40 protein-coding genes (2 of these 40 cut by a window edge) are annotated in these 57,671 nt (G+C 38.4%); 21 read left to right on the top strand and 19 right to left on the bottom strand.

The window, feature by feature from the left end:
* From QM524_RS18480 to QM524_RS18455, 6 genes are all read right to left on the bottom strand, one after another.
* A protein-coding gene (locus tag QM524_RS18480) for a TonB-dependent receptor (protein ID WP_283345702.1) crosses the window boundary here: on the bottom strand, positions 1–2,501 show its 5' portion. 265 nt of this gene lie to the left of the window's left edge; the window shows 2,501 of its 2,766 coding nt (coding positions 1–2,501); it begins with the start codon at positions 2,499–2,501; the stop codon falls past the left edge of the window.
* Between the two features lie 12 nt (positions 2,502–2,513).
* Positions 2,514–3,080 carry a carboxymuconolactone decarboxylase family protein gene (locus tag QM524_RS18475; RefSeq protein ID WP_283345701.1) on the bottom strand — a complete coding sequence of 189 codons (567 nt, stop codon included), beginning with the start codon at positions 3,078–3,080 and terminating at the stop codon, positions 2,514–2,516.
* Positions 3,081–3,177: 97 nt separating this feature from the next.
* Positions 3,178–3,720, bottom strand: coding sequence for a carboxymuconolactone decarboxylase family protein (locus tag QM524_RS18470; RefSeq protein WP_283345700.1), 543 nt, complete (start codon positions 3,718–3,720; stop codon positions 3,178–3,180).
* Between the two features lie 223 nt (positions 3,721–3,943).
* Complete coding sequence (locus QM524_RS18465) at positions 3,944–4,495, bottom strand: hypothetical protein (RefSeq protein ID WP_283345699.1); 552 nt, start codon at positions 4,493–4,495, stop codon at positions 3,944–3,946.
* A gap of 307 nt (positions 4,496–4,802) precedes the next feature.
* Positions 4,803–6,944, bottom strand: coding sequence for an FG-GAP-like repeat-containing protein (locus QM524_RS18460; RefSeq protein WP_283345698.1), 2,142 nt, complete (start codon positions 6,942–6,944; stop codon positions 4,803–4,805).
* A 381-nt stretch (positions 6,945–7,325) separates the two neighbouring features.
* On the bottom strand, positions 7,326–7,877 hold the full coding sequence (locus tag QM524_RS18455) for a hypothetical protein (RefSeq protein ID WP_283345697.1): 552 nt from the start codon (positions 7,875–7,877) through the stop codon (positions 7,326–7,328).
* Positions 7,878–8,201: 324 nt separating this feature from the next.
* Here QM524_RS18455 and QM524_RS18450 point away from each other — a divergent pair, with 324 nt between their 5' ends.
* From QM524_RS18450 to QM524_RS18435, 4 genes are read left to right on the top strand one after another with little or no spacing between them, the layout of a single operon-like run.
* Positions 8,202–9,461, top strand: a complete 1,260-nt coding sequence (locus QM524_RS18450) for a YdcF family protein (protein WP_283345696.1) — start codon at positions 8,202–8,204, stop codon at positions 9,459–9,461.
* A gap of 31 nt (positions 9,462–9,492) precedes the next feature.
* Complete coding sequence (locus tag QM524_RS18445) at positions 9,493–10,386, top strand: hypothetical protein (protein ID WP_283345695.1); 894 nt, start codon at positions 9,493–9,495, stop codon at positions 10,384–10,386.
* A 31-nt stretch (positions 10,387–10,417) separates the two neighbouring features.
* Positions 10,418–13,738 carry a SusC/RagA family TonB-linked outer membrane protein gene (locus QM524_RS18440; protein WP_283345694.1) on the top strand — a complete coding sequence of 1,107 codons (3,321 nt, stop codon included), beginning with the start codon at positions 10,418–10,420 and terminating at the stop codon, positions 13,736–13,738.
* Positions 13,739–13,771: 33 nt separating this feature from the next.
* Positions 13,772–15,298 carry a RagB/SusD family nutrient uptake outer membrane protein gene (locus QM524_RS18435; RefSeq protein ID WP_283345693.1) on the top strand — a complete coding sequence of 509 codons (1,527 nt, stop codon included), beginning with the start codon at positions 13,772–13,774 and terminating at the stop codon, positions 15,296–15,298.
* Positions 15,299–15,550: 252 nt separating this feature from the next.
* Here QM524_RS18435 and QM524_RS18430 read toward each other — a convergent pair whose 3' ends face one another.
* Positions 15,551–15,898, bottom strand: a complete 348-nt coding sequence (locus tag QM524_RS18430; protein ID WP_283345692.1) for a winged helix-turn-helix transcriptional regulator — start codon at positions 15,896–15,898, stop codon at positions 15,551–15,553.
* A 92-nt stretch (positions 15,899–15,990) separates the two neighbouring features.
* On the opposite strand from QM524_RS18430, the gene QM524_RS18425 reads away from it, so the two are divergent.
* Positions 15,991–16,362, top strand: coding sequence for a DoxX family protein (locus QM524_RS18425; RefSeq protein WP_283345691.1), 372 nt, complete (start codon positions 15,991–15,993; stop codon positions 16,360–16,362).
* Positions 16,363–16,407: 45 nt separating this feature from the next.
* On the opposite strand, the gene QM524_RS18420 is transcribed toward QM524_RS18425, so the two are convergent.
* The 10 genes from QM524_RS18420 to QM524_RS18375 form a co-directional block, all read right to left on the bottom strand.
* Positions 16,408–17,133 (bottom strand): NRDE family protein, encoded by a 726-nt coding sequence (locus QM524_RS18420; protein WP_283345690.1) that lies wholly within the window; start codon positions 17,131–17,133, stop codon positions 16,408–16,410.
* A gap of 171 nt (positions 17,134–17,304) precedes the next feature.
* Complete coding sequence (locus tag QM524_RS18415; RefSeq protein ID WP_283345689.1) at positions 17,305–17,811, bottom strand: DinB family protein; 507 nt, start codon at positions 17,809–17,811, stop codon at positions 17,305–17,307.
* Complete coding sequence (locus QM524_RS18410; RefSeq protein WP_283345688.1) at positions 17,808–18,422, bottom strand: YceI family protein; 615 nt, start codon at positions 18,420–18,422, stop codon at positions 17,808–17,810. The genes QM524_RS18415 and QM524_RS18410 overlap by 4 nt, the downstream gene beginning before the upstream one ends.
* Positions 18,352–19,068, bottom strand: a complete 717-nt coding sequence (locus QM524_RS18405) for a hypothetical protein (protein WP_283345687.1) — start codon at positions 19,066–19,068, stop codon at positions 18,352–18,354. Before QM524_RS18405 ends, QM524_RS18410 begins: the two co-directional genes overlap by 71 nt.
* 8 nt (positions 19,069–19,076) lie before the next feature.
* Positions 19,077–19,532: a DM13 domain-containing protein gene (locus tag QM524_RS18400; protein WP_283345686.1), complete on the bottom strand. Its 456-nt coding sequence runs from the start codon at positions 19,530–19,532 to the stop codon at positions 19,077–19,079.
* A gap of 180 nt (positions 19,533–19,712) precedes the next feature.
* On the bottom strand, positions 19,713–20,411 hold the full coding sequence (locus QM524_RS18395) for a Crp/Fnr family transcriptional regulator (protein WP_283345685.1): 699 nt from the start codon (positions 20,409–20,411) through the stop codon (positions 19,713–19,715).
* Positions 20,412–20,461: 50 nt separating this feature from the next.
* Positions 20,462–20,845 (bottom strand): DoxX family membrane protein, encoded by a 384-nt coding sequence (locus QM524_RS18390; protein WP_283345684.1) that lies wholly within the window; start codon positions 20,843–20,845, stop codon positions 20,462–20,464.
* 5 nt (positions 20,846–20,850) lie between these two features.
* Positions 20,851–21,300 carry a YHS domain-containing (seleno)protein gene (locus tag QM524_RS18385; protein ID WP_283345683.1) on the bottom strand — a complete coding sequence of 150 codons (450 nt, stop codon included), beginning with the start codon at positions 21,298–21,300 and terminating at the stop codon, positions 20,851–20,853.
* Between the two features lie 155 nt (positions 21,301–21,455).
* Positions 21,456–23,927: a glycosyl hydrolase family 95 catalytic domain-containing protein gene (locus QM524_RS18380; protein WP_283345682.1), complete on the bottom strand. Its 2,472-nt coding sequence runs from the start codon at positions 23,925–23,927 to the stop codon at positions 21,456–21,458.
* Positions 23,928–24,184: 257 nt separating this feature from the next.
* Entirely contained in the window at positions 24,185–24,580 is a 396-nt protein-coding gene (locus QM524_RS18375; RefSeq protein ID WP_283345681.1) for a RagB/SusD family nutrient uptake outer membrane protein, read from the bottom strand.
* 449 nt (positions 24,581–25,029) lie between these two features.
* Between QM524_RS18375 and QM524_RS18370 the strand changes: the two genes are divergently transcribed.
* The 5 genes from QM524_RS18370 (at position 25,030) to QM524_RS18350 (ending at position 30,687) form a co-directional block, all read left to right on the top strand.
* Positions 25,030–26,031 carry a pectinesterase family protein gene (locus QM524_RS18370; protein ID WP_283345680.1) on the top strand — a complete coding sequence of 334 codons (1,002 nt, stop codon included), beginning with the start codon at positions 25,030–25,032 and terminating at the stop codon, positions 26,029–26,031.
* Positions 26,032–26,159: 128 nt separating this feature from the next.
* The gene (locus QM524_RS18365) at positions 26,160–27,797 is read left to right on the top strand and encodes a glycoside hydrolase family 43 protein (protein ID WP_283345679.1); all 1,638 of its coding nucleotides are present in this window, start codon (positions 26,160–26,162) and stop codon (positions 27,795–27,797) included.
* Positions 27,798–27,982: 185 nt separating this feature from the next.
* Positions 27,983–28,567 (top strand): Crp/Fnr family transcriptional regulator, encoded by a 585-nt coding sequence (locus QM524_RS18360; RefSeq protein WP_283345678.1) that lies wholly within the window; start codon positions 27,983–27,985, stop codon positions 28,565–28,567.
* Between the two features lie 471 nt (positions 28,568–29,038).
* The gene (locus QM524_RS18355; RefSeq protein ID WP_283345677.1) at positions 29,039–29,974 is read left to right on the top strand and encodes a ring-cleaving dioxygenase; all 936 of its coding nucleotides are present in this window, start codon (positions 29,039–29,041) and stop codon (positions 29,972–29,974) included.
* A gap of 80 nt (positions 29,975–30,054) precedes the next feature.
* On the top strand, positions 30,055–30,687 hold the full coding sequence (locus tag QM524_RS18350) for an alpha/beta hydrolase (RefSeq protein ID WP_283345676.1): 633 nt from the start codon (positions 30,055–30,057) through the stop codon (positions 30,685–30,687).
* Positions 30,688–30,769: 82 nt separating this feature from the next.
* On the opposite strand, the gene QM524_RS18345 is transcribed toward QM524_RS18350, so the two are convergent.
* The gene (locus QM524_RS18345; protein ID WP_283345675.1) at positions 30,770–34,147 is read right to left on the bottom strand and encodes a glycosyl hydrolase; all 3,378 of its coding nucleotides are present in this window, start codon (positions 34,145–34,147) and stop codon (positions 30,770–30,772) included.
* 81 nt (positions 34,148–34,228) lie between these two features.
* A complete protein-coding gene (gene galB, locus QM524_RS18340) occupies positions 34,229–36,640 on the bottom strand; it encodes a beta-galactosidase GalB (RefSeq protein ID WP_283345674.1) in 2,412 nt (803 codons plus the stop codon).
* 684 nt (positions 36,641–37,324) lie between these two features.
* Here galB and QM524_RS18335 point away from each other — a divergent pair.
* The 11 genes from QM524_RS18335 to QM524_RS18285 all read left to right on the top strand — a co-directional run.
* Complete coding sequence (locus QM524_RS18335; protein WP_283345673.1) at positions 37,325–38,962, top strand: polysaccharide lyase domain-containing protein; 1,638 nt, start codon at positions 37,325–37,327, stop codon at positions 38,960–38,962.
* A gap of 307 nt (positions 38,963–39,269) precedes the next feature.
* A complete protein-coding gene (locus tag QM524_RS18330; protein WP_283345672.1) occupies positions 39,270–42,401 on the top strand; it encodes a DUF6298 domain-containing protein in 3,132 nt (1,043 codons plus the stop codon).
* A 63-nt stretch (positions 42,402–42,464) separates the two neighbouring features.
* A complete protein-coding gene (locus QM524_RS18325) occupies positions 42,465–43,850 on the top strand; it encodes a glycoside hydrolase family 140 protein (protein ID WP_283345671.1) in 1,386 nt (461 codons plus the stop codon).
* Between the two features lie 2 nt (positions 43,851–43,852).
* Positions 43,853–45,184, top strand: a complete 1,332-nt coding sequence (locus tag QM524_RS18320; RefSeq protein WP_283345670.1) for a four-carbon acid sugar kinase family protein — start codon at positions 43,853–43,855, stop codon at positions 45,182–45,184.
* A gap of 16 nt (positions 45,185–45,200) precedes the next feature.
* Positions 45,201–46,625 carry a sialate O-acetylesterase gene (locus QM524_RS18315; protein ID WP_283345669.1) on the top strand — a complete coding sequence of 475 codons (1,425 nt, stop codon included), beginning with the start codon at positions 45,201–45,203 and terminating at the stop codon, positions 46,623–46,625.
* Between the two features lie 91 nt (positions 46,626–46,716).
* The gene (locus QM524_RS18310; protein WP_283345668.1) at positions 46,717–49,491 is read left to right on the top strand and encodes a glycoside hydrolase family 2 TIM barrel-domain containing protein; all 2,775 of its coding nucleotides are present in this window, start codon (positions 46,717–46,719) and stop codon (positions 49,489–49,491) included.
* A gap of 81 nt (positions 49,492–49,572) precedes the next feature.
* Positions 49,573–50,952 (top strand): alpha/beta hydrolase family protein, encoded by a 1,380-nt coding sequence (locus QM524_RS18305; protein WP_283345667.1) that lies wholly within the window; start codon positions 49,573–49,575, stop codon positions 50,950–50,952.
* A 127-nt stretch (positions 50,953–51,079) separates the two neighbouring features.
* Positions 51,080–51,925: a sugar phosphate isomerase/epimerase family protein gene (locus QM524_RS18300; protein ID WP_283345666.1), complete on the top strand. Its 846-nt coding sequence runs from the start codon at positions 51,080–51,082 to the stop codon at positions 51,923–51,925.
* 395 nt (positions 51,926–52,320) lie between these two features.
* Positions 52,321–55,056: an alpha-d-galacturonidase gene (locus tag QM524_RS18295; protein ID WP_283345665.1), complete on the top strand. Its 2,736-nt coding sequence runs from the start codon at positions 52,321–52,323 to the stop codon at positions 55,054–55,056.
* A gap of 84 nt (positions 55,057–55,140) precedes the next feature.
* Positions 55,141–56,691, top strand: a complete 1,551-nt coding sequence (locus tag QM524_RS18290) for an MGH1-like glycoside hydrolase domain-containing protein (protein WP_283345664.1) — start codon at positions 55,141–55,143, stop codon at positions 56,689–56,691.
* Positions 56,692–57,178: 487 nt separating this feature from the next.
* On the top strand, positions 57,179–57,671 hold the start of the coding sequence (locus QM524_RS18285) for a sodium:solute symporter family transporter (RefSeq protein ID WP_283345663.1). 1,088 nt of this gene lie beyond the right edge of the window; only the first 493 of its 1,581 coding nucleotides appear in the window; its start codon is at positions 57,179–57,181; the stop codon falls past the right edge of the window.

Genomic DNA, 57,671 nt, shown 5'->3' with positions numbered 1-57,671 from the left:
AGTTTTGGATTAGAAAAAGTCACATTACTTTTCCAAGTTGGAGTATTGAAAGCAGGAATATTGTTTGGATTAGCATCCATTATATTAAAATCTATCCAAGTGGCATTGCCATGTAATTGGTAGTTTTTGGGTAAAGCCCAAGTCAAGCCAGCAGTAACTCCTTGAATCGATACTTTGTCGGCAGCATTGGTGTACAATTGAAACGCTTTGATATTTCCATTCAAAATGTCTGCTGCAGCTGCTGGGTTTACGCTTCCGTCTGCCAATGTTACGGGGCTATTGGGTCTAATAACTACCGAGTTGATGATAAAATCGGTGTATTGACTATAATAATAATTAATGTCAAAAAGCAATTTTGAAGTCAATAATCCTTTATAGCCTACTTCAATACTTTGAACACGTTCTGGTTTGATATATGGCACATTTGATTTTACCAGTTTGTCCTTATTGTTGGCTAAAGCAGTGGGGAAAGGAACACCTTTTTGCATATCAGCACCAAATCCACTACCGAAGGCGCCCACTGATGCGGCGGTGTAAGAGTTTTCATACACATTCATTCCTTGTGAATTGATTGGAGCTCCGCCTAGAATTAAGATTGGACCTACGTCAAGCTTAATATATTGATCACTAATAGTTGGGTTTCTGAAACCAGTTTGATACGAAGCTCTAAAATTATGTCTTTCTGTTGGGGAAAATACTGCAGATGCTCTTGGTGTAAATTGACCATCAAAGTTTTGGTTTTTGTCATATCTTCCTGATAAAGTTACTTTTAACTTATCTTGAAAAAGACTTTTTGAGGCTTGTGTAAACAAACCAAACTCATCATTGGTGAGATTTTTTCCTTTGTCGTCAAATAGAGTACCCTCCGTATCGAGATAGTATTTTCTGTAGTTTCCTCCAACTTGCAAATTGAAGACTTTTACCACTGAACTAAAATCATAAAGTCCTTCAATGTGTTTTAAGCTACAATTACTCTTTATCCCCGCACCTGAAAGTCCTGTGGTTTGAATCAAACGGCTTCGTGCTTCGTCAAAAGCTGCTGTGCCTGGGAGTAGTCTACCTTGGTCGGCAAAGGCTCTTGCCTGTGTGGCATTTTGCGCTGTCACGCCGTTAATAGTACCATTAAACGCTGCCGCATAACGCTGAAACCAAGTAGCATCTGCTTTGTCTGGTGTTACGATGTTTCCACTCAAGTCACGCACCCAAGTACGGTTGATTTGCTGTCCCAGCGAACGGGTATTGTAAGAATTGTTAGAAATTTCTTGATTAGAATAAGCTCTGATATAAAACTGACTTCCTTTGAGTTCTAAACGATGCTGGATAAATTGAAAATCATTGATAACGAATCTGTTACTTCCTGTGTACTGAGCTGTTCCTTGATTAAAATTCATTTGGTAAATGGCCTCAAGGTTATCATTAATGCGATAATGCAAAGCACCATTTAGTTTAAGACTATACACACCATAAGTCGCCAAATCTTTTTCTTCATAACCTGTTCTTGAAACTCTACCAATATTAGGTAAGGTTTGAGCCACTTCATCACCATAAATATTCAAGGCATTACGACCTGGGTTGTTTGCTCCACGACTCGCTGCTGGTGTATTTGGGTCGATATCTGTATAGTCATTGGCATACCAATCGGTACCTCTGAGGTAGGAAGCATTGATTTTGAAGGCAAATTTATTATTAAAAACTTTGGCATAACGTAAAGCCAAATCGCTCATGGGTTTTGCACCTAATCCTGTTCCATCATTCACGTGATTGAGACCAAATTTCGTTTGAATGCTGAGTCCTTGGAAATCAAAGGGGTTTTTTGTACGAGTATTAAGAAGACCATTAAAAGCAATTGGACCATATAAAGCTGAGGCAGCTCCTGCAATCAATTCAGCACTTTCTACGTCCAAATCATGTGGACCAAATAGGTTTCCCATCGCAAAACCTAAGCCTGCGGGTTGGTTATCGATACCGTCGACTAACTGCAAAAATCTTCCGTTTCCTGTACTATTAAATCCTCTGGTATTGATTTGTTTGTAGGTAAGACTACTCGTAACCATATCCAAGGATTTGATATTTTGCAAACCATCGTAGTAGTTTGCCGAGGGTGTTTGTTGTACCTGACGAATATCCATTTTTTCGATACTAACAGGCGAACGTAAAATTCGTTCTTCAACACGTGAAGCTGTTACTACAACAGGGTCCAACTCTGAATTTGCTGGAGAAAGTGCAATATTAATAGATTGATTATTAGCAATATCAACAGTTTTAGCTTCATAACCAATTATAGAAATAGTAACAGAGGCAGGTATTTTTAGTGCTATACTAAAGCTCCCATTTGCATTGGATTGCGTACCTGAAAGTTTTCCTTTCACTCTGATTGAAACTCCTTGGATGGGCTTTTGCGTTTGAGCATCTGTAATTTTACCTGTTACTGTTGCAACTTGCGCTATGGTTTGAGTGAGGATACTGATAAAAATGAATATAGTTAATATATGTTTTTTCATGTCTAGAGAAATTTAGGATTTTTTCAAATGGTCATAACCTTGTGGTAGGCGCTGATATCCGTGATTAACGATACGCTCGCCAAGTTGCTGATAAAAACCACTTTGTGGGTCGGGAGTAAAAGTTGCCATACCGTCTACATATCGGTTGTAAAGGCAGAATAAAGCGGCAATCAACACGGTATCGTGAATTTCGGCATCCGTTGCGCCGAAAGACTTGGCTAATTCAACAGCCGCTGGGGTAACGGCTTTTCCGCTGATTTGAACAAGGGATGCAATTTTTAATAAAGCCTTCATTTTATCACTCACAGGCATTTGGTCAATATCCTGTTTCATGATTTCACAAGTTTCTGTTTCTCCAAGTAGCAAATCTGTGGCAGCGGTATGGGCATTAGTACAAAATACACAACCATTTCGGTGTGAAACGATGGTGGCAATAAGCTCTCTTTCGCCTTGTGATAGGGTATTGTCGCCTCGAAGTAAGAGCTGGGTTAAATCTCGAATCGGTTTAGCCGTTTCTTGGCTATATTCCAATAAGCCAGTAATGCCTGGCAAATGTTCGGGTAAAGATATATGGGGCATAATGGTAATTTCGGTTGGGGATAGACAAAAGAATATCTAGTTGATTAAATGAAAATTTAACCAACCGATTGAAGAAATGACGACAGAGTTCGAAGATTTATCTTGCTCTGTTATAGCCTAAAAAAGCCATTTTCTGACCCATTTCCAGATAGTCCTCATTGGCTTGTGGCGCCCAAGTGGCTAATCCATCCACATAGCGATTGAACATACAAAACGCCGCTGCAATTAGCACGGTATCATGCAGTTCACGATTGCTTGCACCTGCTTCACGGGCTATGGCAATATCTTCTGGTAAAACGTGTTTACCTCCTTTTTGTACTTTTCCTGCAATGTCCAATAATGCCCTTAGTTTTGGAGAAATGGGCGTTTCAACAAAGTTTTTCTTGATGTCGTCCATGACACTAATATCACAATTCAAATGTGCAACTGCCGCTGCTGCATGTGAAGTATGACAAAAGTGACAGTTGTTGAGATAAGATACATGAGCAGCAATAAGCTCTCTTTCGCCACTCGAAAGAGTCGATTCGCCTCTCAATAATACCTCGGCAAGATTGAGTAAAGGTTGTGCAGTGGTTTTATTATAGTCCAAAAGCCCTGAAATGCCTGGCAAGGATGGATTTGGTAAAGCGATATATGACATGGTTTTACTTCAGTTAAAAATGATTGGGCAATACAATTGCAGCCTAACGTAAATGACAATACGTAAGGAAGGTAATTAGTGGGCAAAATAAAATATAGGATTATGCTTTGGGCTTTCAGATGACGGCTTTTGGCGATGGGTTTTAAAAAATTTTTAACACTCTTTGCCTGTTACCTAGTGCCTAAACACAGAACTTAAATCTAATTTTGCACGAGTACTTACATTAAACTGAAGCTATTTTGGGAGGCATAAAAACACCTGAGGTATATAGATGAGCATATAGATAAGAGTAGTAGAACAAACTTTGTTTTTTGCTTTCGATGAAATGATGATATTTGTTTTCAGGACCTACTTGCTGAGGTAAGTAGTTAGATGATAAGTGCTTGCATAAATCTAAAGCCTTTTTTAAGGGCGAATTTTTTTCTGAATGATTGTCAGAAAATTGTTGACTAAGTTCTTCTGAAATAGATTGATATTTTTGTTTAGCCTTATGATTGGTCTTGATTTTGGTATAAAGCGTATCGTTTGAATAGTGCTGTTCGATAATATTGTAAAACTCACCTTGATATTCAATTAAACCTTCATGAGAGGTAATATTGGTAAAATCACTACTGTAGGGTAGTGCAATAGGCATTTTGATTTCTAACCATTCGTCATTTTGAGTAATTGGAGTAGCTTTTTGAATCGACTTGTCAAAGCATAGCAAAACAATGCCAGTGCTAAACATATTGTATAGCAACAGACAGAGAAATGAAATGCTGACAATTTTTTTCAAAGGATGATAGTTGAGGTTTTTTCTTCTTAAAACAAAAATAAATATTTATTTCATACAATATACTAATAAACGAGCGAAACTTTCACGATTTTCCATCAGCAAACCAATTAATTCGTCTACTGATGGAAAAGCGCTAGAAAAAGAAGCTGTTTTGACCAGATATTATACACTATCTATTAAGATAGATTTCAAAAATCAACTATTGCAGATGGCGGATATGGGATTGCGGAAATCTAGGATATTTTATTGAAAATGAATGTATTTTTCAAAATATCCAAAATCAGCAATCCAATATCCGAAATATTTCCTAAAGACTCATTTTGGTATTACAAACAGGAATCTCTGTAGACTGACTTGGAAAAGGAGTCGTTTTGAGAGGTACTTTGGTAATAGTATTATTTCCTTCTTTGATTTTGATAAACTGATTAGGCTTTAGGTTTTTGAAAACTTGCGTTTTACCTGTTTGAGCCCAAGTAATTTCAAGCTCATCAATTAAATCACTTTGTCCAATACCTATTTCTCTTCTCAAAGCAGATGCTCCAAAACTTCCTCCAGAGTTTACATCACGATAGACAACCCTTTTGATTCCTTTTTCTCGGAAGGTAACTTTCACGTGTGAACCAATCGCCGAACGATTGGTTGTAGTACCTTCCAACTGAATATTAATCCAGCGGTTATTATTTTGCCCAGGGTTCAAATACAATGAATTGTTGTAAGAATCGCCAATATAGGCGCCACCCACTTCAATGAAAATATCGCTATCTCCATCATTGTCAAGATCATTGATAGCTACACCATGCCCTTTTTGCAAATTTCCAACCCTTCCTGAAACGGTGACATCGGCAAACTTTCCATTTCCCATATTTCTAAAAAGTCGGTTGGGAACTAAGGATTTATAATCAGGGTTGCCTGTACCTAAGTACATATCCAAATAACCATCATTGTCAATATCTCCAAAGTTAGAACCCATTGCAAAAACGGATTTATTGAGACCAGCATCTTTGGTAACATTTGTGAAAGTCCCATCATGATTATTGTGATACAAATTCATGGTACTGGCTTGGTTAGGAATTCCCAAGGCTTCAGTGGCCACAGTGTATGGGATAGATGTGTCGAACTGGTAACCACACACAAAAATATCTTGCCAGCCATCGTTGTCATAATCCCAGAACCAAATCGGAAAGGTATTAATCTGAATATCATTCAATCCCGACTTTTCAGTGACATCCTCAAATTGAGGAATGTTGTTTTTTGAGCCTGTATTTTTTAGTAAAGTTCTGTGTCCGCCAATGCCCGAAATGACCAAATCTTGAAGTCCATCATGGTCATAATCAGCTGCACTAACCCCTTTCACAAAGTCGATAATTTGACATTTGGCCATAGCAGCAACTTCGGTAAAAGTACCGTTTTTATTACTGATAAATAGCTCACAAGGGTTATACTCATTCATTCCCCCTGTTTCGTTACCTATAAACAAATCTAACCAACCGTCATTATTAAAATCTCGCCATACGCCCGCCTGAGTGGGATGTTCTGAGAAAAGTCCACTTTCTACGGTTACATCTGTAAAGGTATTGTCGCCGTTATTTCTGAGTAAAGAATTGGCTTGTCTACCATAATTCCCCATCCATGCGCCTCTGAGCACGAAAATGTCCAAAAAGCCATCGTTGTTATAATCAGCCTGAATCATGTTTAGACCACCTTTGAAACGTCCTAAATCAGAGATGACGGAGCAATCCATAAAACCGCCTTTGGTATCGTTGCGGAAATAGTGCATAGCACCCTTTAATCCCCAATCAGAAGTAACGATATCCAGATAACCATCATTATTAAAATCGTCAATAATGGTTCCACCAGCCATATTTCGTTTATTAAGTCCCAAATTTGGGGCAATATCTTGGAAAGGTTTTACCTCATATCCTGAATTGTCTTTATCCAAATTAGGAATTAACCATTGCTTGGGTACTTTGTAGGGATAATCTCCCAAGGTCATGTAGGCAATGTTCAACAGCCACATAGATTCGTAATCCTTGGGATTTTGCTCAAGTAGTTTCGCATAAATTTCGACTGCCTTTTGTGAGCCCGTTTTGTTTTGATGAACACCAGCGTTTTTAATAGGTAAAATACATGATTCTACCGAATGATTACTGATACAATTTTGGCGCTCGCCCATTCGTAAGTATGCTACCGCATAGCTTTTGAGTATCTCAGAATAATGTCGATGATCCTCGGATACAGCATATAAGATTTTCTCAAAAGCATTTACTGCTTCTTTTTCCTGTCCCATTTTCAGAAAACCATTGGCTTTAAAGAAGCTAGCTTGTAACCTCATAGCAGGATCGGGGTGCTTGGTCGAAAGCGAATCAAAGAAGACAAACTCAGCCTCTGGACAAAAAGAATTTTCTTTAACAAAATTTCTATCATAGGCAGCCGATAAATACTCTACCATTTGGTCATTTGAGCTTGAGGCTAGATAGCATGATTCACTTGAGAACAAGGTGAAACATAGATATAGGTAATATTTGAATTTCATGTTGATAGGGAGTTGAAAGGAAGCTTTCAATCCACTTGTAGGAGGGAAATCGTGATTGTGTTTCACAAAAGGCAATACTTTTTCCATCGACTGTCGCGTAAGGACACTCGATGTGGGTATTTATTTTTTATGAATAGACAACGACTATTTTTTATTCAACAGCTACAAATTTTGAGATTGAAAGTTTGATTAGATAAAATAAAATTCTCCATAATCATTGTACACAATACTTTCCGAAAAGTAAAGGCACAGCAATTCCAGTCTAATGCAAAATCATACATCAGAAGAATAATTATTTTAAACAGAAGCCATTTCGGGGGGATTGAAAATACTTGAAGTAAAGTTGTTTTTATAAATGTAGCAACTGTAAAATTGATGTTTGATTTTCAGGTGTAGACCATCAGAGATGGTTGTAAATATAGGTGTAATATTTTGTAAATAACTTGAAGATAAAGACTTGCATAATTCTAGCGCCTTTTTGAGGGGCGTACTTTTACCAGAATGGTTATCCGAAAACTGCAAGCTGAAATCATCGGCAAGGGACTGATACCTTTGTTTGGCCGTGCTATTGGTTTTGATTTTGGTATAAAGTGTGTCGTTTGAGTAGTGTTGTTCGATGATATTATAAAACTCGCCTTGGTACTCGATTAAGCCTTCATGTTTTGTCAAATTGGCGAAGTCACCACTGTACGGAAGCGCAAGATGCACCTTAATTTCTATCCAACCATCATTTTTGTTGATAGGAGTTGCCTCTTGAATAGTTTTTTTGAAACAAAGCAACACCAGTCCTGTGCTAAACATATTGTATAGCAACAAACACAAGAATGTTATGCTGATGGTTTTTTTCAATGGACAAGTATTAGAGGATTTCTTTCTATAACAAAAGTAAATATTTATTTATTACAATTTTTGAGATTGCTAAAATTAAATTAAGCCCTTAAGTGAAGATTTTCCGCTTTCAAAAGTCAGTTTGGCTCAAAATTGAATTTATTTTATAATTTCTCCAGATAATAATATTCATAATTTCTTAATCTAAACTTGTTTTTCACTTGACAGACTTGGGCTAATGCTGCTATTACTTTTGCCCTCGAATTACACTTGATGCCTTTGAGCAAAGAGGTTATCCGTTTTCTATAAATGCTACCGACAATTTGAGGTGTTCGGTTAAAAATCATGAAAAAAACTATTTTTACAATCCTTTGTTTGTGTGGATTGCTTTCAACGGCTTTTGCACAACAAACGATAAATCCAGTAAGTAGTCAAACGAAAGAGACCAATTGGGTTCAGCGCAAAAACTACTTATTTCTGACTTTGTTGGAGGAATCCAAATCGCTACGTTTACAGTTGGAAGAAGATGAAATCTTACAAAAACTGGCTGCTCAAAAAAACTTACAACTTTCAGAAGCACTCAAAAATTGCGCTTCAAAGCCCGCTTGCTTAATCGAATCACTTCGATTTTCAGAAGAAGAAATTAAAACTGTATCGCTTCGTTTATCGCAATTATGCACTAAAGGTAGTTTGTTAGAAAATCTGGTAAAACAGTCTTTAGCACCATCATTGGCTTATGGGAAATTTGAGAATCATGAGATTAATGCTGTGTTGCAAAAAGCTTGGATGCAAGATGCTCGTGGTGTAAACTGGACAATTGGGGTATATCTGGGTGGTCAAAAACCGAATTATCCGTTGATAGATTCTATTGCTTTTGATATTACTAAAAAAGGTTATTATCAATTGCTGGGCGACCTGACTCGTGCGGTTCAGGCAAAAGTGAATGGCTCAAAACTGTTCTTTTTACCAACACTTACTTCGGCATTATTCGCTTTAGAAATCAACGAAAGAGAGCAAATCGCAGACTATGAACCTATGGCGAGTGGTGTCAACAAACCTGTGGTTGACCGACTCAAAACGATTGCTTGGAACAAATATCCGTACTCACTGATTCTTATTCCGGGTGCTGGCCCTGACGTAAAGGATATGCCCATGAGTGCCGAAGGAATGATGCGTTGTCGTGTGGCAGCAGTTAGATATTTCGAAGGAAAAGCTCCTCTAATTGTTGTTTCTGGAGGAAAAGTTCATCCTTACAAAACGCCTTATAATGAGGCTATTGAGATGAAAAAATATATGGTCGAAAAGCTTCATGTACCTGCCAATGCCATTTTGGTAGAACCACATGCTCGCCATACTACGACCAATATGCGTAATACCGCTCGTTTGATTTTCCAGTACGGAATACCAGCAGATAAACCATGTATTACTTCAACGTCGGTTTCTCAAAGTCAATATATCCATGAGTTGAATTTGGATAAACGGTGTGAAAAAGAACTTGGATATGTGCCTTATCGTAAAGGAAAACGTATTTCTGAAACCGAAGCGGAATTTTATCCATTAATTGAATCCATGATGCTTAACTCATTGGAACCATTAGATCCGTAATCGGTTGTAACACTTCATCATTTCCTATTTTATGCAAGTTTCTTCATTAATCAAATACCCATTGATGATGGGATTGTTGGCTACGTCTTTTTTGTGGGGAGCAAGCCAATTACCTGAGATTTCTATTCAGGCAGAAAAAACCTTTAACCTCGATTCATTGGGTGCTGGACAAGGAATCAGTCGTATTGGAAATCAGTACTTTGCGTATGGTGATCGTGAAATTGGGGTGATTCGTGAGTATAAACGTGTTGGAGATTCTTTGGTATATCAAGATAAAGAAATAGCCTTAAGTATTGATGGAAAAGATGTAATTGGGCATCCGACAGGAATAGCTTATCATAAAGGATTACCTACTTTTATTGGCAATAGCGTGCGCCTAAATCCTGAAGGAACACAATGGAAGGCTGTTATTTACCAAGTTGATTGGAAAGGTTTACAAAATACCAGAAAGCTTGATAACAACCTTATCTCGACAATCGATGATGATGCTTGTATCCAAGGCACTCGCCCCGAATATGTACAATACAAAAAACAGTGGTATGTCGCTACAGCTGATTATGGTAATCGCAAAAACGAAGTACGTTTATACAATCCGTTAGAGCTGGCAAAAGCGCAAAAGACCTCCGAAAAAGGAGTTTTATACAAAAAGTTTTCGTGTGGAGCTTTTGTACAAAATCTTTTATGGATACCCGAAAAGAAAATACTGGTTTTGATTCAAAATCAAATTGAAGGACGACGCTGGCGCTTTAGTTTTTTGGATTTTGAAAAATCTATTGAAACAGGAGAACAGGTGGTTTTAAAAACAATTGATATTGACAAAGCCGATGAATTAGAAGGGTTTACCCTTTCAGATAACTCTCTTGAAGGCTTTGCAGTGACCTCTTCACGCCGTATGAATACTACATTTATCCGCTTACAATGGTAATGTATCACAACAAAATTTAATCTTATTTTTTATGCAAAACATTTTACAAAAACAGCTTGTCCTGAAGGCGCTTTTATGCTTGTGCCTATCGGGTACGGTAGCTGTTATGCCAACCCAAACCGTGATGTCGGCAAACTTGGGCAAAATGGCAAATCCTGTAACAGGAACCGTAACTACGTCCAAAGGTGAGCCATTGGCTGGCGTAAACGTGTACGACAAAACCTCAAAAAAAGGAACTGTCACCGATGCCAAAGGTAAATTTACTATTCAAGCTACAGAAGGCTCAGTATTAGTTTTTTCTTTTGTAGGGTTTGATAGCCAGTTAGTTACTGTCGGAAAAGCATCTAACTTGACGATTCAGTTAGTAGAAAACTCACAAGAGTTACAAGAGGTAGTTGCGATTGGCTACTCTACCGTGCGCAAGAGTGATGTAACGGGTGCTATTTCGAGTGTAAAAGCCAAAGAATTGAATCTTACTACGCCTACTGTTGGTCAGGCTTTAGTAGGTAAAGTAGCAGGGGTACAAATTTCACAAGTGAGTGGTGCGCCTTACGTAAGTACAAAAATTCGTGTGCGTGGTGTAGGTTCTATCAATGCCAGTTCTGATCCATTGTACGTGGTGGACGGTTATCCTGTAGGAAATGACCTTTTTATCAACCCAAATGATATTGAAAGTATTGATATATTGAAGGATGCTGCTTCGGCTGCTATCTATGGTTCAAGAGCTGCTGGAGGGGTAGTATTGATTACGACAAAACGCGGTAAAGAGGGTAAAGGTCAATTTCAATATGATGTGCAATATGGGATTAATCAATTAAGCAATAAAGTAAAATTGCTAAATGCCGAGCAGTTTACTCAATTATTGATTGATGGGCACAATAATACGTACAAAGATTTAATCTTAAATTCTGGAAAAACATGGTCTGATGCCATGTATTCTGACGACAACGCAACTCGTGTCGCAAAAGTTGGAAATGCATCTTCTGTGAGTTTACCACCAGATTTGTATGATTTTGCTAATCAAAAAATGATTACACCAAAATACAACACCGATTGGCAAGATGAGCTCTACCAAACTTCTATGGTACAGCGTCATAACTTATCTTTTACGGGTGGTAATGGTTCTACTCGTTATGCGATTAGCGGTGGATATTTGAGTCAGCCCGGTATTATCAAAAGTACCAAACAAGACCGTATCAACTTCCGTGCGAACGTAGACGGACAGGTTAGCTCTAAGTTACGTGTAGCTGCCAACTTGGCAATTACAACCAACGAAAACCGTGAGGTTCAAGAAGGTCGTTTCAACCAAGGCCCAATTATGGGAGCGCTTATTTATATGCCAATTTTCCGTGCGTATAACGATGATGGTTCATTAAGGAAAAATGAAGCTGCGGGTCTTTCGGCCAATTATGCCTACCAATCAGTTGAAAACCCAGTAGCTCTAGCAACTGAAACTAAGATTTCAAGAAAAGGTGTAAGAGGTACTTTTAGTAGTAATGCTTCGTACCAGATTTTACCGAATTTGTTGGCTAAAATTAACCTTGGTTTGCAGACCTACAATGAGAAATATGAGTTTTACCAACCCACAACTTTGAGTAATGGTGCCAACCCTCCAGGCTCTGCACAAGCAATTGCAGCAGCCAATGCGGTAGCCCAAACACGCTCCGAAATGGATAAGTTGGTAGAATATACCTTGAATTTCAATAAGCAATTCGATGGGCATTCTATTGGTGCATTGGCGGGGTATTCAGCACAGCAGTTAGATATTGATGTGATTAGTGTAACAGCAAAAGGTTTCCAAGATGACCGTATTCCAGAAATTACTGGTAAAGGTGCTGATGCAACCAATTTTACCTTGAATGGTGCAACTGGTAAGTCAACTACTACTTTACTTTCTTACTTGGCTCGTTTGTCGTATAACTACAAAGAAAAATATTTCTTAACAGCTTCTTATCGTCGTGATGCTTCGTCTCGTTTTGGTCCATTAAACCGTTGGGGTAATTTCCCTTCTGTGTCGGCAAGCTGGGCGCTTTCAAGCGAGCCATTTTTTACAGAAAAATTTGGTCCTGAGACAAGTCTAAAGCTTCGTGCTAGCTGGGGATTAAGTGGAAACAACAATATTGGTAACTACGGTTTTGCTCAGACGATGTCAAGTCCAACAGGTGTTGTTTTTGGTAATGGAACTGTAGCTTCGGCGGTATATCCTAATGCTTTACGTGACCAAAGTTTGGGTTGGGAGTCTACTTCTCAATACAATATCGGGGCAGACTTGGGTTTACTCAACAACCGTATTTTCTTGATGGCTAACTATTATTTGAGTCAGTCAACAGATTTATTGTTTAACCAACCAGTGTCAGCCGTATCAGGAACATCAACGATTTTAACAAACTTACGTAATTCTAAAGTTCAAAACCAAGGCATTGATTTACAGTTAGATGCAAGAGTTGTTCAAACTTCAGATTTCCGTTTAAACCTTTCTGGAAACTTTTCGCTTAACCGTAATAAAGTATTAGACCTAGGCGGTGCTAATACCATATTGACTAACGGAGCAGAACGTTCATACTTGACACATATTACGCAGGAAGGTCAACCAATCGGGATGTTCTACGGATTCAAAGTGAAAGGTATGGTTCGCGAGTCTGATATGGCTAATATCGCAGAAGATAACGCTAACTATAATGCTGCAACTCAGACTTATACTGCTGGGTATAAAATCAAAGGACCAGCTCGTTCAACAGCTTCGAGTAACTCTTTAAAACCAGGAGATTTGTACTTTGAGGATACTAATGGCGACGGTGTTGTGAATGATTTGGATAAAACGGTTATTGGTTCACCTTATGCGAAGTTTACTTACGGTTTTGCGATTACAGCTTCTTATAAAAACTTCGACTTTACTTCATCTTTCAACGGAGTTTACGGAAATCAAGTGCTTGACGGTCAGTACTATTATACTTTCAATATGGAAGGTTCGGGTAACCAATATGCTGATGCCGTAAATCGCTACCGCTCAGAAGCTGAACCTGGCAATGGTATGATTTATCGTGCTTCTCGTGGTGGTACACAAAGTAATAGTACTCGTTTGTCGACCTTCTATTTACAGGATGGTTCATTTATGAGATGTACCAACATGACCTTAGGATTTACGATTCCTGACAATTGGTTGAAAGGACAAAAAGGCTTGAGTGGCGCACGTATTTATCTAGCAGTAGACAACGCCTTCACATTGACCAATTACAGAGGCTATAATCCAGAGGTAGACTACAACAACGGCGCAAACCTTACGCCAGGGGTTGATTACGGAAAGTATCCGCTTGTAAGAGCTTATACTTTAGGAGCTAAGTTGACTTTCTAGTCTTTTGTAGAAAACTATTTTAAAAAGAGAAAAATGATTAAGAAAATATCACTTTTGGCACTTGTAGCGCTCAGCTTAAGTGCTTGTTCGGACGATTTTGTAACACAAAACGACCCGAATGCCGTAAATGCTACAGACTTTTTTAAAACCGAAAACGACGTTTTACAAGCGGTCAATGGCGTATACCAGTCTTTGAGAAGTTCAAATAACATTGGTGAAAACAGTGGATTATATACCGACGAACGCTCAGACGATGCTGGTCGTAACGACAACCAATCAAATGCGGGAGAGCCATTTCAGTTTAATGATTTCTCTATTTTACCAAGTAATACTTATTTGAAAAGTCACTGGCTAGCACTTTATCAGACTGTTGCTAGAGCCAATCAAGTTATTTCTAATATTGATAAAGTAACATACACCACAGCAGCCAATAGAGATATTTATAATGCTGAGGCGAAGTTTCTTCGTGCTTTGATCTATTTTCATTTGGTTCGTAAATGGGGTGATGTGCCTTTGGTTACTCATCAATTAAATACGACAACCGATGTAAAAAACAGCACTTTCCGTGAAAAGAAAGAAAAAGTATATGATCAAATCGTAGCTGATTTGAAAGAAGCTGTAAATTCTAACTTGCCTAACCACCAGCCTGCATCTGACAAAGGTCGTGTGTCAAAAGCTGCTGCTAATGCCTTGCTTGGTCAGGTGTATTTGACTATGGCAACGACCTTAGATCAGGCGAATCGTGGAACAAACTTAGGAAATGCTAAAACCTATCTGTTGGCAGCCTACAACATGAAGGCATTTACTTCATTGAAGGATATTCCTTATGCAGATGTGTTTGATGTGGCTAAAAAGACGACAAACCCAGAAATCATTTTCCAGATTGTGAGCAAACAAGGCGATCCAACGTATTCGTCTTCCATCGCAGCCAATAATCAAGCAAAAGGCGAAACACTAATTTCTCTTAAGCCAAGTAGTGGTGTAGGAGGTAACGTAAAAGCAGATTTGGTAAAAGAATACGAATCGACTGATTTGCGCAAAGATTTCTCTATCAAATATGCCAATGACGCAACGGTAAAAGATTGGTATATCACCAAATTTAGAGATGTAAGTTCAGCCGCAGGGGCTAATGGCTATGGTGGTAACGACTGGCCTTTGATTCGTTATGCTGATGTAATTTTGATGTTGTCGGAAGTAAGTTTGTATTTAGGTGAAGAAGCTAATGCGATTATGTATCTCAACCAAGTGCGAGAGCGTGCGAAGTTGCCAACGTATGAGGTTTCGAAATTAGACCCAACGTACAGTCAGAAATTCCCAACTTTGAAATTGGCTATCTTGCACGAGCGTCGCGTGGAGTTGGCATTCGAACACCACCGTTGGTTTGATTTATTGAGATTCTTTACGGCTGATGAGTTAGTTAACTACATGAAAGCCAAAGCTCAATCAGATTATGGAACAGCTAAAGTTTCTAACTTTGGTACAAAGGATTACTATTTCCCTATTCCATTTGATGAATATAAACTCGATCCAGTAAAAATGTACCAAAACAAAGGATACTAAGTGATAATGTAGAATTGTGAGTGGTGAATAATCTTTCATCCTCGCCTAAATATCTAGTCCGAGACTTAGTCTCGGACTAGATGTTTTTAGTTTTTAGCCTTTGTTGGAGTTTTCTCCAGCGATTCTAGCGTAAGCAATGAGTTTTAGGTATTGAGTTGGATTGTTGCTGACGCGTGTTTGTTGGAGATCTCCAACAAAGGCTAGAAAAATAATCACTCATGCGCTCAATCACTCAATCACTAAATTTAGGATTTACGCCAACTCCATTACACGTTGGCGGTGCTTAACGCCCCATTGATGCATTGACATTACGACTTCTGAAAGCGTTTCGCTATATTCTGTCAAAGCATATTCTACCGTAACAGGTTTGGTATTACACACCGTTCTGGATACCAATCCATGACTTTCTAGTTCCTGTAATTCTTTCGATAAAATTCTAGGACTAATTCCTATCTCTCTCGAAAGCTCATTAAATTTTTTGGGACCATTGCGTAATATTGTAATGAGGACTAATTTCCATTTTCCTCCTACTACATCTAACGTATCTTGAATTGCCAATCGAGCCTGCTTGCACGCCTTTTCTGTATGAATTTGTTCCATCTAATATCGTTTTTGATACTACTATCCTTTAAGTAACTAATAACAAAAGTATAGTATCTATTTTTAATTTTGCATAAAAAATAAACAAAATTATGAACTCGACGATGAATATAATTATTACTTGGACACTGACTATTTTGGTGGCTTTTGTTTTTACAGGAAGTGGATTATTCAAATTATTGGGTGGTGAAGGGACTGCCGAAATGGCTAAAACTTTGGGGGGACAAGCCCACTTAACCTTTCTCGGAATTTTAGAGTTAGCCATTGTTGTTCTTTGGTTTATTCCAAGAACAGGTGTGGTGGGAGCTTTGTTAGGAATGACTTATATCGGTGGCGCTATTGCTGTACATTTTGTTAATAATCAGCCTGTTGCTATTCCTGTAGGTATTGAAATTCTGATTTGGATTGCCACGGCAGTAAGATTTCCTGAAGTGAAAAATCGCCTTTTCGCCACAGTAGCGTAAATATATTTCCTTAGGGTACAAATTAATTTGCGCCCTAAGGAAATATCATTCAACTTCATGTTCCATAAAAACCCGATAGTCATACGTTTTTTCTTGAATCAAATCTTCGTAATGAATAGTAAATTCATTTCTTGTAATGGTATATTGCGTTATGGAAACGGTTTTTAATTGGTTTTCAAAATTGACTTTAAGATTACTTTTTGCATGACCTTTTCCTCCAAAATGATGAAAGTCTAATAACGATTCTTTATTAGGTATTTCTTGTAAAAAATCCTTGAACCAATCTTCTCTTTGCTGAATTATTGCTGGTGAATAAAGGGTAACAGATGACCATATATGTGCTACGTCTGATTCTCTTTCGCAATACAATATCTCTTCGCCTGTCCATTTGATTTCATGCAAAATTCGTTCTTTTTGATTTTCGATAATCACTAAAGTAAAAGGTTCTATTCCATTGAAGCGGTAGGATTGGAGGAAAAATTGTACTGAATAATATTCAAAAAAATCAAGGATGACTTTGCCACGACTTTGTCGATAAGGAGGTTTAGGGGTATGTTTTTCAACGCCCCCATTCAGCAAACAAAGTGTAAAATTCCCGCAACTCCCTATCCAAGTTCCGTCTCCTTGGGGATCTTTTGGAAAAAATACATATTGCCCCCCAAGCTGATACTTTTTGGGTGGAACCGCCAATATTCTTGAGACAGCTTCGTCTCTATTTGATGTCAATATAAATCCTTGATTTTCAGTGGGAATATAAGTCAGTACGCACATATGTGTTCATGCAGAATGTGAATGTAAAAAAATGTTTTAGCCCTCGTTGGAGTTATCTCCAACGAGCCTAGCGAAAGCAACAAGTTAAGTCGATATCATGATTTAGTTGGTTTTGCTAACGCGAGTTTGTTGGAGATGACTCTAACAAAGGCTGGACTTACTATATGCTATCTATGCTGAAATGCTTTCACGGTATTTAATTGTTGAATATGCCACTCCAAAATCCGATGCAAGAGATATTTCTGGAAAATTTTCTTGAATTCCTATACGTAACAATGCAAAATGATGAATCGCATGTTCAATCAAATAAACTAACTCTCGTTGTACATTTGATATAACCATTTCTGGAATAATGCTATCGTAATAGGTGGCCATCAATAATGGCTTTTGACCGTCAGAAATACTTGAAATTTTATGAACAATGGTGTCTAAACAGTCAAGTGTATACGTCAAGCTATTTTCGATTAGGAAATCTCTTTTTCTTGCGTCATAATCAACTATACCATCTTCGAGTCCTAGTATGAAACATTGGAAAAACTCAACAGTGTGACGAACATGTTGTCCTACAGAACTCCCGCTAAATACTGTCAATGGTTGCGTGTATTGTGCTGTATCCATCGTGGATAACAAGTCTTTTAACTGAGCGATTATTTCTAAAGAAATGCCTTTGCTTCTCATATTGAGGTGGTGTTTAGGGTAACAAAAATCGTAACAATATCACCAAGTAATGCACTGGATTCTCCAATGCCAAAGTCTAAACGATTGATTTGAAAACTAGCTTTAAAGAGTCCTGTGTTGCCTGTTTGTATGAAGGTAAAAGGAATTTTAAGGCTTTTGGTTTTATTCCTCATCGTCACTTCAAAGGTTCCGATGTATTCATTGGCCTTAGCACCCCGCTCTGCCTGAGTACAGGTCATTTCAATTTTCGGGTATTTTTCCACATCAAAATACTTGGCTCCTCTCAATGTTTTGTCACGTAAGCCCAAACCTGTGTCTATTGTTCGGGCTTCGAGACTAGCATTCATACTGGTTTTTAGTAATTGATTGGTGTCAAAAAATATCGAACTTGTCAAGCCTTTAAAGCTACCCTCAGCAGTTGAGCCGAAAGCATGCTTGATTTTAAAGGTTATGCTGCTTGAAACCACTTTCCAATTTTGAGAAAAGCCGTAATGACTAAAAATCAGCAACACTCCCGAAAAAATATATTTAGAATATAATTTACTTTTTATGACCAATTTGGTAAGATATTGCCAAAAATGGTTGCAAGATTTTGTGTCTAAAGCGATCATTTTCAAAGGTTAATAAACGGTCTGTTTTATATTCTAAAAACTGGAAACTCAATCCTGCTCTCAAACTCCATTTTGAATCCAAATGATACGAAGCATATAGCTCAGAGTTCAAACTTCCTAAGTCGCTGTCGCTAATCAAAAGCAAATTGAATACACTCGGACTTGCTGATTGTACGCTATTGTTCAAGGATGACGACGCTGACGAAAGGAATTTACCCGTTTGTTTTCCGCCAAAACTTACACCAATGGCATCGATATTGAATCCCACATCTAACTTTTTAAAGCTATATTGTAAGGCGATTTTGACATTCAACGAACCTAATTCTGATTTTGATAATTGTAGTGTATCTATATTACTAACGATATCGTCGGAGAACAAGGCAAAAATGCTATATTGTCCTGAGGTTAATCTTGCAGGTGCGGTTCGATAGGTTTTTTCTCCACCAAAAAGCCCATTGGCTCGTAAGCCCCAACCCATTTTAAATCGCTTATTCTTTCCCAATCCATAGAGTTTTTGATAGGAAAGAGAAGGTGCAAATGATTGTCCAAAGGCAATTGACAAATCGACATCCTCTTGAATTTTGGCATATTGCCCAAAGGTTGTTATTGAGCATAGCATCAACAACAGCAAAATTATTTTTTTCATAAGTTATCTTATTTGAGTTCTGCAACCCCGAATAATACAGAAAAGCTTTTGCACCAGATTAAAACATGGTTTCTTTTCTTAAAATCTATATCACCAGAAATGTCATAGATGATATTTCCGTTTTGAACTTTATCGGAGATTTGAATAAAGTTAGTCACCGCTCGATCTTCTGCTAAATAAACTCTTAAATCTGGACCAGCGTCAGTTTTAAAATTTTCGAGTACTAATGTGTAACTCTTCTGCGCTGAATCAGCATAAATTTTAGCAATTCCAGAGGTTTGATGAACGGCGTTCATGAAGTTGCCTGTCAAAACCAGTTTTTTGTTGTTCGTAAAGTTTTTGGTACTAGCACTATCGAGTTTTTGTGGTGTCGATGAGGTTTCTTGTTGTACTGGAGCTACCTCTTGTGTACACGCTACAAGCCAGCCTCCGACACATAGCCAGAGGAGTACGTATTTAGTCATATGTTAAATGGAGAAGTTTAAATGAATGAACTTAGTGCGTAAAATAAAACTTAAGATTATGCTTTGGGCTTTCAGGTAACAGCTTTCGGTGGTTATTAAAAATCATTTTAACACTCTCTGCCTTGTGCCTGTTACCTAGTTCCTTCAATACAAAATGGAAATCTATTTTTACTGACTTACTTAGCTTTTTACACCCATGTAATTAGCGGTTATTTTCGCTTTTTTGAGAATGATTTCGGTGCGAGAATAGTCCAAAATTCCTTTTTCTTTAAATTCATTAAATAGCTGAGTAACCGTTTGTCGAGTGCTACAAATCAAACTAGCTATATCCTGATGAGTGAGATAATTATGGAGTACCACATCTTCATCTTGTTGAGTACCTTCTTTCGACGCCCATTCGTTCATGAAGCTCATAAATCGAGTACGCACATCCTTAAACATCAAGTTCGCATATCTGTTTTGCAATCTTTTGAATCTAAAACCTATCCACTTTGTATAAGAAAGTCCTAACTGTGGGTTTTGTTCAAGAAGTTTTTCAAAATCCTCCATTTTAAAGCTACAACAGATTACGTTGTCAGATACCGCTACTGCGTATTCGTCCGAATCAGATTCTGTAAGGGTAAATTCTCCAAAAATATCCCCTTTTTGAATGATATCTTTAACAATTTCGTTGCCTTTATCATCTACTTCCACAATTTTCAGGGTACCTTTTTTCAAAAAATACACCCTAACAGACTCATCATGAGAAAATAAAATAATTTCACCCTTCTTCGCTGTTTTGAAGTTGGATATCATACAAATTGATTTTAACTCAGAAGAAGAAAGCACGCTAAAAAGTCTGTGGTCTCTTAAATACCAATATTTTGTGTCTAAATTCATAGGTATTTTGGGGATTGATGATTCCCAAATATACAAAAATGCTTAACCTTTTAGATAATTGAGTACAGAATGACGCTAAACTCGGCTCTTCGTTGATAGAGAATCCATGCACAGCAAATCAATGTAGCAAGTGCCATAAAGAATAATTGTCCGCCATCGCCCATGACTTCTACACCAATCATAAAAAGATGAGTAACAACAGCGCCAAACATTAATCCTACTCCTAAAAAAGCGCCCCAGATAGCCCTACGGTCAATAAATAAGAGGATAGAGGCTATTAATTCTAAAACACCAGTACCAATTCTCCCCCAAGGTTCAAGACCTATACTATTAAAAATATACACACTTTCTGCTGCTCCTGAGAACTTAAAAAATAAAGTCTGAAGCATAATAATTGCTGGAATTAATCTTACCAGTAGGTTGAAAGTTTTCATAGGATTTATTTAAAAGTTTTGGTCCAATTGCTATCAGCTTGCTTTTTTAGTTTTACTTCTTCCTTTTTCCAGTCGTCTAAAGTATTGGAGAAAAAGTTTTTATAAAACAGATATAATTTTCCTTCATAAATTCGGTAGTTTTCGGGGTCTACTTCTACTTTTTCACCTTTGGCGCCCATGGCATAAGCACACCAGCCTCCGTAAGCAGGCTCATATTTTTCTGGTGTTTTTTTAAAGGTTTCTAAATTATTCGGATTTGCAAAACGGTAGTTGATACCTTCGTAATTGTAGGTCAAATTTGCTTTACCTTTTAAAGGTTTATTGGAAAAGTAGCTAACAGGATCATAGCCACTGATCGCCGTATTTTTTTCCAATAAAAAATGTTTTTGTCTGATATTCTGCGCATTAACTACCATTGAAAATAGTAGTAAGGTAATGCATATGATATTTTTCATTTCTTTTCTCTGTTTGTTTACGATACAAAGTTGAAGAAAAGCCCAGAAGTCATTTGTCGGCTGGGTGACAATGGAAGAAGGAATTTGAAAATAATTGAAATAAAAAAGGAGATGATTCCAAAATCATCTCCTTCCATACATTATAATTTTATCTCCTAAAAACTCAACACATAAGTTTTACCTGCCTGCGTACTGAAATCCCATAATTGTGTATCCTTTAACACAGGTGGATTTACCTTAGCATTAGGGTTTACTAATGGCGTTGCCACTTTTTCTACTTGATAAAATGTATTTTGATTTTCACCTTGTGCTTGTTTAAGAGCGGTATTGTTTGGTTTTGTTTCTGAGTCTAGTCTCAAACGGCAATTTCCACCCAATTGAGAATGAATAACTAATTTTGTTACTTTTTGGTTTTTCCAAGTAATATCAACTGTAAATCCACCTCTTGCTTTCAGGCCTTTGATACTACCTTCTTTCCAATCACTTGGTAGCGCGGGTAACAACTCGATGCTTCCATCGTGACTTTGTAAAAGCATTTCGGCTACGCCAGCAGTACAACCAAAATTTCCATCAATTTGGAAGGGAGGATGGGCGTCAAATAAATTTGGATAAGTTCCACCACCTTGACCACTTTGTACTTTTGGAGAAACAAGTGTTAACTGATTCTTAATCAAAGTATAGGCATGATTTCCATCTTTCATTCTTGCCCAAAAATTCACTTTCCAACCCATACTCCAACCTGTAGAAATATCACCACGGGAAAGAAGTGTCTGATTAGCTGCCGAAAATAACTCTGGATTACGATAGGGAGAAATTTGATTGGCTGGATACAAACCATACAAATGTGAGATATGACGATGTTTATCGTCTGGTTTATCCCAGTCTTTAATCCATTCTTGTAGTTGCCCATACTGACCTATTTGCATAGGTGGAATTAGCTTACGTATATTTTGGAGAGTATCTGCAAACACTTTATCTTGCCCCAATACTTTAGAAGCTTGTATGGTATGTGTCAATAGTTCAAAAACAATCTGATTGTCCATGGTTGTGCCATAGCTCAGGCCTGCACTTCCTCCGATAGGATCTTTGTACGTGTTTTCGGGACTCATGGAAGGACTCACAACCATCCAACCATGCTCAGGTTCTTTTTGCATCGCATCCACATAAAAGGTTGATGCACCTTTAAGGATAGGGTAGATTTCTTGTAAAAACTTTTTATCTCCTGTGTATAAATAATGTTCCCACAAATGACGACTTAGCCAAGCGCCACCCATCGGCCACATACCATAAAAGCCTCCATCGACTGGGCCAGTAATACGCCAAATATCAGTATTGTGATGCGCCATCCAACCACGAGCGTGGTAGATTTTTTGAGCACTTTCTTGACCTGTCACAGCCAATTCTTTCAACATCTTGAACAGTGGCTCGCCCAATTCGGATAAATTGGTTGGTTCGCTAGGCCAATAGTTCATTTCGGTATTGATATTAATGGTGTATTTGCTGTCCCAAGCGGGTTTGACACGATCATTCCATTTACCTTGCAGGGTAGTGGGCTGACCATTGGGTTGTGAACCTGCAATCGTTAAATATCGTCCAAATTGAAAATAGAGCGCAATAAATTCAGGATCAAATTGTGTATTAAATTGTTGCAAGCGCTCATTGGTTGGCAAATGATCGAGATTACTTTTGCCTAAATCGAGACTTACTCGGTTGAAATACTTTTGATAATTTTTGACATGTTCCTGTAATAGTAGGCTAAATTTTTTCTTTAAACCTCTATTCAACGATGCTATAGCTACGTCGTGAGGGTTGGCTGAAAGGTCTTTGTAATTCTTGAAATTTGTTCCAATGGCAATATAAATAGTTGCTTCTGAGGCTGATTTTACATCAATTGTAGAGTCGGAAAAGGCAATGTTTCCATCTTTAGTGACGACTTTCACATCTACTTCATAATTAACTTTTGAAGCTAATTTTTCTTGCTCTGCTGGTGTACCTGTTAAAACCAATAGACCGTTTTTGACAAGAACCTGTTTGATTTGATGGGCAGAATTGAGAGATACCGAAAAATTTAAAGACTTCGCCTTGCTTGCTTCACAGTGTACTGCAATTACATTTTCACTGAGAGAGGCAATGGCTGTTCTTTTATAGCGAACGCCCTCTATCTCATAATTCACCGTTGAAGTTGCCTTGCTAATATTGAGATCACGAGAGTAATTTTGTGGATTATCATGCCCTTTGAAACGAAGATATACATCACCAGAAGGCTGATAACTCATACCATTTTGAGGTGCAACCATTTTCTGTTTGGATAGCTCCTGTGCCTCAGCGTACCTTTTTTCAAAAAGTAGTTTTCGTAATGTAGGAATTGTTTCTCCATGACTTTCTACAACATTGTTGTGAGGCTGTCCAGACCAAACGGTTTCCTCGTTGAGTTGAAGGTGCTCTGTGGCTGGATTGCCAAAAACCATCGCAGCGAGTTTACCATTACCAATTGGCAGTGCCTCATTCCATGAAGTGGCGGGTTGTTTGTACCAAAGCCTATAATCTTTTTGAGGATTTTGTGAAAATACTAAAGTGCTAAATGTACTTAAAAAAAGAGCTTTTACAGCAAATGTTTTTAAATTCATAATGGGATTGTTTAGAAGTATTAATAGCGCCAGGCTATGATTTTGGAAGTGATTAAAGGAAACACAATGAAATATATTTCCTGTTAGTGCTATAAGTAATATTTTACCTAATTGTACTCATGAAAAAGGGAGAGAATAGAAGGCATAACTTCTATTCTCTCCCTTTAATCTTCATCAGGATAAATGTACTATACAAGTTCCTGATTTTTTAGAGTACCAAATGTTTACCTTCGTAACTCACAATTCCACCTTATGCCTTAATTATACCCTGGGTTTTGCAAAAACTCACTTTTGTTTTGCAATACATCTATTTCTACACGAGGTATAGGACGTAAACCATGATACGCCTTAATGTTTGGTGAAGCAAAAGGATTATATTTGGTCGCACGTTCGATGAGTTTTCCTGTACGTTTTAAGTCAAACCAACGAAGCTGTTCTCCAACAAATTCTCTGGCTCTTTCGTCAAGAATAAAATCTAAAGTCATATCACTTGCTTTGACTTGCATAGCGGATGTTTGTCCAGGAAGTGCCGCTCTTGAGCGAACAACATTGACATAACTGGCAGCCTTTGCCAAGTGCATCAAATAGCCTTTCAAAGGCTTTTCTATCTCCTTTGATGATCTTTTGCCAAAGCTGCAAGTATGTGGATTCATCGAGCATGAATATAAAATTAGAATTAGAAAGGTACAATATTAACTTAGATTTATCTTAAAAGTAAGGCAATTTAAAAATATACTTAGAGAAAAACATACATTTTTGATAAAAATTAAACCGATTGCATTTAAAATGCAATCGTCTGATCTTTTGGCAACGTTGCCGGTAACGATTGCGTAAAAAAATCAAAAACAATATTTGTGTGCACCAAACTTATGTCTGAATTTCGAGCTGTAAACCTATTTATAATTACAAAAAAACTTGTAATTCTTCCATAGCATTTTCTATTTCTCCGAAAAAAATAGAGGTACAAATTAGGTTAATCTGTATTCCTCAAAATTCTACTTAATCAGATGATTATGTGTGGGTTACGTATAGCCGGTTCAAAGAATAAAATATCATTTCTAGCTAGTTGAGATGGAATTATGTATTTAATATTTTCCTAAAAATGAAAAAAAGTCTCATTTCAATGTTTCTGTTTTTTTTGAGTGTATCGGTGGTGATAGCTCAAAAAACTACAACTTATCCGACCAAATTTACGGTTGCTTTAGATGGTTCGGGCGACTTTAAAAGTATCCAAGAGGCAATTATGGCTTTTCGGGACCATTCCCAGCAAAGGGTAATACTATTTATCAAAAATGGTACTTACCACGAAAAAATAACTATCCCAGCAAATAAGCCCAATTTGCATCTTATAGGCGAAAGTCGTGAGGGCGTAGTGATTACAAATGGAGATTATTCGGGCAAAACCTATCTGAACGGGCAGAAGGATGCCGTGGGCAAAACGCAGTATAGCACCTATAATTCGTACACGCTTTTGGTGGATGCGCCAGACATTGTACTTGAAGATCTGACCATTGTCAATAGTGCAGGTCGTGTGGGACAAGCGGTGGCGTTGCATGTGGAAGGGGATAGATTTGTTTGTAAAAATTGTACTCTTCTGGGAAATCAGGATACGCTTTATGCTGCCAGAGAAGGTACTCGTCAATTTTATGTCAATTGTCAAATTGAAGGGACTACGGATTTTCTGTTTGGTAAAGCGATTGTTGTTTTTAAATCATGTACGCTAAAAAGTCTTTCCGATTCTTATATCACCGCGGCAGCAACGCCTGATTATCAACCTTTTGGTTTTGTCTTTTTTGATTGTAAACTCACGGCTGACTCTACCGCGAAAAAAGTTTTTCTAGGTCGTCCGTGGCGTCCAGCTTGTAAAACAGTTTTCATTCGCACTGAAATGGGTGGTCATATTTTGCCAGTTGGTTGGAATAATTGGGGTAATCCAGCAAATGAAAAAACAGTACTTTATGCCGAATATCAATCTACAGGTGAGGGCGCAAATCCTACCAAAAGAGCTACCTGGAGTCGTCAGTTAGGTAAGAAAGAACTACGAAATTATACCTTAGAAAATATTTTTGGTACAAAAGAACAAATCAAAAATTGGTGGAACTGAGAGTAGTGATGAGTTTTGAGTGGTGAATGCGGAGTGTTTAATAGAATCAAAATCATACTCTGTTAAATGAATGTAATCACTTATTCATGACACTTAAGACTTTACATTTTTCTCATAATTAGACATTTATGAAATCATTTGGTAAATTTTTAGCCCTTTCTTTAATAGGGTTTTCATTAAGTTCACAGGCTCAAGAGAGTCAAACAATTTCTAAAGTTTGGGTGTCTGATTTAGGAAATGGACAATACAAAAATCCTGTGATTGATGCCGATTATTCTGATCCAGATGCTTGTCGTGTGGGTAATGATTTTTATATGATAGCATCCAGTTTTGATGCGGTACCGGGCTTGCCTATTTTGCATTCAAAGGACTTAGTCAACTGGTCTATCATTGGTCATGCGCTGAAGCGTCAGCCTCCCTTCGAACATTTTTCAAAAACTCAACATGGCAATGGCGTTTGGGCACCTGCGATTCGCTATCATGCTGGTGAGTTTTGGATTTACTATCCTGATCCTGATTTTGGCATTTATTTGACCAAAGCTAAAACCCCTACTGGTCCTTGGTCAGACCCTATTTTGGTAGAAGAAGGCAAAGGTCTCATAGACCCTTGTCCTCTTTGGGATACAGACGGACAAGTTTATTTGGTTCATGGTTGGGCCGGTAGTCGTTCAGGAATTAAAAGTGTTTTGACCATTAAGAAGATGAACGCCGAGGGTACTAAAGTTATCGATGAGGGCAAAATAGTATTTGACGGTCATGAAACCGACCCGACAGTGGAAGGCCCTAAGTTTTATAAACGAAATGGCTACTACTATATTTTTGCTCCTGCTGGTGGCGTTTCTACGGGTTGGCAATTGGTGCTTCGTTCCAAAAATGTATATGGATCATACGAAAGAAAAGTGGTAATGAATCAAGGAAATAGCCCTGTAAATGGACCACATCAAGGAGCTTGGGTAGACACACCAACTGGAGAAGATTGGTTTTTACATTTTCAAGACAAGGACGTATATGGTCGTGTGGTACACCTTCAGCCTATGAAATGGGTAAAAGACTGGCCAGTAATAGGCAATGATCCCGATGGTGATGGTATCGGCGAGCCTGTTATGACATATCGTAAACCTAATGTTGGAAAAATTTATCCAATCGTCACCCCAGCCGAATCGGATGAATTTGAGGGTAATATACTTGGTTTGCAATGGCAATGGCAGGCAAATCCTAAAGGCATTTGGCATAGTTTGACTAACAAAGGAAGCCTACGATTGTACTCGCAGAAAGTCCCTGATAATGCTAAGAATAACTGGGAAGTACCTAATATTTTATTACAGAAATTTCCAACTGAGAAATTTACGGCTACAACGAAGTTAACCTTTACGCCTAATCAAAAGCTTGAAAATGAGAAGGTAGGATTAATTATTTTAGGGAAAAGCTACGCACATATTGGTCTCAAAAGCAAAGGCAAAGAGGGAATCTTTTTAATTTATGGAGAATCTCAAAAAGCCTCTGAAGGTAAGCCCGAAGTTGAAACTATAACAGAGACTCCTATCCCTGCCAATACACCAGTGTATTTGAGAGTTAAGGTTTTGGAAAAAGCTCGTTGTCAATTTAGCTACAGTCTTGACGGACAAACTTTCAAAAATGTAGGAGAGCCTTTCCAAGCGGTCGTAGGACACTGGATTGGTGCCAAAATCGGCTTGTTCTGTACCAGAACCACACAAATCAACGACTCAGGTTATGCTGATGTAGATTGGTTTAGAATAGAGAAATAGGCACTAGTAGTCAGGCACTAGGCATTAGTAAAACACTGATGCCTAGTACCTCCTTGCCTCATTCCTATATTTCCCTATATAACGAAGAACAATTTATCCGCCTTTTTTTATGGCAAAACCATTTAGGATGTATTTTTGTGCAGTATTTGACTTATCTCTTCAAGCCATATTGATCCAAAACTTTCATGAAAGATATTTTTAAAGAATATTTACAAAAGTATATTCCCATTACTGATGAACAATTTGAGCAACTTTCTTCAGAGTTGACTATTAAGCATATCAAGAAAAATACCGTTCTTATCGAACAAGACACTATTGATGACTCTACGTTTTTTGTTTGTCATGGTTTGATACGTGCTTATACGATCGACCATCAAGGAAAGGAACACGCGATATTTTTTGCTCCAGAACATTGGTGGGTTAACGATAAGAATAGTTTTTACTTTTGTGAACCTTCTCTATTCTATGTGGAAACTTTAGAGGATACAGATTTGGTACAGATTTCTCGTAAATTCTATGATAAAGCTGCCCTTTTGATTCCTGAATTTGCTCCTTGGCAAACTAAAATTTTGCATAATTCCATCAGATTTATGCAAAAACGCATCAATTTGCTATTAGCAGCTCAAGCCGAAACGCGCTATCTGGATTTTATCAAAATGTACCCTAACCTCGTCCATCGTATTCCACAAACAATGATTGCGTCTTATTTAGGCATTACCCCTGAATCTCTAAGTCGAGTTAGAAAAGTATTGGCAACGAAGGGGATTTGAAAATTGGGTGATTTGAAAATTTGAAAATGAGCTTTTTACTAGTTCAAGATTTAATCTTGGACTTATTTTTTTACACAGTTTATAAACTGAAAAAAAACTATTCCGAGACAAATTCTCGAACTGGTAATCTTGGGCTTTTTTATAAAAATAAAATTGGTGTAGGGGCAACCCTTGCGGTTGCCATATTGAGTGGGACAACCGCAAGGGTTGCCCCTACCTAATAGATAAAACTGTTACTAGTTTAAGACAAAGTCTCGAACCAGTAATGTATTTACATTGCCTCTATAACTCAAACATTGAGGGCAACCTATTTTAGGCAAGGACAAAGGATAACTCCAAACTCATCACTCCAAACTCAAAACTCATAAGATTCTCCTCTTCACTCATTACTTATCATACATCAATGCACAGCCCTGAATAAGGTAGTAATTTTGAATCATCAAACAACAATTACTAAACGACTTATTCATTATGGAATCATACATCAAAGGCATGCACCATGTAACAGCTATCGCAGGTGATGCAAAACGCAATCTTCATTTTTATACAGAAGTATTAGGATTACGTCTTATCAAAAAGACTGTCAACTTTGATGACCCTCATACTTACCATTTTTACTTTGCCAATGCCAATGCAGATTTAGGCTCAGTATTAACATTTTTCCCTTGGGGTGATCGAGTAAAAAGAGGTCTTAAAGGAGCAGGTATGGCAACAGAAGTAAGTTATTCTGTACCAAAAGGCAGTTTAGATTTTTGGGTAAAAAGATTGGACGACAACAATGTATTTTACAGTAAACCTTCTGTAAAATTTGGCGAAAGATATATTGCCTTTCTCGATCCAGATGGTTTAAAAGTTGAATTGATTGAGACTGATATTCCTCAAGATACTTTGCCAGAAGTGTATGGTGTAAAACCTGAATATGCGCTCAATAGCATTTATGCAGTGACGCTTACACTCAACAATATAGCGCCAACGGCATCTATTTTGACAGATGTTTTTGGATATGAATTGGAGAAAAAAGAGGGTAACCGTACTCGCTACACCATTACAAAAGATGGCTTGACGTCTAAAGTTGATTTGGTTGAATTACCAAACGAATCGAGAGGTATTGTGGCGGGAGGTATTATCCATCACGTTGCTTTCAGAGTAAGTAACGATGGTGATTTAATGAAAATGCGTGAGAAAATCGTAGCCTTGGGCTTGAATATCACTGAGCAAATCGACCGTCAATACTTTCATTCTTTGTATTTCAGAGAACCAGGAGGTGTTTTATTCGAAATTGCAACTGATAACCCAGGTTTTGACATCGATGAAGATGAATCTGAATTAGGACAACATTTGATGTTGCCTACAAGATACGAAGGACAACGTGAGCGTATCGAAAAAGCTTTGCCAGTATTAGCGTAAGGATTTGGACTATGGGCTTTTGAGTAAAGGGTTTTGCAGAAAAGCCCATAGTTTATTCTAACATTTAAACACGATTTATCATGGACTTTCAACCATTAAAATATATACTTGAGTTGTCAAAAAATCCTAATGCTCCTGTGCTTGTCCTCTTGCACGGAACAGGCGGCGACGAACAAGATTTGATACCTTTGGCAAAAGATATAACCAAAGATTTTCATTTATTAAGTTTAAGAGGAAATGTAAATGAAGGCGGTATGCCACGTTTTTTCAGAAGAATCAGAATGGGAGTTTTTGATGAAAAAGATTTGGCTTTTCGTACCGATGAAATGAAGGCTTTTATTGAAAAAGTTTTGCAGGAAAACCATTTAGAAAATGACAAACTTGTGGCTTTAGGCTATTCAAACGGGGCCAATATTGCTGGAGCAACGCTTTTAAAATATCCAGATTTTTTTGATGGAGCGATATTGTTTAGACCTATGTTGCCCTTTCAAGAACCAGTATTAACCGAAAAAGCACAGCAAGTTCCAGTGTTCTTTTCGAATGGCAAAAATGACCCAACCGTTCCGCCAAAAGATACTTCAACGTATTTGGAAATCTTAAAAGAACAAGGATTTGAGGTAGAACATCATGCTTTGCCAACCAGTCATAATTTGACTTATAGCGATATTGAGTTGGCTAAGGTATGGTTAGAAAAATATTTTCCTATCAGCTAAGAACCAAAATTTTAGGCGTTGCAATGCAACGCCTAAATCTAACTATCCCCAAATTAATTAATTTTTGTCTGTTCCAATTTTTTTATTTTTCTGATAAAATCTCAACAGGTCCCAAAAGTCCCGCTTTTTCTAACGGACGTCCATCTAATCGAAACGGCGCTGTGGTAAAAGTTACACGCTGATTTTGTGGTAAACGATTATCACCAATCAAACGGTTATGCCACGAATTACTTACCTCAATTTCGACTGTATTTTTCCCCTTCACCAACGCTTTCGATATATCAACTCTAAATGGTGCTGTCCATGCGACTCCACAATTTTTCCCGTTGAGTCTTACCGACGCAATGTTGGCTACCTCACCTAAATCTAACCAAATCGCTGAAGAATTGTTTCCATCCCAGTCAAAGCTTTTGGTATAAGTGGCTGTTCCTGAGTAGTATTTAATCAAAGTATCTGTATTTGCACTCCAATCCGTTAAAGAATTAAATAACTGTGCGGAACTTGGTCCTCCTTTTTCTTTTTCAAAATTCACCTGCCACGAACCCTCAAAACTTTGTATTTTTTGTAAATCCCCAACAGATTTATTACTTGTCAATGCTTTTTTGCTACCGATAATAAAAATTGAACCATTGGGAGGTAGACTAATGCTTACGGAACTTATTCCATTTTGCTTTTTCGCTTCTAAAGTATTCCAAGTATCTGTCACAGGATTATAGCTTTGAACAAATGGCATTTCCATGCGCAAGTGATAGGTCAATGTTCGATCTGTATTCTGCTGATTGGCAAGGAAATAGATTTCTTTCTGAGCCTCTTTACGGTGCGTCCATGCAATATCTTTCGCATATTTTCCTGAAGATTCCACTACGTCTACATCTCGTTTGATACCCAAGCCTTGCAAATCTTCTGGAATTATAGGTGACAGAATAACTTTCCCTTTTCCCAAATTTTTTACTTGAAAACCATGAGTTTCTTGAAATTTACCACCCCAAATCTGTTCGATTAAAGCAGATAAATTTCTAGTATCACTTTTACTCAAACTCACTGCTGGTCTTTCGCTGATTACTACATTTGCGCCTGCTTGAATCAATTGTAGCAATTTTTGTAAAGTAGCCTCTGAAGTAGCATTTGTGTTCGGACTCAATTTTAAAGCTCTTGGCAAAACCAATAAAGCATAACTATTCCCATCAGCAAAACTCACTTTTCCATTGATTACTTTGGCACTTTTTAAAGCATCTGGACTAAACGAATCGTAGGCATAACCTCGAAGCGGATTGACCCATTGGTCGGCATCTGCCATGTTGGCTGAGTTACCAACTCCCGCTGGTATCTGACGCATAGGTTGACCTTCGTTTGCCAAACGTTTTTGTTCCAGAGCTACTTTTTCATCACCAAATAATCCAGTCAACGTACCAACCAATCTATCAGGCAATACCGAGCGTCTTGGTAAGTCATCACCCGTAAATACGGCTATATCTGCCACAGGTTTACCCTGTTGTAATAATTCCTGACAACGAGTGGCATAATCTACCCAAGCTTTTGCAGGTTTCCACCATGTTTGATTTCGTTGAAAATACAATCCCACACCGTCTAAAGTCATCCCCGGTTGTTTGTTAATCCAAGGATTATGAGTAAAAACATGATAGACTAACTTGTTGATTCCGAGCGCATAATTTCTATCTTGAAGTGTTTTTAACATGGCAGGGTGTTCATTCCAAGCCATGCGGACTGTCGTAAAACCTTCTGCTTGAATGATATTTTTTCCGTAAATATGAGCTGCCGAAATAGCGTCTAACATATCGTTGGGCTTGTCGTGGGTGGGGCTATTCAACCAAAATTCGCCCATCGGAATATCTACCAACTTGTAGTGAGCCAGACCGTCGCTCATCATGGTCGGTGCAATACTTTCAGCCGTGAAAATCAAGCCTTTTTCGGTAGTGATTTTGCGTAAGGTTCCATAAAATTTCTCCAAAACTAAATCTACAATGGTCTGTCGAATATCAAATAATACTTGCTCAGATACACGACGACTTTGCACGGGCACTCCTGTATAAACCAATAAATAAGGCATTAAAGAATAGCCACGACGTTTTGAAAATTCTTGTGCAAAATTCTTTGACCAATTTTGACTGCCACATTCCCAACTATCTACGTGAAAATAACGTAATACTTCCTTGCTCAATGCTGAGCCAATTTGTTTTTGGGCTTCTCCAAACCAGTTATCAAACTGAATTTTTACAGCTTCTTCACTAAACTTATCGCATTCCAATCCCTTACCACCACCAGCAGTAGCATTTGTATGTCCTGTTGAAGTATGTCCAATTCTTACAATCGTCCAAAGTCCTTTTGGAGCGTTCCAATGGATAGCGCCATTTTTATCGACAAACTTGGTAATATCTACAATTTTGTTACTCGGAACACACAGGTTATCAGGTAATTGCTCAGGAGAACTTTGTTTGCTCATTCTCCAAATTTCACCTGTTTTACTTTCGTATTGATGAATCTTTGGAGCAGCAAAAAGTTGGAGTTCCAACAGCTTTAATGATGGCTTCCACTTGGCGGCATCCAAATCTTCTGCGCCAGGTTCTGAGCCATTTTTATCATAAACAAAACGAAAATATTTCGCAGTAGTGGTCGGAATAGCATGCGTTACATCCGAGTCCGTATCTTGCCAGCCATGACGAGGTGGTTCGAGTTGAGTAGCTTTTCTAAAATTGATACCATCATTACTCACCTCAACAACCAAACGATGCGCCTGATACGTATTGCCTCCTGTTCGAATATAGATTGAACGACATGTAAAAGGCTTGTCAAACGCATATTGAAACCATGCTTTTGTATCGGTTTTAAAACTCTCTTTATTGCCAACCTTGATTAATTGCTGTCCAGAATTACTAGGTAAACTACTTGTAATTGAAGGTTTTATAGACAAAGTAGAAAGCGTATCTTCCGCCAAACGTGGATACGCTAATACGGCAATTTCTTCATAATAGTTTTCTTTGATAGGAGGTAATGGCAATTGTTGTTGAATCATTTTTCCCCCAGATACATGCACAGAAGCAGATACCACTTTTTGCATAGACTGCTCAGGACGAATCCACGGACCGCCAGCCAAAGCGAATCCATCGCTCACGTGCATACCCATTTGCAAACCTAATCTTTTAGCTTCGGACATCGAAAAACGAACCATTTCCCACCATTCAGGCGTGAGCTGTTGTATCGCAGGTGTATATACAGGTGGGGTCGCAGGACCTTTGATGGGCATGAGATAGGCTCCGCCAATACCAACTTCCTTCATCGCTTCGAGGTCGGCGGTTATACCAGCTTTCGAAACGCCACCTTGCATCCAATACCAAAATACCCATGGTTTGGCATTTTGTGAAGGAATGACTTGATAAGAGCTTTGTGCCGTAGCTTTGAAAGAAACAAAACCTAATACTATTAGAAAAAGCCTTTTGAACATATATTTTTTGATGATAATCTAAAAGTTAGTGGGCAAAATTGAATTCGTTTTACCCGCTTTAAGCCTAACGCCTAAAGCATATTATTTGGTAATAATTTCAATTTCAGAAGATTCCAAACCTTCTGCACTTGCCTTAAGAGAAATTTTTCCAGCTTGCTTTTTGGATTGAATAATAGCTAAACATTTGCCATGATACGCACTACGATAAGGAGCTTTAAATGACTCAAGACTTGCTTGGTAGCCATTGTCAACACCCACCAAATTTCCTTTTCCTTCTACCGAAAATTGTACTAAATGATTGGCATCTAGTACGATATTTCCTTTTTCATCAGTGATTTCTACGGTTACAAAAGACAAATCTAGTCCATCTGCTGCAATAGCTTTTCGATCAGCTATTAAGCGAATTTTTTGTGCTTTTCCAGCGGTGAAAACTTCTTTTGACAAAACCTCTTTTCCAGCTTTTCTAGAAATAACTTTCAACGAACCTTCCTCGAATGGCACTTTCCAAGATACATGAAGTTCATCTTTACCTTTTTTGCGGATTCCTTGGGATTTATTATTTACAAACAACTCAACCTCATCGGCTTGGTTGTAATACGCCCATACTTCTACAGTTTGTCCAGCCTTCCAATTCCAATGAGGCAAAAGATGAAGCACAGGCTTTTGCGTCCACTCGCTTTGATACATATAATATACATCCTTCGGAAATCCCGCCAAATCGATAATACCGAAGTATGAACTACGAGCTGGATAGCTGTAAGGATGTGGTTCGCCAAGATAATCAAAGCCTGTCCACACATATAGCCCAGCCACATGAGGCGCATTTTTGACAGCCTTCCAAGATTCTTCGTGTGTGGTGCCCCAATAGGCTGCCACGTTATCGTAGGCAGGCGCTGTCCAGTCAGTATTACCTTCCACTAACGGGCTTTTACTATCTTTTGGCCAAAGTTGAATACCTGCTTTGGGCATATCGTATTGCCCTCTAGTTTCTAATGCCGATGCCGTTTCGGTAGCGATGATGCTGTGGTTCGGAAAGCGTTTCGGAAATTCCGAATAGGCTTCATGTTTATAATTAAAACCAAGAACATCCAAAGCTCCTGATTGGAAAATATGGTTCTTATCTGGTTCATTTTCGGTAAGCGCTGAGGTAATGGGTCTGGTCGTATCAAATTTTTTAACAATTCCTGCTAATTCCTTTGCGTAAGTTCTGCCAGTGCTATCAAACTGTTCTCTAATTTCGTTGCCAATACTCCATACAAAAATCGAAGGGTGATTGCGGTCGCGTTTAACCATGGCTTCCAAATCACGAGCGTGCCATTCTTCAAAATATTGTCCGTAATCTTTTTTAGATTTCTTCTTTTTCCACATGTCAAAAGCCTCATCCATAACAATAAAGCCCATTTTGTCACATAAATCTAATAGTTCAGGAGCAGGAGGATTATGAGACATACGGATACCATTACAGCCCATAGCTTTTAGGATTTCAAGTTGTCGCTCCATAGCACGCACATTGACCGCCGCACCCAAAGCACCTGAATCATGATGCTGACAAACGCCTAATATTTTGGTAGGAACTCCATTTAAGTAAAATCCTGTAGCTGGATCAAACTTAAATGTTCGTATTCCTAAAGGACTGAATTGCGTATCTATAATTTGATTTTTTTGAAGAATCTCTGTTTTAACTTGGTATAAATAAGGCTTATCCAGCGTCCAAAGTTGTGGTTGTTGTAAGGTAAGATTTTGGGTAAAATTTTGTAAGGAATCCTTTGACAGAGAAACTCTTTCTTGTTTAGAAAGCAGTATTTTACCCTTATGATCAATGATACTCTGACGAATCTCCAATGTTGATTGTTGATTTGTCGTATTACGAAGCGTAGTTTGTACTTTTATGTCTGCCACATTTTCCCTCACATTTGGCGTACTCACAAAAATGCCCTGATAATCAATCGCTATTGGCGAGGTAATAACCAATCTTACATTTCGATAAATACCTGATCCTGAATACCAACGCGTATTAGGCTGTTCGCTATTATCAACCTTTACGGCTATGATATTATTTTTAGTCAGTAAAAAAGGAGTTAGTTCATAACGAAAAGAATTATAACCAAAGGGTCTTTTTCCTAGAAAATGCCCATTAATCCACACTTGGCTATTTCTGTAAATGCCATCAAATTCTATATAAACTTTTCGGTCTTTGGCAGTTTGTGAAAGATTAAAAGTTTTGCGATACCAACCAATACCCGTCGGTAATGCTCCCCCTTGGTTGGTAGTCAGATGATTAGCTCCAAAAGGACCTTCGATACTCCAATCATGTGGGAGTGACAGCACTCGCCATGCTTGGTCATTGAAACTAGGATTTTTTGCTTCTTTTATATCGGCATGAACAAATTTCCAATTATCATTAAAGTTAGAGATGGTTCGACCTGTATTTTGGGAAAAACACTGAGCATAGAGGCTAAATACGCAAATGCAAATGGATACTATTTTATACATGTCAGTCAATTTGCTGAATTAAAATGGGGATTCCTTATAGGATATTACTATCCAATACAAAGGTATTGGCATATATCGCCATTTTTATGTACCATTTTTCCAAACTTTTGTACCATTTTATCTGGGTATATATCTACAAATACCAAGGTTTCGTTTGCTATTTTTAAGATAGGAGCAATTGCATATTTTTATAGGTTTTTATCTTAGGATATATATTTCACTCTTTACTATAAGTTCCTTATTGCATAGGTCTAACACGAAGAAATCGAACTAAAAGCGTATTACATTGCCGATTTATTCACAGATTTTTCTTAAAATTCATAGAAATATGTTTTTAATAGAAATCCTTCAAATGAATCTGTAAGGGTCTGTAGGGTAGTAGTCACTGTCAAAATGATACAATAGAAAATTAACTATAGCGTAGGAAGGGTCTAAAATATTGTGTAAACATAGGTTTAAATCAACATAAATATTCTCAAAATAGTACAAAGACAAAATCCTATAATTTATTGAGAAAATTGTATATCATGACCCAAGGGAATCCTTGTAATTTTGACTCATCAAGTAGTGTTTTATTTAGTTGGAGAAGGACTAAAGAAAGACTAGAGGTTTTGAAACGTAATTATTTGTATAGATATAACTGACAAAACCTTTCAACTATAAGCAATAATTAAAAACTGATACATGAAAAAACTGCTGTTAAACGCACTAATTGCGCTAGGTCTTGTGGTATTACAACAAGAAGTATCGATGGCTCAATACCCATCGATTCCTGACGATATCAAGAAAGAAAGTGATGAGTTGATGAAAGAGACAACACGTTTGTCTGATATTGCTTGGCAAAAAGCATTGCCTATTATTCAGAAAGAAGCTAAAGCAGGAAAACCTTATATTCCTTGGGCAGCTCGTCCCATTGATTTGCCACAAGCTGATATTCCTGCTTTTCCAGGCGCTGAGGGTGGTGGTGCATATTCATTTGGTGGTCGTGGTGGTAAAGTATACGTGGTAACAAGTCTTGAAGATGACGGAGTTGGTTCATTGCGTTGGGCTTGCGAGCAAGGTGGTGCCAGAATGGTTGTTTTCAACGTGTCAGGTATCATTCGTTTGAAAAGACCTTTGATTATTCGTGCGCCATATATCACGATTGCGGGTCAGACAGCGCCTGGTGATGGGGTTTGTGTAGCAGGCGAGTCGGTTTGGATTAATACCCACGACGTGGTGATTCGTTATATGCGTTTCCGTCGTGGCGAAACCAACGTAGGTCGTCGTGATGACTCTATCGGAGGTAACCCGATTGGTAATATCATGATCGACCACGTATCAGCAAGTTGGGGATTAGACGAAAATATGTCGATGTACCGTCACATGTACAATGATAGCACTGGTAAAATAGAAGATAAATTGCCTACAGTAAATATCACTATCCAAAACTCTATTTTCTCGGAAGCTTTAGATACTTGGAACCATGCTTTTGGTAGTACGCTTGGTGGCGAAAACTGTACTTTCATGCGCAACCTTTGGGCAGATAATGCAGGACGTAACCCTTCAATTGGTTGGTTTGGTATTTTCAATTTTGTTAACAACGTAGTATTCAACTGGGTACACCGCTCAATTGATGGGGGTGATTATCGTGCTATGTACAATATTATCAACAACTACTTTAAGCCAGGCCCTGAAACTCCTAAAAATACCTCTATCGGGCATCGTATCTTAAAACCAGAGTCGGGTAGAAGTAAATTAAAATATCTTACGTTTGGTCGTGCTTACGTAGATGGAAACATCATGGAAGGCAATGAGCGAGTAACCAAAAATAACTGGGATGGTGGGGTACAGGTTGAAGATTTGCCAAATGCTGGTAAATACACCGATTCTATTCGTTGGAATAAGCCTTTGCCAATGCCAAAATTGACAATTTTGCCAACCAAAACGGCTCATGATTATGTTTTGGCCAATGCAGGTGCAACGCTTCCAAAACGTGATGCGGTAGATGCACGTGTAATCGAACAAGTAAGAACAGGTAAAATCAATGCTTTAGCGAATGTAAAATTGCCAGAAACGCAATTTAAACACCGTCGTTTGCCAATTGATTCTTACAAAAATGGTATCATCACCGATATTAGTCAAGTTGGTGGTTATCCAGAATACAAGGGTACTCCTTACAAAGATTCAGACAATGATGGTATGCCAGACGCTTGGGAAATCAAAAATGGTTTGAATCCAAAAGATGCCGACGACGCCAGCAAAGACCGCAATAAAGACGGTTACACCAATATCGAAGAGTATTTGAACAGTGTTGTGAGCGTGAAAAATGTGAAACCGTAGTTTTTTTAATGGTGAGTTGTGAATGATGAATTGTGAATTATTGCAATTCATCATTCATCGGAAATACTTAAATCCTCATTTCACTTTGCAGAAACCACCAAATCACAATGAGTGCTGAACGAAGGATTCCAAACTATTTCAGATTTGGGATTGCGGATTTCGGAAATAAGGTTAGACACCTTTATTTTTTCAGAAATGTAAAAGATTACACTTCCGCAATCCAACATCCGATATCCGAAATAAACAGTTTTAGAATCCTTCGTACAACCCTAATTCACAATTCAAAATTCTTCATTCACAATTAAATATGATGTCTCGTTTCTCCATAATCCTATCTCTTACCTTCGGTTTGAGTGTTTTTTCAGTATTTGGACAAAAGCCCAAAGTTGTCCCGCCCAAACCTCCTGTGTATCTGGATGATGCAGGAAAATTGGCGTATACCCCTGAAAGCAAAGGAGATAGAATTCCTGATTTTTCTTTTTGTGGCTACAAAGCAAGCGAAGAAAGCATTCCATTTATAGCAGGAAAAGTAAAAGTAGAAGCAGCAAATGGCGACGCAACAACTCGTATTCAAGCTGCCATCGACTATGTGGCGGGTTTACCAGTTGATACTAGAGGCTTTAGAGGTGCAGTAGTATTAGGAAAAGGAGTTTTCGAAATAAAAGGAAATCTGCTTATCAAAGCTTCAGGCATTGTGATTCGTGGTGCTGGTCGTGGACAAACCATTCTAAAAGGGGTTGGCATTTCGAGAGAAACCTTGATTAGTATTAAAGGAAAAGATGATAAGAAAATTGAGAGTCCCGAGAAAGTATTGGACGCTTATATCCCTGTTGGACAAGCTTGTTTAAATGTAAATACTCCTGAAAAATATAAAGTTGGTGAGCGAATTTTGATTCAACGTCCTTCGACTAAAGAATGGATTCAAACTTTGAAAACTGGCCATTTTGGTGGGGGAGTTACCGCTCTTGGCTGGAAACCCAATCAAAGAGATATTACTTGGGAAAGAACAATTACCCAAATTACAGCAAAAGGAATTTGCTTAGATATTCCATTGACTACAGCGCTTGATTCTACTTACGGAGCGGGAACAGTGGCTAAATTTCAATGGAATGGACGTATCAGTCAAATAGGTGTCGAAAATCTTTCCTTAGAATCGAGTTATGATAACAAAAATCCTAAAGACGAAAACCATCGTTGGATGGCAATTGGATTAGAAAATGTAAGTGATGCATGGGTTCGTCAAGTTGATTTCAAACATTTTGCAGGTTCTGCCGTATATGTACAAGCTTCCGCTCGCTGTGTGACCGTCGAAGATTGTATTTCTACCCAGCCTATTTCTGAAATCGGCGGACAACGACGCTATACGTTTTTTACCAATGGTCAACAAACCCTTTTTCAAAGAATTTATGCCGAAGAGGGATATCATGATTTTGCTGTAGGCTATTGCGCTGCCGGACCAAACGCTTTTGTTCAATGTGAATCCAAACTTCCGTATAGTTTTAGCGGTACTGTTGATTCATGGGCTTCAGGAGTTTTGTTTGATATTGTGAATGTAGATGGCAATGCACTACGCTTTTCAAATTTGGGTCAAGATGGACAAGGTGCTGGCTGGTCGGCTGCCAATAGTGTTTTTTGGCAATGTGCTGCCTCTCGTGTCGAATGTCAAAAGCCACCAACTGCACAAAACTGGGCGTTTGGAACTTGGGCACAATTCGATGGCGATGGCTATTGGGATATGTCTAACGAGCATATCAAACCAAGAAGTTTGTTTTATGCACAACTTCAAAATCGCTTAGGAGCAGAGGTGCAAGCAAGAACTTTTTTGATGCCAACCGAAACAGAGGCATCAAGCAGTCCAAAAGTAGAGGTAGCTATGGCATTGACCAAAGCATCCGTTGAACCTGCCCGAACACTAGAGGAGTTTATTGAAAAGGCTTCCCAGAGATTATCTCTAAACGTAGCAGAAAAACTTCAAAGTATAGAGCAAATCGGCATTCCTAAAATTATTACCCCAAATAAAGCGCCTGATTTGCAAGTGCAAAATGGCTGGTTAGTTCGTGGAAAATCCTTACAAATAGGTAAACGACAAGAAGTTCCGTGGTGGTCTGGCGTATCTCGTCCGCACGGCTTAGCAGCGAGCAAGCCACATATCACCCGATTTGTTCCTGGACAAACGGGTAAAGGGCTAACAGATGATTTAGTTGAATTAAGCGATTGGATGCAGGAAAGTCATGTAAAAGTGATGGATCATAATTATGGACTTTGGTACGAGCGTCGTCGTGACGACCATGAGCGTATTCGTCGCATGGATGGCGAAGTTTGGCCTCCTTTTTACGAATTACCATTTGCCAGAAGTGGAAAAGAAACAGCTTGGGATGGTTTGAGCAAATATGATTTAACACAATATAATCAATGGTATTGGAGTCGCTTGAAACAATTTGCAGATTTGGCTGACCAGAAATCTCTGGTACTTTTTCATCAAAATTATTTTCAACACAATATCATTGAAGCAGGAGCTCACTATGCCGATTTTCCGTGGCGACCAGCTAATAACATCAACCAAACAGGATTCCCTGAACCAGTGCCCTATGCTGGTGATAAGCGCATTTTTATGGCTGAACAATTTTATGATATTAGCCATCCTGTTCGTCGCAAATTGCATCGTGCCTATATCCGTCAATGTCTAGATAATTTTGCTGGAAATACAGGAGTCGTACAATTGATTAGTGCAGAATACACAGGTCCACTTCATTTTGTTGAATTTTGGTTGGATGTCATTGATGAATGGCAAAAGGAAAAACACAAAGACGTCTTAGTGGCATTGAGTACAACCAAAGACGTGCAAGATGCGATTTTAGCAGATAAAAAACGGTCAGCTATAGTCGACATCATAGACATCCGCTATTGGCACTATCAATTCAACGGGCAAACGTATGAACCCAAAGGTGGACAAAACTTAGCTCCACGCCAACACGCTCGTTTGCTGAACCCCAAGCGTTCTTCGGCCGAACAGGTATATCGTGCCGTGAACGAATACCGCATAAAATATCCTTCAAAGGCGGTAATTTACAATGGAGATAGTTTTGATGCGAATGGCTGGGCAGTTCTTATGGCAGGAGGTTCTATTCCAAGTTTGAGCTTTGATTTGCCTCAAGAAATATCCGCACAACTCATTGGTATGCAATCGATTCAGTGGACTGGTCAAACCAATACACAATGGGTTTTGGGACAACAAGGACAAGGATATTTAGTGTATAGCGAAAATGCTCAAGAGCTATTGGCAGATTTGAGCAAGGAAAAAGGAATGTTTGAGGTTAAATATCTTTCTCCAAAAGACGGTACTTTCCTATCGAATACAGAAACACTAGAAGGAGGCAAAAGCTATTCATTAAAAAATCCTGCTAATAGTGGTATTGTTGTCTGGATAAAAAGAAAATAAGAAATTCTGATAAATAACCTCCCTTATTACCGCATAAACCTTCATAAAAACAATCTGACATCCATGAAAAAAGGATTTTTGGCCTTTCTAGTAGGCTTACTTCTAATCACAGGAAATATCACTAAGGCACAAGTTCCTGCTTTGAAAGTTTCTGAAAATAAAAGATACTTAGCCACCAAAGACGGGAAACCATTCTTCTGGCTCGGTGATACGGGCTGGCTATTGTTCTCAAAACTTACAAGAGAAGAAGTAGAAACCTACTTAGAAGATCGTCGTCAAAAGGGCTTTAATGTCATTCAAGCCATGGGCTTGCATACTCTGAAAGTAGTAAACATTTATGGAGATTCGGCATTAGTAGGAGGCAATATCGCTAAACCAAAAGTAACCAAAGGGTCAGATATATCTGACAATGAAGCCTATGACTTTTGGGATCATGTAGATTTTGTCATTCATACCGCTGAGAAAAAGGGCATTTATATTGGCTTTGTGCCTTTGTGGGGAGGCAATGTGAAAGACAAAAAAGTAACTCCTGAGCGAGCAAAGGTTTATGCAACATTTTTAGCCAATCGTTACAAAAATTACTCCAATATCATTTGGTTAAACGGTGGTGATATTCAAGGAAGTACAGGTAAAAATGTATGGGATATTTTCGGAAAAACCATTCGTACCATCGACAAAAATCATTTGATTACCTATCACCCGCGTGGACGTACTTCTTCTTCGGAGTGGTTCCATAAAGATACTTGGTTAGATTTTAATATGGTACAATCGGGTCACCGTACTTATGCGCAAGATACGTCTGCCAAAGAAAAATGGCATTATGGCGAAGACAATTGGCGCTATATCCAAGCGGATTATCAACTCAAACCAACCAAACCCGTTATCGACGGAGAGCCTTCTTATGAAGGTATCCCTTACGGCTTGCATGATGTAACCCAACCTCGTTGGACAGACGCTGATGTGCGTCGTTATGGCTATTGGTCAGTTTTTGCAGGGGCATTTGGCTATACTTATGGACAAAATTCGGTCATGCAAATGCACCGTCCAAAATACGATGATACCTCATTTGGTCCGCAAGAATATTGGTATGAAGGAATGGCTAAGCCTGGTTCTTTCCAAATGAAACATTTGAAAACTCTGCTATTATCTAAACCGTTTTTTGAAAGAATACCAGACCAAAGTTTAGTGGCTGATAATGGACAAAAGTATGAATATGTTGTAGCTACTCGTGGTAAAAATTATGCGTTTTTGTACACCTACACAGGACGTACTTTCAAGGTAAACATGGGTAAAATTGCAGGAAAAACGGTAAAAGCTCAATGGTATGACCCACGTACTGGCACATACCAAACTATTGGTGAAATCGAAAATACAGGTATCCAAACTTTTGATGCGCCTCAAGAACCTAAAAATGGCAATGATTGGGTGTTAGTTTTAGAAAGTAAATAATCATGCAAACACCTCAATTATCCATCGCCTATTATGGCGACGATTTTACGGGTTCGACCGATGCCCTAGAGTTTTTATCTCGTGCAGGAATGCAGACGATGTTGTTTTTCGAAGTTCCGACAAAGGAAAAATTACAACAATTCCCTCATTTACAAGCTCTTGGCATAGCAGGAAGAACAAGATCTTTAGGAAAAGAAGCCATGAAAGAGGAGCTTCAAACGGCCTTTGATGCTTTAGCTAAACTTCAAACGAAGCATTTACATTACAAGGTTTGTTCCACTTTTGACTCTTCTCCTGAAATTGGAAATATCGGCTTGGTGCTTGAATTGGGCTTGGCGCAATTCAGAAACCAATGGACACCCATTTTAGTTGCAGCGCCATCTTTGGGTCGATATTCTGTTTTTGGAAATCTCTTTGCTCGTATGGGAATCGGAAGTGATGGACATATCCATCGCCTCGATCGCCATCCTTCCATGAGCAAGCACCCCGTAACACCAGCCGACGAAGCCGATTTACGTTTGCACTTAGGCAGACAAACTTCTGTAGAAATTGGTTTGCTCGATATTTTACAAGTTGAAGCCGATACCCTAGCAAAAGCGCAAACAGAACAAGTTTCAGCAGGCAAAAAAGCTTTGTTTATCGATGCTGTCAATGAGGAACATTTACTGACCATCGGAACATTCTTAGAATCAAAAGCGATAGAACAAAACCAAACCTTATTTTCAATTGGTTCGTCTGGTATCGAAATGGCTTTGGGTTCCTATTGGAATCAGCAAGGTGTTTTTTCACCTAAAAATACTTGGCAATCACTCCAAAAAGTTGACACTTTGTTGGTGATTTCAGGAAGTTGCTCACCCGTAACAAGTGCACAGATTGATTGGGCAAAGCAACATGATTTTATCGAAATCATCGTTGATGCGCCACTAATTTCACAGGAAGAACTGTCTGAAAATATCTTACAATCCTATATTGATCAGGCTATTATTCATATCGAAAACGGAAAATCTGTTATGATTCATACCCAAGGAGGTTTACAGGAAAGTATTCCTTTGTCTTCTGAAAAACTGGGTTCAGCACTGGGATTGATTGCTAAAAAAGTCATCGAATCAACGCATCTTACCCGTTTGTTGATTGCAGGTGGCGATACGTCGAGTTATGCCGCACGTGCACTTGAAATAGAAGCATTAGAAATGATTGCACCAGTGGTAAAAGGAGCACCACTTTGTCGGGTTTATTCTTCCAATAAAGCCATTGATGGCTTAGAAGTTAATGTCAAAGGCGGTCAAGTAGGCGCAGCAAACTATTTTGGATTAGTTAGAGGTGATTTAGCTTAAAACTATTGAAGTTTTTATGAAAAAAATCAAATTACATATTCTATTAGTACTTAGTTTTTGCTCGATTTTTTCGGTAAAAGCACAAATTGTCTTACCCCGAATTTTAGGGCACAACATGGTTTTGCAACAAAAGAAACCTATCCATATTTGGGGAAAAGCCTCTGTTGGGGAACAAATCAATGTCCAATTTTCAGGACAATCCGCCAAAACAACAACAGATGCTGAAGGAAATTGGCAAGTATGGCTCAAAGCATTACCTGCCTCAAATATTCCACAAGATTTAAGAATTGAAGGTAAAGAAGTTATTACGCTCAAAAATATCTTAGTAGGGGAAGTATGGCTATGCTCTGGTCAATCGAACATGGAATATACCATGCGAAAAAACAGTAAAGTGAAGCGCCCTAATCTCCCAGACCCCAATCCTGTTGACGAATTAGATATAGCTAAAAATCCACTCATTCGTATTTTTTTAGTCAACAGAAAAGAATTAGTGAAACCTGATCCACAACACAAAGGGTGGAGTATCGCACAAGACTCCGCCTTGCGTTCTTTTTCGGCTGTCGCGTACTTTTTTGCAAAGGAAGTTCATCAGCAAACGGGCGTACCCATTGGCATGATTTCGTCGGCTATCCCAGGTAGCAGAATCGAACCTTGGATTTCGGAAGAAGCTTTTGCTAGTTCTCCCTATTTTAAAGGAAAAAAAGTAGAAGGTGAGCCAGCAAAGTTTTATAATCCTATGATTCGTCCTTTAGAGTCATTTGTCATGAAAGGATTTTTGTGGTATCAGGGCGAAAGTAATTGTTTCTTGAAAGATTCGGTACAATATACCAACAAAATGGAAACGCTGATTAGCAGTTGGAGAAAAGCTTGGAAAGACGATAAAATGCCTTTTTACTATGTGCAATTAGTCCCTTATCTCTACTCAAAAAGCACAGGAAAAATCGTTTTGGACAAAGAAACCCTTCCTACTTTTTGGCAAGCTCAAGCCAATGTAGCTCAAAGAGTAAAGTACGCTGACTTTATAACTACCACCGATTTGGCAGATACTTTGACCAATATTCACCCTTGGTACAAATGGGAAATCGGGAAACGTTTGGCACTTTTGGCTTTGAAGCATGATTACGGGAAAAAAGATTTAGTTGCCTCTGGACCCATTTTCAAAAAAATGAAAATCAAAAATCATAAAGCCATTTTAAATTTTGAATCTGTAGGCAGTGGTTTGCAAAGCAAGGATGGAAAAGACTTAAGCTATTTTAGTGTAGCAGGGACAGATGGGAAATTTTACGAGGCGAAAGCCTCCATTATAGGAAATCATGTGGAAGTTTTTTCCGAAAAAGTCCCCGAACCTAAAGCCGTTCGATTTGCATGGCAAGAGGATGCAGAACCTAATTTTTTCAACAAAGAAGGACTTCCTGCAAGACCATTTACCAGTGTAAAGTAATAGTAGTGAACAGGGATAAGGCACAGAGGCAATAAAGGTTTGTATTACTCCTTTGATTCTTGGTGCTTTTGTCCACTCATCAAAAACAATCATGACCAAAAGAATTTTACTTTTTCTATTCTTACTGTCGAGTTTTAAGGCATTGTACGCCCAAGAAACCCAAAGAGTTTATCTTTCTGGAAAAGGGAACGATCAAACTGTTTCATGGGATTTTTTCTGTACCGAAGGTCGTAATGCTGGCAAATGGACCAATATTCCTGTGCCTTCCAACTGGGAGTTACAGGGTTTTGGAAAATATAATTATGGCTTCGCCAAAGATAGTTCAAGAGGTAAAGAAAAGGGACTTTATAAATACCGTTTCCAAGCACCTAAGTCATGGCAAGGCAAAGCATTAAACCTTGTTTTTGAGGGAGTTATGACCGATGCTGAAGTAAAAATCAATGGAAAATCTGCTGGTGAAATTCATCAAGGAGCGTATTATGCTTTCAAATATTCCATTACGCAATTACTCAACTATGGCGCTGAGAATTTATTGGAAGTAACTGTAAGTAAGCACTCTGCAAATCAGTCAGTTAATGAGGCTGAGCGTAAAGGTGATTTCTGGATTTTTGGTGGAATTTTTCGTCCAGTTTATATAGAGGTTTTACCTATTCAGCATATTACTCGTGTATCGGTTGATGCCAAAGCTAATGGTAATTTAAAGGCAATGATTCGTACTACTTCCAATAATACAAGCCTTACTTTATCAGCACAATTACATACCTTAAATGGTCAAAAAGTTGGTACGCCGATTCAAGCAAATCTCAAAGCTGGTCAGTCTGAACTAACCCTTGAAAAGCTTTATCAAAATATTCAACTTTGGACTTCTGAAACACCTAATCGCTATAAGTTGATTGTAAGTTTATTACACAACGGAAAAGCGGTTCACGTAGTTGAAAAGAAAATTGGCTTCCGTACTGTCGAAGTAAAATTGCGTGATGGCGTATATGTCAATGGTACAAAAGTAAAATTCAAAGGGGTTAATCGTCACTCGTTTTGGCCAACTTCAGGACGTACCACCTCAAAGGCAGTAAGCTTACTCGACGTGCAATTGATGAAAGACATGAACATGAACGCCGTTCGTATGTCGCATTATCCTCCAGATGACCATTTTCTGGATACTTGTGATTCCTTGGGTTTGTTTGTAATGGATGAACTGGCGGGCTGGCATGGCAATTATGATACACCAACAGGCACAAAACGTCTCGAAGAGTTGATGGAACACGATGAAAATCACCCTTCTGTGATTTTTTGGATTAATGGAAATGAAGGTGGTCATAATTACGAATTAGACCCAATTTTTCCTCAAAAAGATTTACAAAAACGTCCTGTAATTCACGCATGGGAAGATTTTGCAGGATTTGACACACAGCATTATCGCGATTATAACTATGGTATTGGCAATTATGACCACGGACATAGTATTGTCATGCCTACCGAATTTTTGCATGGGATGTATGACGGCGGACACGGGGCTGGTCTGGAAGATTACTGGGAGCATATGTGGGCAACACCACTTTGTGCAGGTGGTTTCCTTTGGGATTTTGTTGACCAAGGTATTGTCAGAACTGATAAAAACGGCATCCTCGATACCGACGGCAATCGTGCTGCGGATGGCATCGTAGGACCATATCGTGAAAAGGAAGAAAGTTATTTTACCATCAAAGAAGTTTGGAGTCCAATCAAGTTTGAGGCAAAAGAAATTACCTCGGATTTTGATGGAAAATTTACTATCGAAAATCGCTATCATTTTACCAATACCAATCAGTGTCGTTTTACTTGGAAAGTCAAATCTTTAGGATTACACCAGTTGCCAGAACTTTCAGGTAAAGCTCTTTCTCCTAACTTAAAACCCTTAGAAAAGGGAACTGTAGCTTGTCAGCAGCTACCTCGCAATTGGCAGGAGTATGATGTTTTGTATGTGAGCGCTTTTGATCCTTTTGGGAAAGAAATTTTCACTTGGAGCTTTAAAATCACCTTGCCAAAAACAATGGCGCAGGCAATTGTCCAAACCTCGGGAAGTACCAAGCCTACACTTCAAGAGCAAGATTCTTTGTTTGTCGTAAAATCGAATGGTTTGACGATTGGTTTTTCTAAAAAATCAGGTTTATTAAAATCGGTATTAACAGAAAAAGGTGCTATTCCATTCAACAATGGTCCAATTGTCCAAGAAGGAAGTACCAATTTTAATAATATCACTACTCGTTTTGAGGGAGAAAATTTAATCATTGAATCAACTTACGATAAAAAAGAGGCTTTCAACACGCTACAATGGACTATTTATCCATCTGGTTGGGTAAAATTGAAAGTTAAATATTTTCCAGCAGCCTATTTGACAAATTATTTTGGACTTAACTTTTCTTTTCCAGAATCTGAAATTAAAGGTGTAGAGTATTTAGGAAATGGTCCATACCGAGTATGGAAAAATCGTTTGAAAGGAAATCAATTTGACATTTGGAAGAAAGATTATAATACTACCGAAACAGGTGAAATACCTTTTGTGTATCCAGAATTTAAAGGATACCATTCCAATATGTATTGGTGTAAGTTTATTACCAAAGGTCAGCCTTTTACCGTTGTCACTGAGACAGAAGATGTTTTTTTTAGACTGTTTAGTCCTGCCTTCAAAACTGATTCCTATCAAAACTATGTGATTAATTTCCCTAGTGGTGATATTTCCTTCATGCAAGGTATTTCGGCTATTGGTTCTAAAACTAACAGAGCTGACAACACAGGTCCTATGAGTATGAAACACGTCTTTTATGACTACGAAAAAGAGCCTAAAAGAGCTGTTGAAATGGTTTTGTATTTTGATTTTTTAAAATAGGGGATAGGGGTTAGGCAATAGGCAAAGAGTTTATTTTTTTTACTCCTTGCCTATCCCCTGTACCCTCAACCCTAAAAACTTATGAAAAATATCCTCATCACTATCACTTTACTAACTTCTTGCTTTTTTACACAAGCACAGACGGCAGATCAGGCGTTTAAAAAACCTTTAAAAGAGGTTATATCGACGATTGAATCTCGTTTTAAAGTGAAAATACGCTATCCTGAAGCCTTAGTGGCTGATAAACAGGTTACCTATGCCGAATGGCGTTTTAGACCTGATTTGGAAACAACGCTCCATCACGTTATGGACTCGCAGGATATTACTTTTACCAAAGAGGGAGAGGGGAAATATAAGTTACAGGCTTTTCAATATCACCTCAAAACTCCAGAAGAAGGCAAACTGCAATTAAACTATCTGTCTACGCTTTCACCAGATATTACTTCTTGGGAATTACGTAAAACCAATTTAAAAAACTGCATTTGGCAAGCACTCGAGATAGCAAAAGCGCCAGCCAAACCTCAGTCTCAAGCTATTATAACCTCCAAACGAATCATGGATGGCTACACGGTTGAAAATATAGCTATCGAAACTTTGCCAGGGGTTTATGTAAGTGGCTCTTTGTATCGTCCTTTAAAATCAAAAGGTAAAATTCCCGTTATTCTGAATCCTGACGGACATTTTGGTGATGGTCGTTATCGTGCCGATTGTCAGTATAGATGTGCGGCTTTAGCCAAAATGGGCGCTATGGCTTTTAGTTACGACCTTTTTGCTTGGGGCGAATCTACCTTACAGTTCAAATCTGAAGACCACCGTCGTAGCCATGCTCAAACGATTCAAATGCTCAATGGAATGCGTATTCTGGATTGGTTACTAACCCTCAAAGATGCCGATCCTACGCGTGTAGGCATTACGGGCGCTTCTGGCGGGGGTAGTCAAACGATGTTATTAACTGCTATCGACGACCGTATCAAAGTAAGTGTTCCCGTAGCCATGATGTCCTCGTATCACAGTGGGGGTTGTCCTTGCGAAAGTGGCATGGGTGTGCATTTGTGCGGAGAAGGTACTAACAACGTAGAAATAGCCTCCATGGCAGCTCCAAGAGCACAAATGATTATATCGGATGGAAAAGATTGGACACAGTTTGTCCCACAAACCGAATTTCCATTTGTACAACGAATTTATGATTTATACCATGCTTCTAATAAAGTTCAAAATGCCCACTTTCCAAGCGAGGGACATGATTATGGAGCTAATAAACGTAAAGCAATGTATGGCTTTATGGCAAAAGAATTGGGTCTAGATCTTCTAAAAATTAAGGATACAACAGGAAATATCGTCGAAACAGGTATTACGATTGAGCCTTTCCCAGCACTATATGTTTTTGGCGAAAAAGGCGAAAAGCTTCCTACCAATGCTGTGAAGGATTTTGAAGTAATTGAGAAGATGTTTACAAAATAGTGGCAGAGGGGCAAAGGCAAAGAGGCACAAAGTGAGCTAATTTTCCTAGTGTTGAAAAATATCAAAATATTTTAGGCAAGGACAAAGGACAATTCACAACTCATCACTCACAATTCACAACTACTTTATGCGTTTTTTATTGATATTATTAATGCTTGCTAGTCAAGGACTAGCACAAACGGCTCGCTATAAAGTGGGGCTGATTGACCTTATGTTGTTGAAACGACAAAAGTTGGGAGCCATTACGCTTACGCAACAGATTGGCGCAGATGGATTAGAATTGGATATGGGTGGTTTGGGGAAAAGACCTACTTTTGAAAACCAACTCGCCAACGATTCTATTCGTCAGGTTTTTATGGATAAGGCCAACGAATTAAAACTTGAAATATGTTCATTAGCCATGACAGGCTATTATGCTCAATCCTTTTGTGGTCGAGAAGAGTACCAGCAATCTATTCGAGATTGTATCAAAACGATGAAAGCCATGAATGTAAAAGTGGCATTTTTGCCTCTTGGGGTACAATGTGACTTAAAAAAAGACCCATCTATTCGTGATTCGGTTGTTAGCAGATTAAAAGTTGCTGGAAAAATGGCAGAAGAAGCAGGCGTGGTAATCGGCATCGAAACAGCATTAAGTGCCAAAGAGGAAGTGGCTTTACTCAAAGAAATCGGTTCTCCAGCCATTCAGATTTATTTTAACTTTTCAAATCCTTTGAAAGAAGGTCGTGACTTGTATAAAGAGTTAAAAATTTTAGGAAAAAACCGCATTTGCATGATTCATGCCACCAATAAAGATGGTGTTTGGCTAGAAAAAGACCCTGAAATAGATATGCTCAAGGTCAAAAGGACTTTGGACAAAATGAAATGGTCGGGCTGGCTGATTATCGAACGCTCAAGAGATGCTAGCAAACCCAAAGATGTCAAAGGAAATTACAGCGCCAATACAGCTTATTTGAAAAAGATATTTCAATAAAATGAGACGAGTTATTTAGTGATTTGTGATTGAGTGGATGAGTGATTATTTATTATTTGACAATATTCTGCTTCTCTAGAAATTTCAGTCAGGATATTTTGTTTTTTTGGTAAAAATCATTTTGAAAATAATCACTAAATCACTCAACCGCTCAATCACTAAATAAAGGATAGTTCGTATCGTTTTGCTAATTTAGCAAGAACTCTCCCTATGCAAATATCCTATAATTTTCAGAGAAAATGGTAGATAGTCTGACCCTTCTAAGCATATACCTTTGTATGTGTTAAATCTGATTTATTCCGAAAAAAATACAAGATTTATTGAGCATCACGCCAATATCTTATCAAAATACATTTCGGACGAATCAAAAGCTCTCAGATTCAGGACTATAAGTTATGTACAAAATTTCACTGGTATTCTGTTGCCTCTTCCTATATGTATCCAATGTTTTGGCAAGTACTTTCTCTAAGGAAGGCGGGGCCAAAACTATTTATTTGCAAGTTCCCCAGCAAACTAATCCACGTATTGCCTATGGTGTCAACAAACTTCAAGCGGTGCTCGAAAGCATTGGCTATAAAGTTTATACCAACGCCAACACGTCCAAAGCCCAAATCTGGATTGGTACTCAGCAAGCCCTAAACAATAGCAATACATTATCCAAAAAGGAAAGTTTTCGTTTATATAAATCTGCTCAAACTCCTTTACAGGTTATAGGTTTTGATAAATCTGGCGTGCTGTATGGTTGTTTGGAATTAGCTGAAAGAATTAAGCGGCAAAAAGCAGTTCCGCAAACCTTGGTGTATCAAGACCAACCCGAAATGGTACTTCGTGGTACTTGTGTAGGTATGCAAAAACCCACACTTTTGCCTGACAGAGAAGTATATGAATATCCTTATACAGAAAAAGATTTCCCTTGGTTTTATGATAAAAAACTCTGGATTAGATACTTAGATATGATGGTCGAAAACCGTTATAACTCACTTTATATCTGGAACGGACATCCTTTTGCGTCATTGGTTCGAGTAAAAGAATACCCTTATGCCGTAGAGGTTGACGATGCTACTTTCAAGAAAAATGAAGAAATGTATCGTTTCTTGACAGAGGAAGCAGACAAAAGAGGTATTTGGGTCATTCAGATGTTTTATAATATCATCGTGTCAAAGCCTTTTGCCGAGCATCACAAAATCAAAACCCAAGACCGTAATCGCCCGATTGTTCCATTGATAGCAGATTATACACGTAAGTCTATTGCTGCTTTTGTAGAAAAATACCCTAATGTTGGTTTATTAATCACCTTGGGCGAAGCCATGGAAGGAGTAGGACAGGATGATGTTGATTGGTTTACCAAAACCATTATTCCAGGTGTGCAAGATGGTCTGAAAGCTTTGGGTAAAACAACAGAACCGCCCATTGTGCTTCGTGCGCATGATACGGATGCACCAAGGGTCATGAAGGAAGCCTTACCAATGTACAAAAATTTGTACACGATGGCAAAATACAATGGAGAAGCCCTAACAACCTATACACCAAGGGGTTCATGGGCAGAATTGCACCGTAAACTAAGCCAAATTGGTACAGTACATATCGAAAATGTGCATCTTTTGTCAAATCTCGAACCATTCAGATACAGTTCGCCTGACTTTATCCAGAAGTGTGTACAAGCCATGCACAACGTTTATGGCGCTAATGGACTGCACTTATATCCGCAAGCTTCTTACTGGGATTGGCCATATACCGCAGACAAAACGTCCGAAAGACTTTTGCAAATCGACCGAGATGCCATGTGGTACAAAACATGGGCAAGATATGCTTGGAGAGCCAATCGTCCTGCGATAGAAGAACAACAGTTTTGGAAATCCTATCTCGGAAAAGAATATGGTTTAGCTACAAACCAAGCACAAGGAATTTTGGATGCCTACAACGAAACTGGAGAAATTGCGCCCAAGCTTTTACGCAGATACGGTATCACCGACGGTAATCGTCAGACGCTAACCTTAGGAATGTTGATGACTCAATTGATTAATCCTTATCGTTATGGCTTATTTACGATGCTATATGAATCAGAAGCACCTGAAGGTGAGATGATTATTGAGTATGCAGAGAAAGATTGGAAAGGTCAAAAACACATCGGCGAAACGCCTGTACAGGTAGCCGATGAAGTAGTACTTCATGGACGAAAAGCACAAGAAGCGATTGATAAAATTGCTAAAAATGTCACTAAAAATACGGCTGAATTCAAGCGTTTGCAAAATGATGTTCATTGCTACAATGCTATGGCGCAGTTTTTTTCAGAAAAGGTTTATGCCGCGCTGGACTTAGTTCGTTATAAATATTCAAATCAAATTAGTGATTTGGAAAAGGCATTACCACATTTAGAACGTAGCGTTGAGCACTACAGCAAACTGGTTGAATTGACAAAAGACACCTATTTGTATGCTAACAGTATGCAAACCAAACAGCGCAAAATCCCGATGCGTGGTGTCGATGCGACTTTCATTCATTGGAAAGAAATGCTACCCGTTTTTCAAAAAGAAGTAACGAGATTACATACTGTTATTGATTCGTTGAAGCAAAGTTCTGGTAAGGGCGTAAAAGCTATTCAATATCTCAAACCCGCTCAGGTACAACTTGATGATGCCAGCTTAACAACCTATCCTTTAGCGAGCAATCAAAAAGTTTTTAGCGATACCAGCATTGTGATTCAAGGTATAGCACCTGAACTAAAAAACCTTTCTGGTATTGTTTTGTCTAAAAAAACACAGATTACTAAGGGCACTCAAATAACTTTTAAAACGGACAAACCTGTGAAAGTTTTGGTAGGCTATTTCAATGAAAAGATAGGGATTTATGATGCGAAGAAAAGTGATTTTCTTCCAAAACCACAACTTGAAATTGATGCCAGCGCCAATAACTTCGGACAAGCAGAAAGTAAGATTACCAATGCAATGTTGCTAGGCGATTGGCCTCCTGTCAATATCCATACCTTCTCTTTCGAGGCAGGAACGCACACACTAAGCCTTGCCAAAGGAGTATGTTTAGTTCTTGGATTCGTAGATGGCTCGCAAGAAATAAAAATCTTCGACGCAGGTTTTGCAGGTAATCAAAAAAATATAGACTGGACGGTAGAATAGTGATGAATGATGAGTTGTGAGTGATGAGTGATGAATAAAATAACCATTCATCACTCACAACTCATCATTCACAATTAAGAAATTATGTACATAAAAAAAATATTAAGCCTTTGGGGCTGTATTCTTCTGGGGTATGGGAGTGTGGCTCAGAAGACCGATTTTGTTGGAACCAAAACCTTAGCCACGGCAGTTGAGCGCTACAATGCGCTAGATAAGGAAGAAGCTGTTATTAATTTTATTCCGAATGCACAATCATATAATTGGTTAGCGCAAAATATTCCTTTATTGGATTGCCCCGACTCATTGATTCAGGAGATATACTATTATCGTTGGTGGGCATTACGCAAGCACCTCAAGCAAACGCCTGATGGCTTTATTTTTACTGAATTTATCACCAAAGTAAATCACGCTGGTAAGCACAATGCCATCAGTAGTGCCTTGGGGCATCATATTTACGAAACTCGTTGGCTTCGTAATCAGCAATATACCGACGATTATATTCGCTTTTGGCTGTATGTCGATCCCAAACACAATGTACAGCGTTTCCATGCCTTTAGTAGCTGGATTGATGATGCTGTGTATCAACGTTATTTAGTCAATCTGGATAAATCTTTTCTAGAAAAAAACATTCACACGCTCGTAGCGGATTATAAAAAATGGGAAGAAGAACGCCAATTATCCAACGGAATGTTCTACCAATTTGACGTAAAAGATGCCATGGAAGAGTCTATTAGTGGGGGAAGAAAAGATAAAAATATTCGTCCAACTATCAATAGCTATATGTATGCCAACGCAAAATCTTTGGCCAGAATGGCAGAATTATTGGGCGATGCAAACACACAAAAGATTTTTACAGAAAAAGCCAATTTCCTCAGAAAAGCCGTTGAAGATACGCTTTGGGATAGCAAGGCCTCTTTTTTTAAGGTAAAATTAGAGAAAACAAAAGCATTCTCCGATGCTCGCGAAGCTATTGGTTTTATTCCTTGGTATTTTAATTTGCCAGAAGATAAGCCAAATTATGCCAAACAATGGAGCCAGCTTACCGATACTTTGGGTTTTAAAGCAAAATGGGGTATTACCACCGCTGAGCGTCGCCACCCTTTGTTTCGTACACATGGTTCAGGACATGGTTGCGAATGGGACGGACCACTCTGGCCCTATGCTACTACACAGACGTTGAAGGCGCTGTCCAATTTGCTCAATAATTACAAACATAAAGGCAATATGACCCCTCAGATTTTTTATGACGAACTAAAGAAATATGCCTTTTCGCATCAAATGAATGGCAAGCTTTACTTAGGCGAATATCAAGATGAGAAAAATGGGGAATGGCTCAAAGGCGACAATCCAAGAAGTAAGTTCTATAACCACTCTGCTTATGCAGACTTGATTATCAGCGATTTAATAGGATTAAAACCTCGTGAAGACCAAGTACTAGAAATCAGTCCTTTGATTTCTAGTAAACAATGGGCTTGGTTTTGTCTAGAAAATATTTCCTATCATGGAAAACTCATCACAATCCTTTGGGACGAAACTGGTAAAAAGTACAACAAAGGCAAAGGACTACAAGTTTTCGCCGACGGCAAACTCATTGGCAAGTCCAAGAAACTCAAAAAAGTAAGCTTTAATATCTAGAAGCTGTAAGCTTTAAGCATTAGGCAAAATGTATCCTCGGTCAGTGTTCCTTTCGACACGAATTGAACTTTGCATCCAAGGTCAGTGTCTCACTGACCTACTGGCGACAGCAAATGCTAGCGTAGAAAGACTTAAAATAGCATAAATGATTATAAAGCGCTTAACTGACGCAAGTTGCCGAGTGAGACACTCGACACGGATTGAAAGTTTAATATCTAAACGGACCTATTAGTGATGTCAGCTTTTAGTGCACATTAATCTTCATAAAATATTAGAAATGAAAAGTTTATGAAGTTTTGAAATCCTACTGTTTGAGCCGCAGGCGAGTTTAGGATTTCTTGACTTTCTTTTGTTACTTTTCTTGTGTCAAGACAAGAAAAGTAAGGTGTTGCGAAGAGAAATTTAGTCCTCTTCGCAACTCTTTACAAAATTTTGAATATTTCTTAACATAACTTATTCCCTCTCATTTTAATACAAAACCCTAACTATGCTTTCACCTCTAGCAGAAAAACTCACTTGGCTTGATTATACCATTGTGGGCATATATCTAATTATATTGTTGGTCATTGGCTATCGTGCAAGTCGCAAAAAAAATACTGACGAAACACTATTTCTAGCCAATAAATCACTGGATTGGTATAGTATCGGTTTTAATATGTGGGGAACAAATGTGGGACCTTCCATGCTTTTGGCATTTGCGAGTATTGGTTATAGCACAGGTATTGTGGCAGTAAACTTTGAGTGGTATGCCTTTGTATTCTTGTTTTTGCTAGCCATTGTTTTTGCCCCAAAATACATTGCCTCGAAAGTATCCACTATGCCAGAGTTTATGGGTAAGCGTTATGGAGATTCTACCCAAAACATCTTAGCATGGTATGCCCTCATCAAAATTTTGATTTCTTGGTTATCGCTCGGTTTGTTTTCTGGAGGTTTTTTAGTTCGACAAATTTTAGGCGTTCCAATGGCTCCTGCGGTAATTG

Origin of the sequence: Flectobacillus roseus, from assembly GCF_030056595.1 — a bacterium.
GTDB lineage: Bacteria > Bacteroidota > Bacteroidia > Cytophagales > Spirosomataceae > Flectobacillus > Flectobacillus roseus.
This window is presented reverse-complemented; position numbering and strand designations above follow the sequence as displayed.

What these genes read in the sequence shown, in the direction of transcription:
- QM524_RS18475 (WP_283345701.1), bottom strand. Translation starts at nt 3,080, where the DNA reads ATGCCCCATATATCTTTACCCGAACATTTGCCAGGCATTACTGGCTTA.
- QM524_RS18470 (WP_283345700.1), bottom strand. Translation starts at nt 3,720, where the DNA reads ATGTCATATATCGCTTTACCAAATCCATCCTTGCCAGGCATTTCAGGG.
- QM524_RS18305 (WP_283345667.1), top strand. Translation starts at nt 49,573, where the DNA reads ATGAAAAATATCCTCATCACTATCACTTTACTAACTTCTTGCTTTTTT.
- QM524_RS18400 (WP_283345686.1), bottom strand. Translation starts at nt 19,532, where the DNA reads ATGACTAAATACGTACTCCTCTGGCTATGTGTCGGAGGCTGGCTTGTA.
- galB (WP_283345674.1), bottom strand. Translation starts at nt 36,640, where the DNA reads ATGTATAAAATAGTATCCATTTGCATTTGCGTATTTAGCCTCTATGCT.
- QM524_RS18295 (WP_283345665.1), top strand. Translation starts at nt 52,321, where the DNA reads ATGTACAAAATTTCACTGGTATTCTGTTGCCTCTTCCTATATGTATCC.
- QM524_RS18310 (WP_283345668.1), top strand. Translation starts at nt 46,717, where the DNA reads ATGACCAAAAGAATTTTACTTTTTCTATTCTTACTGTCGAGTTTTAAG.
- QM524_RS18365 (WP_283345679.1), top strand. Translation starts at nt 26,160, where the DNA reads ATGAAATCATTTGGTAAATTTTTAGCCCTTTCTTTAATAGGGTTTTCA.
- QM524_RS18410 (WP_283345688.1), bottom strand. Translation starts at nt 18,422, where the DNA reads ATGATCGCTTTAGACACAAAATCTTGCAACCATTTTTGGCAATATCTT.
- QM524_RS18390 (WP_283345684.1), bottom strand. Translation starts at nt 20,845, where the DNA reads ATGAAAACTTTCAACCTACTGGTAAGATTAATTCCAGCAATTATTATG.
- QM524_RS18445 (WP_283345695.1), top strand. Translation starts at nt 9,493, where the DNA reads ATGCAAGTTTCTTCATTAATCAAATACCCATTGATGATGGGATTGTTG.
- QM524_RS18460 (WP_283345698.1), bottom strand. Translation starts at nt 6,944, where the DNA reads ATGGTAGAGTATTTATCGGCTGCCTATGATAGAAATTTTGTTAAAGAA.
- QM524_RS18355 (WP_283345677.1), top strand. Translation starts at nt 29,039, where the DNA reads ATGGAATCATACATCAAAGGCATGCACCATGTAACAGCTATCGCAGGT.
- QM524_RS18395 (WP_283345685.1), bottom strand. Translation starts at nt 20,411, where the DNA reads ATGAATTTAGACACAAAATATTGGTATTTAAGAGACCACAGACTTTTT.
- QM524_RS18360 (WP_283345678.1), top strand. Translation starts at nt 27,983, where the DNA reads ATGAAAGATATTTTTAAAGAATATTTACAAAAGTATATTCCCATTACT.
- QM524_RS18450 (WP_283345696.1), top strand. Translation starts at nt 8,202, where the DNA reads ATGAAAAAAACTATTTTTACAATCCTTTGTTTGTGTGGATTGCTTTCA.
- QM524_RS18380 (WP_283345682.1), bottom strand. Translation starts at nt 23,927, where the DNA reads ATGAATTTAAAAACATTTGCTGTAAAAGCTCTTTTTTTAAGTACATTT.
- QM524_RS18290 (WP_283345664.1), top strand. Translation starts at nt 55,141, where the DNA reads ATGTACATAAAAAAAATATTAAGCCTTTGGGGCTGTATTCTTCTGGGG.
- QM524_RS18420 (WP_283345690.1), bottom strand. Translation starts at nt 17,133, where the DNA reads ATGTGCGTACTGACTTATATTCCCACTGAAAATCAAGGATTTATATTG.
- QM524_RS18375 (WP_283345681.1), bottom strand. Translation starts at nt 24,580, where the DNA reads ATGAATCCACATACTTGCAGCTTTGGCAAAAGATCATCAAAGGAGATA.
- QM524_RS18435 (WP_283345693.1), top strand. Translation starts at nt 13,772, where the DNA reads ATGATTAAGAAAATATCACTTTTGGCACTTGTAGCGCTCAGCTTAAGT.
- QM524_RS18415 (WP_283345689.1), bottom strand. Translation starts at nt 17,811, where the DNA reads ATGAGAAGCAAAGGCATTTCTTTAGAAATAATCGCTCAGTTAAAAGAC.
- QM524_RS18425 (WP_283345691.1), top strand. Translation starts at nt 15,991, where the DNA reads ATGAACTCGACGATGAATATAATTATTACTTGGACACTGACTATTTTG.
- QM524_RS18350 (WP_283345676.1), top strand. Translation starts at nt 30,055, where the DNA reads ATGGACTTTCAACCATTAAAATATATACTTGAGTTGTCAAAAAATCCT.
- QM524_RS18330 (WP_283345672.1), top strand. Translation starts at nt 39,270, where the DNA reads ATGATGTCTCGTTTCTCCATAATCCTATCTCTTACCTTCGGTTTGAGT.
- QM524_RS18320 (WP_283345670.1), top strand. Translation starts at nt 43,853, where the DNA reads ATGCAAACACCTCAATTATCCATCGCCTATTATGGCGACGATTTTACG.
- QM524_RS18440 (WP_283345694.1), top strand. Translation starts at nt 10,418, where the DNA reads ATGCAAAACATTTTACAAAAACAGCTTGTCCTGAAGGCGCTTTTATGC.
- QM524_RS18405 (WP_283345687.1), bottom strand. Translation starts at nt 19,068, where the DNA reads ATGAAAAAAATAATTTTGCTGTTGTTGATGCTATGCTCAATAACAACC.
- QM524_RS18315 (WP_283345669.1), top strand. Translation starts at nt 45,201, where the DNA reads ATGAAAAAAATCAAATTACATATTCTATTAGTACTTAGTTTTTGCTCG.
- QM524_RS18345 (WP_283345675.1), bottom strand. Translation starts at nt 34,147, where the DNA reads ATGTTCAAAAGGCTTTTTCTAATAGTATTAGGTTTTGTTTCTTTCAAA.
- QM524_RS18300 (WP_283345666.1), top strand. Translation starts at nt 51,080, where the DNA reads ATGCGTTTTTTATTGATATTATTAATGCTTGCTAGTCAAGGACTAGCA.
- QM524_RS18325 (WP_283345671.1), top strand. Translation starts at nt 42,465, where the DNA reads ATGAAAAAAGGATTTTTGGCCTTTCTAGTAGGCTTACTTCTAATCACA.
- QM524_RS18430 (WP_283345692.1), bottom strand. Translation starts at nt 15,898, where the DNA reads ATGGAACAAATTCATACAGAAAAGGCGTGCAAGCAGGCTCGATTGGCA.
- QM524_RS18385 (WP_283345683.1), bottom strand. Translation starts at nt 21,300, where the DNA reads ATGAAAAATATCATATGCATTACCTTACTACTATTTTCAATGGTAGTT.
- QM524_RS18335 (WP_283345673.1), top strand. Translation starts at nt 37,325, where the DNA reads ATGAAAAAACTGCTGTTAAACGCACTAATTGCGCTAGGTCTTGTGGTA.
- QM524_RS18370 (WP_283345680.1), top strand. Translation starts at nt 25,030, where the DNA reads ATGAAAAAAAGTCTCATTTCAATGTTTCTGTTTTTTTTGAGTGTATCG.